The sequence below is a fragment of the Scytonema sp. UIC 10036 genome, assembly GCF_009725235.1.
The window spans coordinates 1-57,671 of sequence record NZ_WJFC01000049.1 but is presented as its reverse complement, the minus strand read 5'-3'; the positions used below and the strand labels follow the sequence as shown (position 1 = coordinate 57,671).

Here is a 57,671-nt window from a genome sequence, read left to right as displayed (position 1 = left end):
TTGCAAATTCAACAATCCGTCTGGCGTATTCTCTACTTGCCTCAACCTCACGGTTGTGCAAGTTTTTCCAAATTGTTGACGCAAAACCCTTTTCAACAGTACCCGTCTGCTGCATTTTTTGAGCTATTCCTCCTAGTTGAAACTTCCTACGCTTTGTGTGGCTTGTTTGTTTTATGAAGTGGCGTGCAACCTCAAACACTTTACCCTTAGCGTCAACTTCCAGGACGGAACATATAGCAATATGACGATCTAAATCCATGTCTACACCCAAGACCCTAAAGGAGTCTTGAGCCATAACTGTTTTAATTCCTCCAGTAGCTCTGACGTATTTTTCTAACGGGAAAACAATTGTTACTGCATTCCCTTTGACTATTACTGATGGAGAACCTTTTACCCAATCTGCACTAATTACTGGTGCAAAGTATTGAAATTTAATCCATTTCCATTGACCATTAACCAAGATTTTGAGCATGATAGAGTGCCCATCATCATTCTTACATACCCCAACATCAAAACTTGGAGAGAAGTTAAATACTCTTGGTTGTACTGGTGGTCTATGGTGCTTTTGTTTTTTAGGGCGATTTAGCCATTTTTGGTAGCTAGTGTTCCAAGATTCCCATGCACCAATAGCTTTTCTTATTGCACAACGACGAAGCTGTGCTGGAAAACCATTGAAAGGAAATGGGTATTGTGCATCATCCCCAACGGTCAATTTTTCATAATACCTCCACCCCCCATCTTCCTCTCTTGGCAGGTTAATACCTTCCGGATAGGTGTTAATTAGTGCAAAGTAAAAATGTACAACTTCATTAAAAGCTCTTTTGGTTTCAATTAAATCGAATCCATTCCGTTCCAATTTACACTTGGCACTTTTCATTACGATCTTAAACTCTTTTTTCTTTTTTAGCACTAATTAATCACCTCCTTAATTTGTGTAATATATTATTAGTATAGCTATAAATTCTAAAATATGCAACTAGGTAAAGGAAAAAAAAGAGTAAAAAATCAGCCAGTTTTTTACGATGAGAAGAAAGAAAAACATATGGTAGGTTTAACTCCTACCGCATGGAAAAAGTTGCAGGCTATTGCCATTGATGCTGATTTGAGTGTCAGTGAGTGCTTGGAGCGGATTATTAGACAGATAGACAACGATTGACTACGTTCGACTCCAATTTTTAGATATCTGGTGTTACGACAGCATCAGGGGCGATTCGGGTTGATGAATTCAGTCGCACAACTCACGTCAACGTTTTTGCTGTGGGAGACTGTACAGATAGAATTCCATTGACTCCCAGTGCGATCGCCCAAGCCAGAGCTTTTGCGGATACAGAATTTGGCGGACACCCTCATATGGTTAGTTATGATTGGGTACCTCTATCTATATCTTCTCACCCAGAAGCCGCAACTGTGGGATTATCTGAAGCACAAGCCCGCGAGAAGTATGGGGATACCGTGCAATGTTACCGCACCCAGTTTCGCCCGTTGTTCTATTGTTTGAGTCAATTGAATGAAAAATCTTTGCTTAAGGTTGTGGTGAATCGGGATGATGCAGAGCGGATACTGGGCGTTCATATGGTGGGGGAAGGTGCTGTGGAGATGATTCAAACTCTTGCGATTGCTCTTCAACTTGGTGCAACTAAGCAGAATCTGGATAGAGCGCTCGGCATTCATCCTTCTAGTGGAGAAGAACTGTTCTCAATGTAGAACAGAGCTTATCGTTTAAAAACAGGTAAGTCAATGTATCATGCGCTTACAGCATTTCGCAGGATGGTAATTTCTGGCGTTCCTTCTGCAGGATAGCGCACAAAAGAATCTTTATCGTGTCCGGCGATCGCAACTCGAATTTGGTGACCTTGTTTAATAAGAACAGAAGTAGGTAGCAAATCACACGTTAGTTTAGTGGTTTTCCCAGGTTCTAATGACTGTCCGTCTTTTTCATTAAAAGAATGGTTGATTCCAAAAATCGTATATGGAGGACGTTCTCTAGAAACCTTCCGGTGTAAGGGACGCAACTGACCTTCGGTAATATAAGTCACTTTACCGCTTTCATCCACATCTTCCAAGTATACAAAAAAAGCACCATCGTTTTCGCTAGAAGTTGCATACAAAGTCACAACTTCTTTCTTAAAGTTGTACGGGCTAGTATTTTTTATTGTCAGACTTGAGTTACCGAAAACATCGTCTCGATAAGTCGTTTGCAGTGCTGCTTGGTATAAGTCTAGGTTGCCAGAGTGTTGTTTGACAGCTTCCGCTAACAGGTGTAAATCTTTATCTTCATCGACTGGTTTGACTCCCACTATGCCAGTATTCTTTTTGAATTGTTCGCAAAATTCTTCCCCTTGAGCAAAAGAACAAGGTGAGAAGTCAAGAAATTTATTGCCTTCATTCCAGCCTTCCAGAAATCCTTTATTCAAAAGTCTTCCGGGAAAAATTAGATGGGCATAGGCGTCAAAATCATTAAATCGGGGAACAACTGCTTTGACAGCTGGGTTGTTTGCTACTGCCAATAACTCAGCTGTATTGCCATCATAAGAAATTCCATAAGCACCAACTTTTTGCTTTGACCATGGTTGGCTAACAATCCAATCGACTACTTGGCTGTAATCCTGAATTTCTTCTGATGAGAAAGGAAGAGAAACTTTGCCAAAAGAAGCACCAGTCCCACGTGCGTCTACAAGCACCACAGCATAACCAGATTGATTGAATTTTTCTATATCCCCTTTGTAACTTGAAAGCCAATCTACAAAATTTGGGTCAGTTTCTTTACTGTTATCAACTAAGTCAACACCACGCCAGTAACGCGTAGCTCACATAATAGTGGGAATTCTTGTTCCAGATGGCAAGTCTTTTGGTAACCACACATCAATGGCAATTTTGACACCATCGCGCATAGTGACATATAAGGCTTGATTTCGAGAGTAACTGCTTGGAGTTTGTGCTGTTGCTTTCGGAAGAACAGCAGTGTTAAGGGTTAAAGTCAGTGGGAGTAATAAACCCAACACAAATAAGCCAATGTGGAACCAACGTTTGTGTCGCCTACACTGATTTTTCATTGCAATTCGCTCTTCTTGAGACGTGTAGATTTGTAGAGGAAAAGTTTCCTTTCGTTTTCTTTTCAAAGCTAGTAGCTAGTAGTTAGGGCTATGCCGCAAAATATCAAATGGTGGACATAACCCTACCTACTAACTTTTAAGAATTTGTAAGGTGACTGGTAAATTTGGGATAAACTACCATCCATGACGATTTATGGCAGTTGTTAGCAGGAAGTTAAGAGCGGTCGGGTCTTTAGCAACCTGATTTCTAACGCTCTCAAACACAATCCTCATGAAATTACGTTAACTGTTGACGCTAGTGTTAAAGGCAAGAAAATACTCTGTTGCGTGCAGGATAATGGGGTGGGAATGAGCAAACAGCAGTGCAATCGATTGTTTGAACTGTATGCACGTGGTGAAAATGCCCGATTCATGCCCGGTTTAGGTATTGGTTTATACGTTTGTCGGCAAATTATTACCGCTCACGGGGGTAAAATTTGGGTCAAAAGTAAACTTGGAGTAGGCTCGACTTTCTGGTTTACATTACCAATTTTTAACAGTCTTTCTGCTTAGAAATCTAGCATCTGAAGCAGCCCAAGACAGGCAACAAGCCGCAACCGATCGCCAAGAATTCCGAACCAAAATTAGGCGGATTTGAGAGTATTTGCCCGACAGGAATGGCGGTAGCAGCCCACCTCAATAAAGTGAGAAGCGAACGCTACTTAATTTGCTATTGTATAAAAATCTTTAACAGTCTTTCTGCTTAAAAAATTTCTGTAGTGCCTAACATTTGTAAGATTTTTTCTACATTATCCAAATCTCCAGCAATTCGGCGAATTGGCTGAGGCCAAACTTTAACGAGGGTGGGAGTGGCAGAAACTTGATCCACTTCTGCTTGTTCTGGATTTGTTAAAACATCAATAACTTTTAAGGTGTAGGGATAGCCCAGATATTTTTCTAAAAGTTCGTGTAAATTTTGTAAAATTCGTTCTGTCGCTCCACTGTGTCCGGCTACAAACAGACGGAGGACGTAGCCTTGTGTCTTTGATTGTTGTTCGGTGGCGGCAACCGGTTGATAGTATAATTGTACTTGTTCGGAAAGCTCTACACGTACAACTAAATCGTGATCTTCCCAAAGCTGGGGAAATGTGGAACGATACGCTGACAATACCATGCGATCGCACAACCCTTCTGCCCAAGGAGTAGGCTGCCATGGCAGTTCTCCTGTACTAAAAATAGCATTGAGCACGGCTTGATGCCGCATTACTGTCGGGTAAGCTTCGGCAAAAACTTGTATTTTCTGAGTGCGCGGATCTAACCAGCGATCGACAGTTGCTGTATAACAAGGCACCAAGAAATGTGGAGGTTCTGGTAAATCCAAAATTTCCTGCAAAGTAGCGCACAAATGCAAATGCCATCGACCTTGTTTGCTAGGGTCGATGCAATAAATTAAATCTCCTCCGGGAGTAAACAGCGCAATACCTTTAAATAGGGTAGGGTAAGTTGGTTTGTCTGAAGTCATATAAATTATGAATTATGAAGTATGAATTATGAAAAATTTCATAATTTATCATTCATAATTCATACTTCCCTTAATTACACTCTACCACGGAGGAATTGAGCCATTTCGTTTGGCGTTGGTGACATTTCTAGGGCTGTTTCTTCCGTAATGCGACCTTCAGAGTAAAGATTGAGCAAAGACTGGTTCATGGTAATCATGCCATCAAAACTTGCTTGCTTCATCAATTCTGTAATAGCATCATACTTCCCTTCCTTAACCCAGTCTTTCACAGCATCAGTATTTATGAGAACATCGTGGAAAGCAGCACGCTTACCATCTGTGGTACGACACAAACCTTGAGCAATCACTGCCACTAAAGACTCAGCAAGTGCAACCCGCATAGCATCTTGTTCATCTCCATTGTAGAGATTGAGAATACGTTCAATAGTTTTCACAGCGCTATTGGTGTGCAGCGTTCCCATAACCAAGTGACCTGTTTGTGCGGCTTTTAGGGCTGTGTTCACCGTTTCTTTATCCCGCATTTCACCCACTAGAATCAAATCAGGGTCTTCCCGCAAAGCAGCTTTCAATGCGTTGTCAAATTTTCGGGTATGCATTCCCACTTCCCGTTGTTTGACCAGAGACTTTTTACTCTTATGAACAAATTCAATCGGATCTTCAATGGTAATGATATGTTTGGCCATTTCCGAATTGATATAGTCAATCATTGCAGCCATTGTTGTTGACTTACCAGAACCTGTGGGACCTGTCACTAAAATCAAACCTTTGTGATAGTGGCATATATCCTTGAAAACAGTAGGCAGCCTCAATTGCTCCATTGTCAATATTTTCAAAGGAATTAACCGCAGTACCATCGCAGAGCCTTTTAGGGAGTCAAAAATATTAATCCGCACCCTAGCAAATTCGTACTGAGTAGCCCCGTCAAATTCGAGGTATTCTTCAAAGCGCTGAATTTCCGCATCAGTCATGATCTCCCGCATCCACTCCATAAACGTCGATTTATCGGTTACGGGATAATCTGTCGGCTGCATTTCTCCTCGGTTTCGGAAACGAGGCACTTCACCCACACCCAAGTGAATGTCAGAATACCCTTTATCAAAGGCTTCTTGTATTATCTGTCCCAGAGTTAGCCCTGAATTATTACTTTTAGGACGAGAGGAAGTAGCCATTGGTGGTGGTGTTCCAGGACGATGAGCCGATGGAGCAGATGTAGGCGGTGGTGGTGCAGAGGCGGCGGAGTTTGTTGTCGCAGTGCGGTTGGGATGCCTATCTACTGGTAATTCTAAAGTCTGTGTAGACTGACGCATCGTACTCATTGCTGGTGGTGGTGGTGGTAATGGAGGAACACCACGGGTTGAATTTGCTGTGGGATTCAATGGACGCTGTGATTCTGTCATATCTATTTACAAATAGGGCGTGTATTGGTTTACTGGAAATTCACAACAAAAGTTAAACAAAAATGCGACTTTTGATAGATGCAGCTATCCTGTCTGGTCTATCTATTAGCTGACTAGTTCTAAAAATGGAGCATAACAGCAATTTCTTTGACCGATTTCATCTTAGTGTCAATTTGGTATCATTTTTTTAACTACGGTATGTTCTCTATTAGTTTAAGAAACTGTGTAACTTGTCTATATCTTATATATTACACGTTTTACACTAAATATACTCAGTAATATTCTGTAGCTTTTATAGTATTATTAAATACACTTATGAGTTAAAAAAACTTTATTGTTATATGAGAAAAATTTTTTGGCTCTTTATGTTCATGGGCTGTGATTATCCGTAAAACCACTACTTAAAAAAAGGTCAATACCAGCTATGAATTATGAGAAACATCACCTATTTTCATAAGAAATGTTAAGCGTATTAGCGACACAGCACCTGAAATAAAGCTTAAAGATCGATACCCAATTACCTCTCTATCGAGAGGTAGATGATGTAGAGGAGTTTTCCACTAACTACTGAATCAAAGAGCATTCCATAATTGCGAAAGATTAACTGTAAAGTTTATTAACTAAATGCTCATTTTCCCAATTGGTTTTTATATACTGAATTTCTAATAATCGTTGATCCCGCTGTAAAGTAAGCGAGATTTCCAGCAATTCAAATTTCTGTCTTGATTTTGGAGAATAGGGTTATGGCTTTGTCTCAGACATCAGATTTAGGAAAGACTTACTCTTTACTAATAGTTAAAAGTTTTTTGATATGGACTTTTACATTGGCAGTGTGTTTGTTGGTTGTCGGTTTTCCTTTAGTGGTTTTGATGGCTACGATTGGGTGTTTGTTGTCAATTGTGTTGGAATCGGTAATGCCTGTTAGCGCAGTTTTACTGGTTGCAGGCGGTTTAATTATGTTTAATGTGATGGCTGTGGTGTTGGCAGCAGGGGTTCTCACATTCAAGGGAGTTCATCCTAAAGAAGTGCAGTGGTTAAGTTGGCTGCACGGAGAATCTGAAAATACTCAAGCTAAGTGCGTTTACGCTTCTTGCCCATTGACCTGTGAAATTAAGATGTAATTACCGCAACTCAATTCGACAACAGTACACCTGCCCGGTTCATCCGGGTTTTTTCATGTTTTTGTCATTGGGCATTGGGCATTGGGCATTGGGCATTGGGCATTGGGCTTTGGGCTTTGGGCTTTGGGCTTTGGTTAGCGATCGCTGATAATTTTTATTTTTTTCCTGCGGAACAGGTAGATCGTCCGTTTTGTTTTATGGAAACTTATATTTGAAATACACGTAGGTAGGGCTATGTCAGACAACAGCGATATGTGCTGGGCTTTAGCCTTACCTACTATTGACAAATGACCAATGACAAATGACAAATGACAAATGACCAATGACAAATGACAAATGACAAATGACTAAAAAACAAATTCACATTATATTAGGTACTCGTCCGGAAGCAATTAAGCTTGCTCCAGTTATTCAGGTTTTTCAAAGCTCTTCCACTGTTGAGACTAAAGTCATTCTCACCGGACAGCATCGCGAGATGGTGGCACAAGTTATGCAACTGTTCGATCTCGAAGCAAATTACGATCTGGAGATTATGCAGCCAAAGCAGACTCTCAGTGACATAACTTGTCGCAGTTTGAGGGGTTTGGAAGAATTATTCCAACAGAATAAACCAGATTTGGCGATCGTGCAGGGCGATACAACAACTGCTTTTGCAGCAACTTTGGCGGCGTTTTACCAAAAAATTCCCGTGGGTCATGTGGAAGCTGGGTTACGAACGGATGATTTGCTCAATCCATATCCAGAAGAAGCGAATCGCAGGTTGATTTCACAACTGACTCAACTGCATTTTGCTCCAACTCCTTTAGCTGTGGAAAATTTGGAACGTTCTGGTGTTTTGGGTAAAGTGCATTTGACTGGTAACACGGTGATTGATGCGTTGTTGAGTGTTGCTGCACGGGAACCTGCTTGTTTTGTACCGGGATTGGAATGGTCTCAATACCGCGTTTTGTTGGCAACAGTTCATCGTCGTGAGAATTGGGGCGAACCATTGCAAGATATTGCTCGAGGATTTTTGCAAATACTGGATAAAATTCCCGATACAGCTTTACTATTACCGTTACATCGCAATCCTACCGTGCGAGAACCATTACAAGCATGGCTGGGTAATCATCCCCGAATTTTTCTGACAGAACCTTTAGATTATGCTGAATTGGTCGGAGCAATTATGCGATCGCATCTTGTACTGACTGATTCTGGTGGTTTGCAGGAAGAAGCACCTAGTTTGGGAAAACCTGTACTGGTGCTGAGAGAAACCACAGAAAGACCAGAGGCGGTGACTGCGGGTACAGCGAAACTGGTAGGAACTGCAAGTGAGAATATTTGTGCTAACGCAGTTGAATTACTAACCAATCCAACTGCTTATGAAACAATGGCAAATGCGATTAATCCTTTTGGGGATGGGCAAGCTGCAAAGCGCATTTTACAAATTGTACAAGATTATTTTGGTATTAGTTCGTAAAATTTTAGTTAAGCAATTGTGCCAAATAATAAAGTAAAATGACATCAATGCAAAAACCCAGTTTAAAAAAGCTGGGTTTTTCCGTATTTGCTCTACTCCAGTTAATATACTTATTTGCCAAAATCATGCCCGATTTTTCTACGTGATAAATAAACCTAATGTTTAATTTCTAACAAAAAACGGACATTGATTTCATACATCACAAATTACACAAATCCAGTTTTTGTCTGAATTTCAATCCTTCTCAAAATATTTCCGAGCGCTAAAATGATAACTGAAATGTTGCTTTTGTATACTTTAAAAACACTAAAATCCTATGCTGGCAAATGCCATACTGATTAATAATTCCTATTGACATTTAGTAGTATAATTTAAGAGAAAACTCGGAAGCGAAAGTAACTACTAAATAGTTACATTACTAACAATGTCTTCATCCAAATGATTTCATACCTTGGCAGCACATCAAGCATCCCCTAGCCAATTTATGTACTTGCACACCTGTCCAGAATTCCAACTGTTTTTGGAGTACACACCCACAGCCGTTGCCATGTTTGACCGCCATATGCGTTATATGGCAGCCACCCGCAGGTGGTTAACAGACTATGGTTTCCAACAAGAAAGCTATATTGGTCGCGAGCACTATGAGATTTTTCCTCAAACTCCCGACAAGTGGAAAACAGCGCATCAACTGTGTTTGACTGGTTGTACTGAAAATTCGTCAACTGACAGTTTTGTCCGAGAAGATGGCTCTGTAGAGTGGGTGAAATGGAAGGGTTGCCCTTGGTATGACTGCAATGGTGAAATAGGAGGTACAATTTTCTCTTCGGAAATCATTATTGAAAGCAAGTACACTCAAGAGGCAGAGATTGAGAAACAAACAGCATTAGCCACAACTATCAAAGACATTTCACAACCCAATTGCGCTGAAACGGATGTTAACCATTCAGAAGCACAGTTCCGAGAACTCTACCGACATACTCGTCAAGCTGCACTCAACGCTCAAAAACAGGCACATCAACTTGAAAGAACTATAGAAGAACTGAAAAAAACGCAAACTCAACTGGTACAAAGTGAAAAAATGTCCAGTCTGGGACAACTCGTTGCTGGCGTCGCCCATGAAATCAACAATCCCGTCAATTTTATTTTTGGCAATATAGTTCACGCCAATGGTTACGTAGAGGATTTGTTAAACTTGCTCAAACTGTACCAGCAAACGTATCCCCAGCCCACACTAGAAATTCTTGAGGAAATCGACGCTATTGATTTGGATTTTCTCATGATGGACTTGCCAAAGTTGCTCAATTCTATGAAGATAGGAGCCGATCGCATTCGTGAAATTGTCCGTTCGTTACGAAACTTTTCCCGTCATGACGAAGCCCAAATGAAAGCAGTGGATATTCGTGAGGGAATTGACAGCACACTCATGATTTTGCAACATCGCCTGAAGGCAACAACAACTCGTCCCGAAATTAAAGTGATTAAAGATTATGAACCTCTTCCACTAATAGCATGCTACGCCGGACAGTTAAATCAAGTGTTTATGAATTTGCTAGCAAATGCTATTGATGCTTTAGAAGAGCAATGGATTCAAGGCAATTACGCGATTTGTAATTCACAGCTTGCATTGAGAGCTTCCGGATGCAGCAAGAGTTCTGTACTGCAAGAATCTCAAATTTTCCATCCTAAAATCCGCATAGCTACCAAGATGATTGAGAGGGATTGTATTGCTATTTGCATTGCTGACAATGGTTCTGGTATGACTCCGGAAGTTCAAAAACGCCTGTTCGATCCATTTTTTACGACTAAACCCGTTGGTGTTGGTACGGGTTTGGGGCTGTCAATTAGCTATCAGATTGTTGAAAAACATGGAGGGAAACTTTACTGTCGTAGCAAGTTAGGTCAAGGTACTGAATTTGTGATTGAGATACCTATTCATCATTTAGAAAATACTTAGTGGTTAGTGGTTAGTGGTTAGTGGTTAGTGGTTGGTGGAATGGGGATTTTTGACTAGCTATTGGGTATTTCCAACAATTAATTATGCATTGTGTACAATTCTTGTAGAGACTAGCATGGCTAGTCTTTACATTGTTTTTCCAAAACACCTAATTCTGTAAGCAGTTGATGGATTTACCCACTCAAGCCTAAAAACAATCGGGTATTTGAATCCACCACTCCAGTTACACGTAAACCATTTCTGGCTTGAAAGTTTCTAACTGCTCTTTCTGTTTCACGATTGTAGTTCCCTGTAACCCTTACACCCAGAGATCTCTGAAGTTCTCTAACAGTGTTACCTCTAGAACCTCGTGCAAGGACATCTCGACGACCTCCAATGTCGTAATTGCTATTGTAACTGTAATAGTCGTTATAGCGATCGCGGTTCCGATTGAGGTAGTTATCATCGTAGTAGCGATTGAGGTCAGAGTAGAGGTAGTCATCTTCGTAGTAGCGATCGCGGTTCCGATTGAGGGAGTCACCCTCGTAGTAGCGATCGCGGTTTCGATTGAGGGAGTCACCCTCGTAGTAGCGATCGCGGTTGCGAATGAGGTAGTCATCATTGTAGTAGCGATCGGGGTTACGGTACAGGTAGTCATCATTGTAGTTAGGACTGTAACCCGTGCTTGCATATCGATCTAATGCTCTTCTGGTTTGCGGTCCCACTCTTCCATCCACTGGGTATAAGCCGTTATTTTGCTGGAAATTTCGGACTGCTCTTGCAGTTGCGGTACCGTAGTATCCAGTAGGTGTGACTCCCAAAATTCTTTGAACTCTGCTCACAGCTGGTCCTTGAGAACCCAAACTCAAGACGCGACCACCAACACCAAGACCGGGAGTGTATCCTCCACCACCACGTCTGCGACTAATCCATTGTGCAGAAGCATAATAGCCCGTAGACAGGCTAGCAAATCCTCTTGTGTATCCTCTAACATTTGGAAGTCGCGAGCCATTGCGGTAGCAAGCTACTCTAGAGTAATAAGTTGATGGACCTGTACGAATATTGAGACAGCTACCATTTGTTCTTACATAGTATCTGCCAGGACCGGAGTAAGCAGCATAGACGACTTGAGCTTGGGCTAAAATTGCAAACAAAGCTGTAGCAGTAGCATAAGTTAGCCACGTCGATTTAAAAAGTTTTTTCCAATCTAGTGTTAATTTAAACTCTGGCAAACTATATTCGTCTTCTACAGTTGCTTCTGCGTAAGCACTATCCATCAGAGAATAAACAAGATATTCCACCAGGCACTCACTCCTTATCAACTAAAATCCTAATGAATACAGAAGTTTACTGGGTTTTGCTTGAAATTTTAATTCAGTGTATTTTACACTACATATATGATAGAGTCTTTTTACTGACGAGCGAGTTGCAAAAATAATAAGATTTATAAAAATTTTCCTGAATTTCATAACGTTATCCAGTGACAGCAAACACCACTTACTACCCTGCTTATATAGACTAGACAAGATATAGTTGTAGCAAAAGTAAATAATTGGATAGAAAACGGTGTTAAAGTACCTGACGATTTTGCAGATACTTTATTCCCAAATATAAATGAAGGAGGAGTGTATCAAGCCGCAGATGAAGAAATTATCGGTATTTTGTATGATGCGATTACAGGCGATGCAATTTCCCCTTTTGCAGCAGCCAAGAGAGATTTATTCAATTGGTGGATAATTGATGTTGTTCCTTCAGCATATTATCTCAAGCTTCCATCTAATTTATATCAACGAACGTTCAGTATTTCCGAGCCTAAGTTAGCATTTACCCTGTGGGAGACTCGTTTGGAACGAGCTAAATCTTTGATAAGTTACGTAATGGGGTCATTAACTGAGTAAATTCGCCATCTTTAAACATTGCATCCCAGTTAGCAGGTAGACGGTGGGGATTGGGATTGTCTTTTGTCGGCACATACAAAAAAATATAATCACAGTGTACGCCATCTAACTTTGTATCTGGAGTAATACACCAGTTTCCAATGTATGTACCTGTCAGAGTTGCACCTCTCAAATCTGTTTTGTCTAGTTGCGCTCCTGTAAGATTGGCTCTGGAAAGATCGGCACCTTGCAGGTTTGATTCATTTAGCTTGGCTGTAATGAAGCTGGCATCTTTCAAATTAGCGCCCTGCAAATTTATACCTTGCAAATCCCAGCCATCAAAAGTTTTGCCTTGTAAATCTTTTGTAACTAGCAGTTGACGTAGATTTTTATCCTCAAGATAAGTTGTCCTGACATCAGCCCAATTCATCATTTTTGCCCGAAACCAGCAAGTACGTGTAAGGATAGATTTATTGAAATTGGCGTTTTTCAGTCTTGCCTGTGTAAAGTTCGCATCTGTCAAATGGCTACCTTGAAAATTCGTTCCACGCGCGCTGACAAAATCTAGAGCAACATTGCGAACCCAAATTTGTCTTTCATCTTCAAACAGTGCGCGACAACCAACATCAGCAGCCAGGAATATTGTCAAGACTGCGATCGCTCCTGCTAGCGATCCTACAATGGAACCCCCTATTTTAACTGCTGCAACCACTCCTATCCCAGCGACAGCCCCTGCTACAGACACCGTAACTGCCACTGCTAATAATCCAGCAACAGCCCCTGCTATAGCTGCAGCCCCTGCTATAAGGACGACACCCGTCGCTGCTGCGATCGCTGCTATGGCTCCTGTAACGACGACTGCCACAACAGTTGCCAATTCCATAATTCCTGCCTGAGTTCCAGCCTTTGCCCATGCCACTGCTACTATCCCAGCCCATGTAACTCCTGCTACCGCAGTCCATATCACCGCTACTGCCAAAAAACCAAAGGCTGCTGAGACTCCTTGGCGCATAGTGATGAGAAAAAACACAAACAATACTGTTAAAGTAACTGCAGCAACATAAGTGTTTTCGCGGTTGCCATTAGCTAGAATACATCCTATGAGAGAACCACCCGTGGCTGATAGCAAACCCGATATAGCTGATAGGAGAAATGCAATAATGACTGTGGCAATTACCCAACGGCGTTGCAGTCCTGCTTTGGCATGGCTGAAGTTTGCTCCTTTAAGGAAGGCACCCGTAAAGTCAGCGCCTCGGATATCTGAGTAGGAGAAATCTGCGCCTGTTAAGTCTTGCCCTTTAAAGGATTTACCTCTGAGTTTGGCACGCTGGTAGTTATGAGCCACGTTTAATTACAAAAAAGGGAATGGGGAATGGGGAATGGGGAATGGGGAATGGAGACCTCTGTTTCCTCTGAAAGTTAAGATGAGGAAATTGTTATTACGGGTCGTAGCCTACGATTTTATCTCAGATCGGGATAGATGTCAATTAGGGATTAGGGGTTAGGGGGTAGGGGTTAGGGGGTAGGGGTTAGGGGTAGGGGTTAGGGGTAGGGTTAGGGGGTAGTCTCTGAATCCCTACTCCTACCCCTACTCCCTTTTATTAAAATATTTTCATCTAAGCTTCACTGCTAATTTACCCTGCTTGCAGAAACTGGAAATGGTGTTGGCAAACTTGTAGAAAAATAAATGGCAAATAAATATCAAGCAAATAGCAAGTCCACAGAAATGGTCGCAAAATATCCACCTCCACAAGGATGGCGTAGAGCTTTCCATAGTGTCCGCGCTCGTCTGTTAGTTTGGTACTTTCTGCTAACAGCTTGTACGGCACTATTTTCCATCCAAACAACTCGCCAGATATATTGTGAAGACTTAAAAGCAAGGGCTGACGCTTCTTTGGTTAAAGAAGTAGCAAGATTTCAGTTACTGGAAAAGCAGTATATTGCAAAGCGAGCGGGAAAAGCAGTAGAGACGGCTGCATTGTTTGATAAATTTTTGGCTACTTATGCTCCTACACGGAATGAGTATATTATTACTCTTATTAACGACGAAATTTACAAATACAGCCCGATTTTACCTTCTGAGCTTTTCGAGCAATATCCAGCCTTGATGCGGCAATGGACTTACCTTACGGAACCAAAAAAAGGTTACATACAAACTTCTACACAAAGGATTCTCTATGTGGCGCACCCAGTCAGTATAGGTGGGGAAAGAGCAATGCTTGTTGCAATTCATGATGCTTCAGCGGCTTTTCAAGCGGGCACAAATGCCATTTTCCTAGTGATGCAAGTCACGCTGATTGTCCTGCTTATCTTTTTCTTACTGGCATGGATTACGGCAGGTAGGGTCTTGTATCCCCTACGTTTGCTGACAAAAACTGCTCAATCTATTACTGAGTCAGATATGACACAACGTATTCCAGTAAAGGGAGCGGATGAAATAGCGGAGTTGACGAAAACTTTTAATGAAATGCTGGATCGGTTGCAGTTTGCCTTTGATAGCCAGCAAAAGTTTCTCAACGATGTCAGTCATGAACTGCGGACTCCGATTACGGTGATTCAGGGTCATCTGGAAATGTTACAGTTTTTCCCAGAAAAACAGGAGGTGACTGTTGCCTTGGTAATGGATGAGTTAGATCGCATGAGTCGCCTGGTGAATGACTTGCTACTGCTAGCAAAAACAGAACGCCCGGATTTTCTGAGGATCAAGCCAGAAGAACTAGATTGGCTTACAGAGGAAATGTATCTCAAAGCGCGATCTCTTGCCAATCGAGATTGGCGGTTGGAATCTAAAGGGTTAAGTCCAATTATGGTTGACCGTCAGAGGTTAACTCAAGCAGTGATGAATTTAATTCAGAATGCAGTTCGCCATACGAGTAATGATGATACCATTACACTTGGTTCCTCTGTAAAAGGGGATTATATTTATATTTGGGTAAGCGATACAGGAGTTGGAATTGCCCCAGAAGACCAAAAACGCATTTTTGAGCGTTTTGTACGGGCGACGAAAGAAGACCAGTATGAAGGGCATGGGTTGGGATTGGCGATTGTGCAAGCGATCGCTCAAGCTCATGGTGGATGGGTCGAACTTGTCAGTCGTCTGGGTCATGGGTCTACCTTCACTATTGTGATTCCCCTTGCGTCTGACGAAGAGCACCGAATACATGAATCGGATTCTGATCGCCGAAGACAATCTTCGCATCACAGCCTTCCTGGAAACCGGGTTACAAGCACACGGGTTCACAACCACAGTAGCCACCAAGGCTAAAGATGCATTGGATATGGCGGATAGTCACAATTTTGACTTATTGATTCTCGATCTGGGTTTGCCAGATAAAGATGGTTTGGATGTACTGCAAGAGTTAAGGGGAAGAGGAGAAACCTTCCCCATTATCGTCCTCACTGCCCGTGATGGTGTGGATGATACGGTCGCAGGATTGGAGGGAGGTGCTGATGATTACATTACCAAACCATTTCGGTTTGAAGAACTGCTAGCACGTATCCGAGTTCAATTACGCAACCGTTATGTACCCAGAACGAAGGAAGAAACTATTCTAAGAGTTGGTAATATTGCTTTAGATTTGCTCTCACGAGAAGTTTGGGTGGGAGATAAGTTGGTAGAACTTTCCACTCGTGAATTTATATTAGCAGAAGTGTTTTTACGTCACCCGATGCAGGTTATGAGTCGAGAACAATTACTGAACCGCATTTGGGGTTATGACTACGATCCGGGTTCGAATATTGTTGACGTTTATGTGGGTCACTTGCGGAAGAAATTGGGAAGCGATCGTATTGAGACCGTCAGGGGAATTGGTTATCGTTTGCGAACTTAACAGTAATCAGTAACCAGTGACCAGCCCCCCTCGTTCCCAGGCTCCGCCTGGGAATGCCTTTAGACAAGGCTCCGCCTCCTGTACTCAAAGTAGTCTTGATGAAAAACCACCCTGCTCTGGACAAACGCCCAGTTTTCTTAACCGCTCCCGGATGGATGTAGGGGTAGTGCTTGCTATTTCTTTGCCAAAAATTCTTAAACCGTGAGAATCTCAATGCCCCGAAATGGATTTAACACCAGCAAATCATCATCTCCAGTCACAATACACTCTGCTTGACCACTCACTGCTAATTCCAGATACTTATTATCTTTTGGATCTCGCCATTCTTCAATCTGTGCAGTCACCTCAATAAACTGAGTGGTTTCTGTTAAATCTTCGATTATTCGTCATCATTGAAAATTGATTCTAAGATTTCAGACGTTAATCCTCGCTCTTGTGCTTCTTGGCTAGCTTTATCCATCGTGTTTCTCAGGCGGGCGATCGCTTCTTGTCTTTTCGCTGTCAATTGAGACTGCATAATTACCGCAATCTTGAGTTGTAGTTGTTCCTGCTCTTCTTCAGAGGCATTACGGTATGCCTTGGGCGGGAATATGCTGCGTTTAGGCTGAGCATAATATATACTGAAGAATCATGTATATTTAAGGCAACTTTAAATTTAATTCTTGTAAAGTCTCAGACTGGGCGTTAATTGTAATTGTATTAAAATCCACAGATTTACCGTTTACTTTTAACTCATAAGTTCCTTGTCGCAGCTGTTCTAGATAGTAAACACCAGCACTATTAGTAATAGATATAACGGATGACTTAGATTTGGTAGAAATGGCTTCCACCCGTGCTCCTGCAAGCGGTTTTCCTTCGGCATCAGTAACAACTCCACCAACGGTATAAGAGGGTTGAAGCGGGATGATAATGGGTGTGTAACTTCCTGCAACAACTTCAACAGCAAAGGCATTAACCGAAGGTTGAAAGTCAGGAGGAAACCCGGCGGGTTCTAACTCTACACGATAAGTTCCTGGCGGAAGACGCAGGAGAAATCTATCCTTCTTAATATCGAGTTCCCCTGGTTTCACGACCTGGTTGTTGATAATGAGAAATTCAGGGTTATCTGTATATATTTCTTCATTTCTATCCCGCTTTCCATTGCTGTTGCGATCGTAAAAAGGTCGAACTAACAAACCCCCTTCCGTATGTAGTCGTTCCAATTGGCGATCGCCTGGGCTAATTCCCTGTTGAAAATTGAGACTCGGAACCAATTGAAGACTGAAACTGCTTCGCTCCGAAGTCAGGGAAACTCCCTCATAACGTGCCTGTAATAGAATACCTGGTACAATAGTTGTTCCCGCCGTCGCATAAATTCCTGAGCCTTCAGAACCAATTCTATACCCTAATTCCGTTTGCCAAAGATTCTCGCCGTACCTGTTGCGAGTTGGAGATCTATAACTCCAGTAAGCAGTTAGCAAATTAGCATTTTGTGACGAATTAAGAGTTTGGTAATTTAAAAATAAAGACTGGGAAGGATTAAGTAGGTATGATAACTGGGAAGATGTGCTGGTATGATTTCCTTGGTGGCTAAAGTAGAACTTTCCTAAACTTTGATTCAGACTCCAACTGAACCGACCATCTGTATTAACACCTAGTGTGGCAAGGGTTGACGACTTACTCCCACTGGCAGAATATTGAATATTAAAATTTGCACCTTGGTCAAAACTACCATTACTGACAAATCTAAATTGAGGTGAGATTCCCCAATCAAGGTTATAGTGAATCGAATTCAAATTGCTACTCACTCCGGCATAAAAATTAGGATAATCATTCCATATTAAATCGATATTAACATCCATATCATTTCCAACTAAGCCAGAAACAACGGCTCTGAAAGGAGAACCGCTAGGCTGATAAAAAATCTCTCCCAAAGCATTAAATGATGAGTTATAAACACCACCTACACCAACGGTTAAATCTTGTGCCAGTCCCCACCTTTGCACAACTCCTGCGTTAAATTGCGTAAACTTTCCTAGAAAATCATTCTTCTTTAATCGACGTTGCCATCCGCCAGAAATAACCAGTGCTGATGTTCCCACTGGCAATTGTTCCGGTAATATCTTAAAGCGAGCGTTTTCAACTAGCGGTTGGGCAGTCAAGAGTCCACGAGGATACAGTAATACTTGGTAGTTCGTTCCAATTTGTCTGCCAACAGGAACATTATCAAAGCGGTAAATTCCCGAAGCATTCACTAACTGCTCGGCAATCACTTTTTTGCTATAGATATTTGGCACCAGACGCACTAAAGTGCCTGGTTCAGCACGACCTGTCACTGTTGCTGTAATACGCTCTGGTTGTAGGCGCTGGGTCGGATTTGCACCCCCAATCCCATAGTTAGGAAAAGGAGAAAACCCCTGACGTTGAATGGTGGTAAATCCCCAAAAGTCATTCCCACTTTGACTGCGCCAAAAAGTCGGTTGAGAACCTAAATAATAATCACTCTTATCTGTTTGTCTCAGGACTTGTAGTTCTGATAATTGCCAAGTTTGCCGCTCTTTTAAGTCGGCTTGATCGACCTGCACAAACCAGCTACTACCCAATATTGTACCAACAGCCGATAAAGTTCCCTGATTCGTCAAATCAGAACCTTCTGTTCCACTGAGATTGATGTGCTCTTCTACCTGACTCAAGGTTAGATTTGGAGCAGATATTTTAGGCAGACCTTTTAATATTACAGGTTGTCGTTCCCTTTCGTTGCTCGCTGAATTTTGCACTTCAGGAACATCAAAAACAATTGCATACTCACGGCTGTCAAATTTGGCTTGGATTCCGAAAAGAGCTTTAATCTCTTTAATGGAAAGCACTAACCCCAATTCTGGATCGTTGCGAATCTGGTTGAGGTTGAACCGAACAATTTTAAATGGCGATCGCAACTCGACTTCGCGATCTGATATAACTTTAGATGTAAATTTTAAGGTTCCCAGGACAGCTTCATAAGGAATGAGCCAATTTTCAAAATCAACTGCTTCCGTATCCGTGACTTTCCCTCGCACTAAAACCCCCGGATTGAGATTGCGCTCTCCGACATTTAACCCGATAATAAAAGTTGTAGAATCTGTTAAATTGTTTGGGTCAAGCTTTGTTTCATGTGACGGGGTTAAGACTGGCTCTAGTTGAGTATTTTTCGGAGGTGAAATGGCTGGCTTTTGTGTTGTTTGTTTTTTTTCTGCTTGAGTATTTTCTTGAGTTAAAATAGTGTTTATGAGTTGTGAAGATGGTGCTATTTCTGCTAAAGTTAAACTAGACTTAAAGAAAGAATCACTAATTGAAATGAGAGGAATTAAATTTAGAAAATAGAAGATTTTGAGAGGTGCTTTCAGCATAACATAATTGAAGCGAATTTATATATAACCTGCTATTTTTAGTAAAATTCAATGCACCCTTTAACATCTACATATCTTCCGCAACTGGCATATCAAAAAAGGTACATTGCTGTGCTGTATTTGCCAGATAGAGCGAATACAGCGCAGCAATGTACCTAGAAATCCATTAAGTATTGTGACAACTGTGTAAGCCCTAATCTGCTTACAGCCGTATGCAATTGTGTCAGGTAAAAAATTTTGATATCTGACACATGACCCCACACGGGTAGTCTATTCAATTGCTAATTATTGTAAGTAAGAGTTTCTAGTTGAGCATTAATCAAGTAATAATAGAAACCGTGTTTCTTATTGGGGCACGCCAAGAAATTTTGTGGTATATTTCTTCTAGCAGTTCGGTTTTGCCCTCGGCTCTTTAGGAGCGTTTAAGGAACAGAAAATTTCACATTAAATGGAATTTTATTAGTCCGGTTGACTCCCCAGCCCAAATTTCCAGACAGTTGATATTCTCCTGATTCTAATTTTTTAACATAATCAACAATCAGATAACGCTCTCCTTCAGCAATGACAGTGGTATCTATCCCTCGACCCTTGTAAATCTCTTGCTCTCCCTTTTTAATCGTCCACTCGCCCTGAAGAATGGCACTAGCTTTTCCCGTATTACGAACAAGGAGTTGAACTTGCTTAAATTGAGGATTATATCGAGCACTTTTCACACTGAGATTATGGGAAATATTGCCCTTGCGAACATAAACAGCGACTCCCACTTGCGGAACAATGGCCGTTTTGAAGGTGATACCAGTGGTTGTATTGGTTTCCTTCTGCATTATCGCTTCTAAATTTTCTGTAAACAGCATGGCGCGATATTCACCATCCGGTAAACTGGGAGGAAAGCGCACAACAAAGCGGATTCTGCGTTCATCTGAACCAGAGACTTGCAGTTCTCTGGGTGAAAATTGCAGGTAGGGAGTCAAATCTTGAGGACTCGACTTTAAAGGTTTATACCCTTGTTCTGCATCGTAGGTAAAGGGGGCGCTATAAACGCGGGCGCGAAACTCTTTGGCATCTCCATTCCGAACTGTAATCGTTCCTTGGGCTTGACCTCGTTGAACTTGGGTTTCGATCACTAGTGGCGAAATAGCAATGTCTGCTCTCGCAGCAGTTCCCCATAATAAAAAGCTAGATAGCAAAACACTGCCTAAGGGGGATAGGGCTAGAAGCCCGGTTTTTTTCTGGATCTTTAATTTTGAAAACCTCGATTGTTGCAAGAAATCGGGTTTCTTTGTAGAACTGCTCATAGGATATAAAATAAGCTGCTTTACAGCAAGTTTCATGTTTGATTTGTCTAACACACAGCCATAGGAACCATCGCGGTAAAAGGATTGGAGCTTGAACCACTGCATCCAATCCTCTCCAAAGAATTAAGATAACTAGATCGAGGTTTTGAGAAGCCTGATTTCTAAATGAAAGCAGGCTTGTTCTTGACTCTATTCTAGTTAGGAGTAGCGGTGAGAGTGACTTTATACTGATAAACACCAGCAGGTGGTGGTGTAGAGCCAGTGACTTGACCAGCATTCATACCGACTTTCAAAGTATGGTTACCAGGAGTAATGTTTAAAGGACTTGTGGACATTATCGCTGGGTTGTCCCATAAAGCAGTCCCAACGCTACTAGATGTTGTTGTGTTGCTGTCGGCAGTTGCACCGTAAACAAGAGCCTGCCTGGTAGTATCAACGAAACCCGTAGGTGCCGTTACCTTAACAGGGGCAGCTACACTTATTTTCGCAATAAGACGATGGTGCAAGATCTAAGATGAATGATTTAGGATTGCTATATATAACCAGGATTTAGCTTGAGTCTATTTCTTGATGAAAAGTATTCACCCTCAGAAATGAAGTTTCTGGCTCTAGTAGTCTGTCACATAAATTCTGATGGGTAAGTAGTAGAGTGAGCAGTACCCACCAACAGCTAACGGTGGGTAGTACCCACCCTACTTGAAAATCTTGTAGCCCATCAAAATCAATGTGGGGGACTACTAAATGACCTACGCTCAATAAGAGCGTCATTTTCTTGTAAGTTGGGTTGAGTGAAGGTCTAGCCAACAAATGCCCTAGGTTTCGTACCTCAACCCAACTTACAAGGTTATAAAAACTCGGTTTCTCCCCCTGCTGAGACACTGGGTTGATTTCTTGGTTACAGCTAACATTATGTTGCTTCAAGCTGCAGAAATCCGGTTTCTCGTCCTGCTCAAAATGACAGAAACCAGACTTCTCATTCCCACCTGCAACAATTTCTACTTCTTTTAACTCCTCAGATAAGGCTAAATTATCATCTGTAACGGGTTCTTTTTGCTTAGACTTCCTTGCTTTTGGAGATGCGGGCGTCCCATGTTCCTCTCCCAAATATTCAATCATATGCTTTCGCAAAATTGCCCGCGCTTGGGAAATTCGCTTGCGAACGTTATCGTAAGAAATATTTAGCTGTTCGGCAATCTCTTGATAAGACAACTCTTGCTCGAAATGCAGCACAAAAGTCTCGCGCAATCTATCTGCTAACTCATCAATTGCACGGCAAAAAAAAACTTCGAGATCTCGCCGCGTAGCCGCGAGATCTGGTGTTTCTGCTTGGCTAGCCAATTCTTGTTCTTTTGTAAGCGCGATTTCTTCCCAACTTTCCATTTTCATCGAGCTTTTGTTTCTTTCTCGATGGATATCCACACAGAGGTTTTTAGTCAGTTGAGTCAGCCAAGCTTTGAAGTTGGTGATACCACCATTATAATCCCGTACTTTCTCTCTGGCTTTGAGCATAGCCTGACTGAGGGCATCTTCTGCTTCCGCAACGTTCCCCCCCATCCATTTCAGACAACATCGGTAAAGATAGTCTCGGTATTCTTGCCATAACTGCCAAAAAGCTGAATCTGTATCTTGAGAGTGTGAACAACCCAATGAAGCTGAATGAGAATCTAACATTTTTGAGTCCTTATAGGAGATGGAAACACAAAATAGGTCTTTAAATTTATAAATAAATCTGTCTTTTAGCAGATGCCAGCCTTTCTTTCTTGTTATAGGCAATTGAGTAACGTTTGTAACTTAGTAAATATACTGAATTTAAAACTCAATGCTTGAATTTAAAGAAAAAAAGGAGTCTGATTGAATACAGACGTCCTTTTAGCAGAAGCAGAGAGCATCACTATCGACTCTCGCCTGCCAACATGAAACTTGCTAAACTTCAAGAATTTTGTCAAGCCGATCGCATAGGTCTGTATAGGAGAATCGAGGCCCTCGGCTTACCCAATACCAGTAGTAAATATATCCTCGGCAGTTAAGTTTAACTCTTGAACTTAATGAACGAACGTTACGTATAGTCTTCATTCTTAAGTCTAAATTGTTTACTACCTAAAATCAAAAATGTCTGCTTGCTACATCTTTCTAGAGAATGACTTGATTTCCGTTAATATTTGATAGTTTATTATTGGTAGGAATGCAGGATGTACTTATCTAACAGACATAAAAGCTAGACAAGTTGCTAATCAATTAGTCACAACTGGTCGAGTCGAATCCATATATGGGTGTACGGCTGATTGACCTAACAGCGGAAATTTAACAGGAAATCAACCAAAGCCGTCTTGGTTTTAAAGTCTATTAAGCATGAGGAGTCTTAATTGTAGCTGTGCCTCCCAACTCTCTTTGAAAAAAAACTGTCCAAAAATGACCAAACTTTACCAATTAATTAACTTTATAGGCTCTCCGAGTCCGCTGGTCACGGGGTGGGTTTATGGCAAAAAATACAATTTTTGGTGATTAAAACACCGCCTTGTGACCAAGGTTGGTCAATTTTGAATGACTCCAATAGTTTAACCCAAATTATCACAATCAGATTAAAGCAGTTACCAGCTGCTACCTCTAATTAAAAAGTAGAAAATTGTTAACTCTTTAAGGCGCTATGCCAAGTCCAAAATTACTGAACTCAAACTATTTTCAAAAATCAAAAGATAGTTTATCAGGTTTAAGGAGAAGGGATATGTCAAATGACTTAAATTCATACTTACCTGTACCAACAAAGCAAAAATTTGCAGCTACTTTTCACGTAGTAAGACCGATTAGCTTCTGGGTACAGTTAGCACTAGGTGCTGTTTCAGGCTTGGCTTTGTTCTTGGCAATATTTAGCCGTAGTTCCATTGACCAAACAACGACGAATTCGGCCATGGGGTTTGGAGTCTTTTTTGGTATTATTGGGATTTTAGTGCTGTGTTTTAGGCTCTATTGGGTGAACCGCTACAGGCGTTTAGACAAACTTTTACAGTCCCCTAACCGTGAACTACATCCAAGGAAAGAGGACGTAATTCAAGTATTACGCATTGGATTAATCGTCAGTTTGATAGGGCTATTGTTAGCTTTTTTAGCATCTGAAGTGACCGTTGTTGCTGTACTATCGAAAGCTCTAGCTCTACCTCAAGGAGTGGCAGTCTACAGACCTGAAAATGTCATTCGTTCCCTAGATCTTTTTGTAGTTTTGGCAAACGTCAATCTGATAGGCGCTCACCTTGTAGGAGGCGCTACTTCACTTGGGCTGCTGAACTGGTTAGATCGATAGTAAATAACGTAAGTTCAACGGAACTAAAAAATAGCAGGAGGTAGAGCAGGTAAGTCTTTGGGATAAATATTTATTTACCTGCACCTACTTACAACAACGGCTCTATCTTAGTCTTAACAATTAAATAACCATTTCGGATCGAAGGAATCCAAGAAAGCAAGTTCAGAACAAAAGGCCAACGCTGTGGATATAGCTGAAATAGAGACCAGACATTCACGAGTGACAATCCCATAACAGCTACGTCTCCTTCATTTTTGGCGTACCATTTTATCGGTGCTTCCAAACGAGCCAACCGACTTCCACTTGGTCTAAAAAAAGTCCTTACTACATCCATCACTGTACAGTCCGATCGCACCCATCTTAAGGAGAACTTGCGAGATCTTGTTCTAAATGCTTGCTCGTTGATAAACTGCTGACAGTACAGTCACTTGATGGAGACAAATGTGATGTTAGACGAGCCTGTGGCAATCGGTACAGATGAGAATCATCAAGTAACTGCCATTATCTCCCACCTGATTCGTCCGGGCCGAGAGCAGGGATATGAGGAATGGGTACATGGTATTATTCCTGCCGCCAAGCAGTTTGATGGACATATGGGTGTAAGCATCATTCGACCTCGCGATCGCACTCATCCGGAATACGTCGTCATTCTGCGGTTCGATAGCTACATTAATCTCAAAAAATGGATGGAATCGGACGTGCGGCGTGACTGGATTGAGCGATTGCAACCATTGATTGAGAAACCAGAGAACGTACAAACCATGACTGGATTGGAAACATGGTTCACGCTATCTGAAAAGCCACTCAAAGCTCCACCCCCTCGCTACAAAATGGCACTGATTACCTGGCTGGGAGTGTTTGTGACTTTGGGGATTGTCAGCCGATTGTTGGCTCCGCTTTTGTCCGGTTTGCCTGTATTGCTCAATCAACTCATCACCACCGGACTAGTTGTAGCACTGCTCACCTATCTGGTGATGCCCCGTCTAACAAAACTATTCCAACCGTGGCTTTACCCCAAAGTCTAATACTCTTCCTTGCGATCGCGCTTCGTTAATAGTGTTGCGCCAATACTAATCCTACCTCAGGAAGAGCTATGTGATTAATGTTAGATTTTACAAGCCTCTAGGCGAAAAAAGAGACAACGCCCCCATGAAACGCGAACCCGCCAATGGAGACCCCCTCTTCGGACACCAATAAAAGCCCCAAACGCTGGCAAATGTCCATAGGGTGCTGATATATCAAAGGTTACATCTTCATAGTAAATCCAGTATACTAAGTGTGCCTTTTCTCTCCATTTCACGCACTCGCCAAATTTATCCCAAGCTTCTTCAAAGTATTTGCCGTCAGGTAACCCCCCAACTTCTAGGTAAATTTTCTTTTGGGTGCTAAAACCAAAGCGTCCATTGCTATACTTTACCCACAAGCGATCTATGGTATGAAGGTCAGTACAAGGAAAGTTTAAAAGATCGGAATCTCTAATCCAATCACCATCCGAGCGACCAACAGCTTGACGCATGACCAAATAAGTTTCATAGTCAGCTTCTTTCCACTTTTTTGCTTTGAGTAAATTACACAGTCGCGTGTAGTCTACCCCCTTTTCAGAACTGAGTTCATCTTCCAAAAAAGAAATTTCGCCATTCTCTGCACATTCTTCAACCAAATTACGGCACACTAGCTTAATTTTTGCCGCAGTGCTGTTATCTAAAGGAGTATTAGGTGACGAAACAACAGCTATCTCTGAATAAGAATTTGTTAGCAATTGTTGAGCAACAGCTTGTAACTTTAAGTTTCCAGGGTTTTCTTTGCACGCAGCACGAACTAAATCCTCAAGCCATCCTTGAGCTTTTGCGGTTTTAATCAGTTGAAAAATAATTTCTTGTAACTGACTGCCTCCTGCAATGATATCTAAGCTTTTATCTAGCTCGTAAAATAGCATTTGCTCTAGCTGGTACTTATTAGGAAAGGCGTCAATTAAAGCATTTTGTAGTTCTCTTAGTTGCTGACCGGATAGCTTCATATTGTATAATATATTTTATAATAAAAGATAAGTGCAAAACTGGGTAAATGTTTGGACATCAATTGAATATCAGAATATTTCATTCCTAACAGCTACAATTACCAGTCTTTCTGAGAGAGGAGAAACACGTAGGCATCTCTTGTTTTCCACGAAAAACTAAAACTGTTCCCTATACTTTGCTCGTCGCAATCCCTCTTCAATTGAGCGTACTTCTTCATCCAACCGCAGACGAGAAGTACTTGCGGGGTTTGCTGCCAGAATTAGAATAGTTTTGGCACGGGTATCATTGTTCATGAAAAAGTAGTGCTAACGCAAACAGAACAAGTGGAGAGCGGTAATGCTTCCTCTATTTGAGGAAACAAAAGTTGGCTTAAATCAGCAAGCACAATTGAACGATGGCAGATGGCAGATGGCAGATAACATTTATGTTCCGTTTAGAACGGAGTAGCACCCCGACAGAGCCGGTAGCCACGCTCACGAGTTCAGTGGGGGTCTTAAACCCTTGAACATCCCAGTACGGGGCTCCAGGACAGGAGCCAGAATTCCCGAATGCACTCCGCAGGAGGCAACGTGCCTTTCCCGATAAATTAGTGTAAATGTCTTGATAATCTTTCTTTATTTGCCTAGCCTTACCCGGATTTCTCTCAAAAGAATAAAAAAAAGATCGCAAACTACCAAAAACTCAGATTGTACAGCCAAAATTTTCTACTGCTCATTCATCGTAATGACTATTTAAGCTACGAAACGTTCAAAAATCAGTTCGATATGTCGAGCCTATTTGTTCGGGCTACCAACTAGCAAGCGCTCGCTTCCATTTGGCGATCGCACACTACGTAAGTTGCTTTATACCCCGATATCAGCGCTTTTCTTAAGATACCACCCACGGCATAGAGGATCTCGCAGTTCCTTGGCAAATTCCTAAACTATTTAAATTAAGCATACAGAGGTAAAACATTAAGAGCCTTCCTAGTTTTATCAGTTCATCTTTATAAACTTTTCCTTATCCTTGATTTTTAAGTATAAAATTTAACTAAATAAAATAGAATATCTGCTCGCGACATCCTTCTAGAGACTGACTTAACTTACGTTGATATTTGATAGTTTATTATTGGCAGCAGTGCAGGATGGATATATATTCCAAAAAAAATGAACACCTACACTCATCAAAAACTCAAACTTCCTTTATCTTTGAATGAAGTAGAATTGCCAGAAGAGTTACCACCTATTGTTCTACTGGCTTTTACTCGCCCCGATCTACTAGAACAAGTTCTATTAGCCCTAGCCAAACAAACATTAAAGCCCAAAAAAATTCTGGCTTTCATTGATGGAGCGAGGAATGAAAAAGACAAAAAATTGATAAAAAAATCTATTAATTTATTGCAAGAATTTTCCAATACTATTCCTGTTGATATTATATCTCGCCCGCATAATTTAGGCTGTGATGTCAATGCAGTTACTGCCCTCACTCAAGTTTTTACTCATTTTCCTGCTGCTATATACTTAGAAGATGACGTTGTTCCCAATCCTTATTTTTATGACAGAATGTGTCGTCTGTTAGTAGCTTATCGTGATTTTCCTCAAGTGTTTTCAGTTACAGGCTATGCAAATTTCCCTCAAGGATTGAATCAAGTCATTAAAGAAGATTTTATGGTATCACAACGAGTATTTGCCTTGGGTTTGGGAACCTGGGCAGATCGTTGGCATGATTTGAATCTTGCTAACTATAAACAGGGCTATAACCCTTTTGGTAATTATTATAAAATCCCTGCAACAATCCAAACAAAGTATACAATTGTTAATCAATTTTTTCTAGAAAACAATCATCAACAAGATTGGGTAATAACTCTGACTTTGGCGTGTTTGTACAAAAAATATGTACACATTACGCCGATGGTGTCTTTTGTACATAACATCGGTTGTGGGCATCCTGAAGCAAAAACATACAACAAAGGTGGAGAACCACGCTGGATCAACTTACACAGCGATCGAACGGCGAATCCTAACAAGTTACCGCCTAGCCTGAAAGTCGTTGACAAATTAGCAGATTCACTTGAGGGAGTAGCATTAGCTAAACACTTACAAAATTGCTCTAGCATATGGTTAAGTCCATCAGCCACATGGTATCTGATACGTAAATATCCTGGATGGCAAAGCAAAGTAGCTTTTTTGAGACTATTTTTTGCTAGGATGTTGAACTATCTCAGACACTTGCGTGCTACCAAATTTGCTGGCATATTGAACTATCTCAGATACTGGCGTGCTACTAAAAAAGCATAACTGTGGGCTTTAGCACTAGTGGTTCTTAAAAGTTATTGCTCCTGTTGCGCGATCGCGATCGCATCCAAATTTTACTACACACCGTTTGACTCTGTTTTCTCGAAGTCATTCAAAATTTTTTCTTTGTATTTTCTAAGAAAATAGAGCTTTGAGCTAAAACCGTGCATGATAGACAGAAAATCTTGCATTAGCTCTTGATGAGGACTTAACTCTGTTTTTCCCAGTACTATCTTGCACCCATTCAGGTTGCAGAACCATTCCACGAAATCAAACCCAAACCTACACAACCTGTCTTTATGTCCTACAACTATCTGCGAGACTTCACCTTCATGCACTCTATGCATCAATGCCATGAACTTTTTGCGTTTGAAGTTCATTCCTGAGCCAACCTCCCTAATGACTTCCGAATCTGGCGCACGCCTAGAAAGTTCAATCACTTGGGTATCAAGTCATCTTTCTGGGAATGAATAGACTTTTGTTGCTACAATAAACTCATAATGACTATGACTTAGAAAAAAATAACAAAAGTTGCATCCTACACACCTTAATATTTCGTTGCTAGGAATTGAATATGGCTAGATTAGAAGGAAAATACGTCTTAATTACAGGAGCGTCACAGGGATTGGGGCGACAACTGGCGATCGCTTATGCCCAGCAAGGAGCCTCTGGGATAGCGATTGTAGCTCGAAGACAAGAAGCCCTCAAGGAGGTACGCGATCGCATCAATGAAGTTGCTCCTAAAACAAATAAAACAACTGTTGTGGTTGTCAGTGCAGATCTAACTCAACCTGGAGAAGTTGAGCGTGTAACAAATGAAGTACGCAAGCGCATTTTAGCTGAAGCTGCCCTTCAAACAAAAGTCCTGACGATCGCTGCTGATTTAACTCAACCAGAAGACATTGAGCGCGTGGTTGCCACAACTTTAAATGAATTTAACGGTAAACTCGACGTACTCGTCAACAATGCTTCAACAATTGGTCCAGCCCCAATGCCATTTCTATTGGATTATCCCTTAGAAGACTTCCACAGCGTCATCAACACCAATTTGATTGCTCCGTTTCTCTTGATTAAAAAGGCTTTGCCAGCAATGATCGAAAGAGGTGGCTCCATTATTAACGTAACGAGTGATGCTGGAGTGAGAGGATATCCGGGCTGGGGAGCCTATGGAATTTCGAAGTTTGGTATAGAAGGGATGTCCGAAACCTGGGCTGCTGAATTAGAAGGTAGTGGTGTGCGAGTGAATTGGGTCGATCCAGGAGACATGAATACTGCAATGCATCGTGCTGCGGAACCAAATGAAGATCCAACTCAGTGGGCAGATCCAGCAGAAGTTACAGATGTGTTTGTTTACTTGGCTTCGGATGAATCTCAAAACGTAAACGGACAGAGATTTCAAGCTCAAGAAGAAAACTGGGGACAAAATAATTCGTAATTCGTAATTCGTAATTAGAAAGTAACAACTTATGGCAACTCCCTTTACCTTTACTCTTCCTATTGAACTCTTAGCTAAAGAGCCACCAGAACGGCGGGGGATTGGACGCGATCGCGTGCGGCTGATGGCGATCGACCGTATTACCAACAAGGTTGAACATACACGATTTGACCGTGTCAGTGAATTTCTTCGTCCTGGCGATTTGCTTGTTTTTAATTCTAGTCGCACGCTTCCGGCTTGCCTGAATGGTTGTGAAGTGCCAAGAGGCAACTGTATGGAAATTCGTTTAGCACAGCATCTCCCAGATGACTCCTGGTTAGTACTGCTGCTGTGCCAAAAGGGCGATCCTTTTTCCTGCGGACTTCGCAGTGGGATGCAAATTGACTTTGGACAAGGATTAACAGGTACAGTTTATGAGCGTGATGTCAATATTCCCAGGCTTTGGAAACTCCGTTTCTCCAAATCGGATACGGAGTTAATGGATTTACTTTATCGTTTGGGGCGTCCGGTTCGCTATGAGTATGTTTCTGCCCCTTGGGAGCTAGACTATTACCAGACAGTTTATGCTAAAGAACCAGGGAGCGCGGAGATGCCATCAGCAGGTCGTGCTTTTACCTGGAAACTGCTCTTCGATCTCAGGCGTCAGGGTGTAGAAACAGCTTATATTGTACTTCATACCGGGCTTTCTTCTTACATGGACGATGCTCTTGACGCTCAACACCCTGCCTCAGAAGAAGAATACTTTATTAGCGAGTTAGCAGCTCAAAAGATTAACCAAACACACTTTAGAGGTGGACGAGTCATTGCTGTGGGAACTACAGTAGTACGGGCGTTAGAATCAGTAGCGGACGACACGGGCAAAGTGAAAGCCGAACACGGGTACACGCGACTGCATATTACGGCCAATCACAGGCTCAAAACCGTGGATGGTTTGCTAACTGGAATGCACGAACCAGAGGCTAGCCATCTCGACTTGTTGACTGCCTTCTTAAGCGCAGAGAAAATTCGGGATTCATATGAAGAAGCGGTGCAAAAACAGTATTTCTGGCATGAATTTGGAGATTTAAATCTGATCGTTTAATCCGAAGAGCAGTCAACCCATAAACTAACTCTCAATTAGTCTATGGCAGGTTCAACCGCTTGCGAGCACCAAATCGAAACAGCTTATCGGGTAATATTGCTTTGAGGCGTTGAATTTACCCCCCTTAATCCCCCCTTATAAAGGGGGGAAACAAAAAATCCAAATCCTCATGAACCAGAAATTGATATTGTTCCAGAATTACAACCCTGGGTTCAACCAGAACTCGTTTTTTCTAAGCTGGGGGTGTGCGGGATACCGGATGACTTGATAGACTACTTTCACAAGCAGTGTTTTGAACGGGTTTTTATCGTCGGTATTGACACTGATATGTGCGTGTTGAAAATAGCGATGGATTTTTTCGACATTGGCGTTGAACCCATCGTACTCACTGATTGTTGCGCTAGTACGGCGGGCTTACAGGCACATCTAGCAGGGTTGGCAGTACTTAGTCGAAATATTGGTGCTTTTCGTTTGCGTGAAGCTGGTCTTTCTGAAGGTATGTTAGCCGCGCCAGTAGAACACAATAAGGATACATGTTCCTAACTACAACAAGGTGTGTAAGCGATTCGATTTTAGCCGTAATCGCTCACTTATCGCATAACACTAGTGCTTATGGAATACGAAGTCGGGTATCTGAATTCTCACGTTAAGCGGCTGTCTTCTCTTCCGATGTCTCTGTTTTTTGCTCGGGTGACTTCTTCACACCCGATTCTTGTACTTGCTTGAGATGAATATTATTCACCTGAGTAATAAAGTTTTCGATCGCCATTTGTGCCTGTTTTTGATGCTGAGTTTCATTAGCTACATCATTATAACGGTAAGGTTCACTGACTCCCAAGACAAATTTCTCTTGTTCTGCTTCTAACAATTCAACGCTGCTGTTAGCGGCAATCCAATTCTCCTGGAAAGGAAAGGAGGTAACAATACTAGCGACAATAGAGGCGATCGCCGGACAAATTACAGGGAGCCACTTGAGCCACGATACACCTGCTTCCAATTTGTCAACCAAAACTAAAATCGGTGTAACTCCAGAAAAAACAATGGTGGCAATTTGCGCCGCGTAGTAGATATTTCTAGAGCTAGTTCTGGTTCTTTTATAGTCTTCTATCAGATCCTGGCTATACTGTAAAGCTTTTATTCTTGCTAAGTTGATCGAATTGTTTCCCACAGAATTATTGCTCGTTAGAGTTGGATATATTTCAGCTTTTTTGGTTAAATCTGCATAAGATGCAACACGAATTGCGTTTTGGGCTATTTGTCTATTTGCGAGGAAGAAAAAAATCCAACTAGCAAAAAAACCTGCTAAATATATTTTGGCTACTGCAACGTCGGGAAAAACCTTGATAATGACGAATGTACCAACACTAGCTGCTAAGAATAAATACTCAATTACCTTCAAAGTAAGCAACATATTTGGATTTGATGTGGCGGAAGAACTTTCAACAGTGTAGTTTGTCCCAGTCGGGGAAGCGGTTTCAAAATTAGTCATTACTGGTAGTCAAATAAGCAAATAAGCGCTCGGATACTAATATAGCAGCTATACTGCGGTTGCGCTCTGCATATACCATTTAAATGTTCAGAAAACGCCTGAAGAATGAGTCATAAATTGTGATTACAAATCAAATCAAAGTATTAAGGTCAAGCAAGATAGAATCATAGAGCCATGATGGTGAAACCTTTGTAGTAAAAACAAATAGCTTTTTTTAGCTTTGGCATCGTGTCAGTTAGTACAATACGTCCCCCCACAGGCTAGAAGCCTAATAGCACTCAAGGGAAAGCTATGCGTGACTTGAACAGCCGAGGCTGTAGGGGTAGAAGTTTTTATGCACCGTGATTACACAGTTCATCACAGCTACTTATGCTAAGTATAAATTAAAAATTGGGAATTGGCAGCAACGACGAAGGCGTCCCTTACTAGATAGTATTAAATTTGCGCGGACTAAGTTTGAACAAATTTGGGTAGCGGATGGAACAACACGCTCTAGCTTTGTTTCTCAAGCTCAAAAGCCTGGAAGACGTAAAAACAGGGCAGTTGGCAGGAAAGATATGTACAGTAATTGATGAGCGTGACTGTACTACAACGAGACTTTGACGAAGCAATCAAGATTGCAGGCGCTGATTCCAGTTCGGGGCGATCGCTCAAAAACTTACAGAACAATGGTTCGCGTTCGTGAAGCGCAAGCTGTACCCAGCTTATCGCACCAAATTCGATCTCTCGTTGTAGTACTAGAACTTCTAGTCGTGAATTCATCTTCATTTTTTGTTGACAGGATACCTACCCTCAAAGCCAACAAGGTAAGTCTATTTCTCTAACAATATCTAAAAACTTATGTAATACAGGCGATTTTTCATCTCGACGCCAAATCATTGCCAATTCGGCTTGTGGAGTTTCTTCTGCTAATAGCTTATACACAACTCCAACTCGTTGAAGATTTTGCATAGAAGCGGGAACTATCGCGACTCCTAACTCTGCTGCGACTAGGCTAACAATAGTTTGCATTTGTACTGCTTCCTGTGCTACTTGAGGACTGAAACCTGCTTTTTGACACATAGCGACAATTTGGTCATAAAAGCCTGACCCCAAATGACGAGGAAATAAAATAAATGGTTCGTTTGCAAGCATCTTTAGGTAGATTTTTGTTTCCCGCTCTAGAGGATGAGATTTTGGTAACGCTACGATAAATGATTCTTTAAAAACTGATTCAATTATTAGTTCCTCATCGTTTATGGGGGGACGAACAAAACCAAGATGAATTCGTTTTTCATGTAAAGCTTGAACTACTTCTGCTGTAGTCATCTCGTGCAAGCTGAGAAGAACTTTTGGAAATTTTTTGCGAAAAAGTTTTAAGGTATCTGGAAGAATGCTGTAAGTAGCAGACCCTACAAAACCTAATACTAAACGACCCACTTCGCCAGAAGAAGCTTGTTGAACTATTTGAACTGCTTGGCCTGCTTGTATAAGAATTTGGCGAGCTTCTTCTAAAAATAATTGCCCTACTTCTGTTAATTGAACGCTGCGTTTAGTGCGGTGAAAAAGCTCAACACCTAACTCCAGTTCTAATTGGCGTATCTGATGACTGAGAGGTGGTTGAGCCATCTGCAATCTTTCTGCGGCTCGACCAAAATGTAGTTCTTCTGCCACTGTTACAAAATACCTTAGATGCCGAAGTTCCATTTGATTTATTTTTGTATCTCAGATATCTCATTTTAAGACTTTTTAAGTATTAGATTAAGACAAAAGTTGTATTGGACATATTTGTTGAAAGTTTTTACTCTAGGAAATAAGGTTGCGCGGGTTTACCAACAAAAATATTCTCCAAGCGTCTAAGTACAAGATAATTGTAATTTTTCTAACTCACATTTACTCAAGCCTTAATACCTGTGGAGGAAAAAATGAACAGACAATCCTTAAAAAAGCATGGTTTTAAAGCTTTAGCGATTGGGTTTTTATCAACTACTCTTGTGACATCATGCAGCCAAATGCAAGCACAGAACGTAACTACATCACCCCAAATGACAAACCAAGTATCATCTCTTACTCCGCAAATTCAGCGTGAAGATAGTTTTGTCACCAGCGAACCTAGGATTCAAATCTTTGTTCGTAAAGTGCAGCTAAATAATAATACAAATAATGGTCGCGTGCCGATACTGCTGATTCATGGTGGCGGACCTGGTAGCGTTACTTCGTTCGATATTAATGTTCCTGACTATTCAGTCGCGACAGATTTAGCATCTGCTGGGCATACTGTATATCTGATGAATGTACGAGGTTGGGAAAAATCAACTCGTCCCGCTGCACTCAATCAACCACAAGATAAAAATCCACCTTCTGTTACTTCTTCTGAAGCAGTGGGCGATATTAGTGCTGTGATGGACTGGATTCGAGAACGCGAGTCAGGAAACAAAGTGGCTCTGATTGGTTGGGCGACAGGAGGACATTGGGCAGGAATGTATACTAGTCGCAACAACGATAAGGTAAGTCATCTAGTAATGCTTAATAGTCTTTATGGAGTAAATGCATCGTGGGAGCTTGGTAAAACCTTCGAGAATCCCAATCAACCGGGTGAGTTTAATGCTCGAGATGGAGGATATCGGTTAGTTACGGCTGAAGGACTTTTAGGAAAATGGAACCAGACCATCCCAGTCCAAGATAAAAGTCAGTGGCGCTCGGAAGAGATTGCGATCGCCTATCAAAAAGAAGCGATCGAGAGCGACCCAACGAGCAATACTCGTCAACCCCCCAGTCTAAAAATTCCTAATGCCTACCAATTAGAAAGTTACAATCTAGCACGCGGTCAAAAATACTGGAATGCAGCAGATATTAGAGTCCCAACACTTGTAATTCGAGGAGAGCGAGATTTTTGGTCAAGACCCGCAGACTTAAATGCACTAAAAAATGAATTAGTCAATGCATCAAAAGTACAAACTGTGACAATTCCAGATGGTACACACTATTTGTTCCTTGACCGACCGGAAAAAGGACGCTCTCGCTTTCTGCAAGAAGTGCTATCTTTCTTATCTTAGCAGGAGGTGGTTACTGTCAGTACGGATTATACAGACAGTAACACTGAAAGAGTAGCTCGGTAACTCAATTCTGAGCTTGGCATGAGATAGGACATACACCCAATAAAGTTCAAGATTTAAGGTCAGGACAAGCAAATGATTCGACTTGACGATCGAGTAGCTATTATCACTGGCAGTGGACGCGGTTTAGGAGCAGCCTATGCTCATCTGCTGGCAGAAAGAGGAGCGCAAGTCGTTATCCACGATGCAGGCGTTAACAAAGAAGGGACTGATTCCGATCCAACAGTTGCGGCTGATGTCGCCAGCAAAATTCGAGAAGCCGATGGAGTGGCGATCGCCAACGACGTACTTCTGGATAGTCGAGGCAACTGCCAAAGCTTGGTGGAAATGACACTAGAAAAGCTTGGTCGCCTCGATATCTTGATCCACAATGCTGGATGGGTTGCTTACCAGTCCATCCAAGATCTGGCACCGGATTTTCTACAGCGTGCTATTGCCATTCACTTAGAAGCACCAACCTGGTTGGCTCAAGCCGCTTTTCCAACAATGAAGCAACAACATTATGGACGGATTGTGTTGACAACTTCGGATCGAGCGATTTACCAGCAATATGCACTCAGTGGTCTGGCTGCTTACGCGATGGGAAAAATGGCACAAATTGGTCTGATGAACGTACTTGCGGTGGAAGGCAAAGAGCATGGAATTCTGGTGAATGCAATTTCGCCAGTCGCCAAAACGCGGATGTGGAATATTCAGGATGAGCCAGAAGATTTACGACCAGAGCAAGTGGCTCCAGGAGTTTTATATCTCGCTTCTCCAGAGTGTCAGGAGTCTGGCTTTATTGTCAGAGCAAGCAACGGGCAATTCACAGCCGCCCGCTGGATTGAGCGCGACAATGTGGACTATCCGCTAAACCTTGCTGCTGTTGAGAGTGCAACTGCGGAGAAATTGGTAACTCAATGGCACGAGGTTGCTTCCGAGGTTGCGTTTTAGACGTTGAGCCGAGATACGTGTAAGTGCGATTCGCGATCGCGATGGTGCAATCTGGCTTCATTGTTCTCATAATCTACAGTTACTATTTTCCTTTTTAGAATGAAACAGCCCTGCCCTTAAAAAGGGGGGCTTTGCGTAAGTCCCGAGCATATTGCTTGATAGATCGCTTACTATCTTATATATGAAGTGTCTCCAACATTGAGTTTTTCTCTGACTGTGTGACAGATTAGATTGTGTCTCCTGAGCTAATATTCATGCGGAATCGAGAGAATTGATTTTGAAGCTATTTCATAGAACGACACAAATAAAAAAGGCAATGATGAGAAGATCGCTATAAAGTCATCGGCAACTCGTTTATTTTTGCAATTGCAGAGTCAGCAGGATTGGAGAAGGTGTGGTGTATTATTGCTGACAAGAGCGAACAAACATCCGAACTTACTAAAGTTCTTGCGAGAGAATCAATCCCTAAAATCAATCTATCAACAGCAACTAGAGATGAGATTCAATCGGCATTGCAGTACTTGATAGAAGAACCAGCAAGTGAATTAAAAGGCATAAAACTCTCAGTTGCAACCAATCGACTTGATGAAGCACCGCGTCAGTACTGGAAAACTTTGGAGCCGATTGCAAAACTAAAATGCGGTATAACAAAAGGGAAAAAATTAAATTCTTTAACAGAAGTTTTTTACTTAACCCCTCAATCTATGCCAGAGGTCATTACAGATCCAAGTATACTGAATACCTTGACCGTGACACAACTCAAAGACATGGCGAAAAAACGCGGGATTTCCGGTTATACCAAAAAGAAAAAGCCAGAACTAATTGAGGTTCTATCAAAAGGCTGAATGGATAGATACGACTTCCCTCCATAGGATTACCGTTCTTCTCCTCTTTCTTCGTGTCCTTTGCGTCTTTGCGGTTCATTTAATTAAATAATCTTTGAACTCTACGCCTCTGTCAGTTCACAATTCCCCTACAAGACGTAAAGCATTCTAGAAATTTTCCTTTTTAGAATGAAATAGCCCTTTTAGAGTTTTAACAGGTATTCCAAAGGCGAGAGAAAGGACGGCACAGCCTGGATGTCTTGTGATTCCTGAAATTTGCAGCTATGATGAAGGCATAAGCTGTCCGTCCTTAAAACTTGCCGATGCAGATCGACCTTACCCCTGAATTGGAAATCATTGTCCAGCGCCAGCTCGCTCTTGGTTACAGCAGCGTAGATGACATCATCCATGATGCGTTGCTGCTGATCGATGCGAGCAACAAACGGAAAGGTGAGCGGTTACGAGCAGAGCTGGAAAAAGGTGAGCAGAGCGGTGACCCCATTCCCTACACTAGAGAGTTGCTCGACGACATAGAACAGGAAGCCCTGGCGGAATTGGCGGCAGGAAACATGGAGGTAGATCCCAGTGTCTGGCCAGAAATTGCCGCTTGATCTTCGTCCGCAAGCCCGCTCCGATATCAAAAGTATTTTAAAATACACCACCCAGCGCTGGGGAGCTCAGCAGCGCGGCAGGTATAAAACGCTGATCGAACGGTGCCTGGACAGTATCACCGCCAATCCCCTGCCCAGAAGCCGCAAAGAGGAGTCCATTGAGGGATATTACCGCCGTCATGTCGGCGGCAAAGGGCGTCATTTCGTTTATTATCGGTTGCTTGAGGACAGCGTGCTGGTGGTCAGGATCTTGCACGACAGCATGGATGTCGAGCGCCATCTTCCCGATGCGGCGGCAACCGAGCCGGAAGAGTGATTGGGGTTTTTGTAATAGCGTCACAAAAAACGTCGTTAAGCTGGAAAATCCAAATGTAGCGATCTTACAGAAGATTTTCATATTGTACTATTGTGTACTTTAGAACAGCAGATCCGACACGCAAGATAACCATACAGTGCGACAGAGAAGCATTCAGTAGACGCGATCGCAATCTCCAGTTTTAAGTAGCTAGTAGCCAGTTTGGTGAGATTTACGGGTGAGTGAACTGATTTCTGTTTTGAAATCTGCTAACCCAAAATGGGACACAAGCTTTAATCTCATTGTTCAAGTAAGTAGATATCTACGGGAGAAATAGAAGAGGTTCTTACTTTTTCATCCTTATTTAAGTAGATATATGGAGAAATATCTAATTTGTAATGACTTTTTTCATTGGGAACCAACAAAAGCAGTTCAACAGGAATTTTACCTATCCACCCTGTATTATCTGACTTTTTACTTAAGATAATAGACGTTTTTTGCACTATTGCTTGAATGATTACCATTGTAATAATACTTTTTTAAAGGAAATATGTTATGAATATTTTGTTTAAAAAAGATAAAAATACATTAAAAAAGTCAAGCCAACCTCAAAGACAAAAAGTACTATTACTGCGGTATCGAGGGGGAAGATGTGAAGCGTCAGTTGCTATCCCTCGGTATTGACCGAGACAAGCTGCGATGAACTATCCCCAATTTTTTCGGGAGCGCGATTCAAACGGTTTAAGATCGAGCAATTGCGCTTATGCAAATGCTGCTCATTGTTAAGAGGTGAAAGTGTGAGCCGAATCCTGATGACAACGTTGGGAACTTTGGGAGATCTTCATCCCACGATCGCGATCGCACTTGAATTGCGGCAACGCGGTCATGATATTGTGTTTGCGACGCACCAAGTCTATCAATCTAGAATCGAAGCCTTGGGATTTGAGTTCCATTCCATGCGTCCCGATTTCACTGCAATGAATGACCCACAGGAAATGGCACGGATGATGGATCTCAAAACAGGTCAGGAATACATGGTGCGTCAGTGGGTAAATCCCAATTTGCGCGAGATGTACGCCGACTTGCTGAAGGTTGCCTCAGGTGCAGATTTTATCTTTTCAGGAGAAGGGGTGGTTGCAACTCCACTTGTAGCAGAGAAACTTGGAATGCGATGGGCATCAAGCGCAATGGTTCCCATGTCATTTTTCTCAGCTTATGACCCACCGATTTTGGCAGCATTTCCACGCTTGGCGAAGCTCTACAAACTCGGACCCATCGTAAATCGAGGCATTATCAACTTTGCGAAGTTGGTCAGTAATTCTTGGGCAGACCCCATTCGTCAACTTCGTCGTGAACTCGGTTTATCGCCAATCAACTACAATCCCTTTGTTGAGAACAGGTTTTCAGCCTATCTTGTCGTTGCGCTGTTTTCCTCAGTTTTTGGTCAACCTCAACCCGATTGGCCTGCAAATACAGTAGTCGCAGGTTTTACGTTCTATGATGGAACACAAGGCGGAGCAGAACTCACTCCAGCACTCAAACAGTTTTTAGAGGCAGGCGAACCGCCGATCGTCTTCACCCTCGGCTCGGCTGCCGTCATGGACTCTGGCAACTTTTATCAAGAAAGCATTGAAGCTGCAAAACAGTTAAACCGCCGTGCTGTTTTACTCATTGGTAACAATGACCTCCATGAAAATCTTTCGCCTGATATTGTAGCAGTCAACTATGCGCCGTATTCTCAAATTTTTCCTCGCGCTTGTGCGATCGTACATCAGGGTGGGATTGGGACGACGGCTCAGGCGTTGCGAGCAGGTCGCCCAACCCTAATTATGCCGTATAGCCACGACCAACCTGACAATGCAGCACGAGTCAAAAGATTGGGAACTTCTCGCACAATTTCTCGCAAGCAATATTCAGCAGCACGAGTTGCAAAGGAGCTAAGTAAATTGTTAGGGAATCCTAATTACGCAGCAAATGCGGCAAGAATTGGACGCATCATACAGGCAGAAGATGGTGTAGGCGTAGCGTGTAATGCAATTGAGAAACAGCTGAGATAAGTTGTAGTTGTATCGCGAGCATCAGCACCTGAACAACCTTATGAACTACACAAAGGAGTCATTGTAGAGATGCCCCCACCAACTGGTGACCATGAAGATATTGTAGGTTTTTTAACCCAAAAAATAGCAGCAGAATTTGAGCACTGCAAGCTACCCTACCGGATTCCAAAATCAGCTATGGTCAGAACTAAAGCCGCCGAATCTACCTACATACCTGACGTATTGTTAGTAAACCGTGAGAATCTTAAAAAATTACCTTAATCTCTCATTGATGTCTGCCCCAATACTTGTCGGTTAAGCCTTTTTTTCCTCCCCTGCACAAAGGTGCTTGTCTCTCGCGACAATTTTCAAGAGCCCTTGCAGTCTTGATGTCTGCCCTCTATCTCAGCCGAGATTTTGGTACTCTAATACGGGATTCAGACATAGAACAAATCCCCCAAAAATTACGTACCTTGCAATTTATCAACTTTGCAGACAAGGACAAAAACGCACTAAAGCAATTGAAATCTTGTTTCTCAGTGCTTGCCAAACAGCTACTGGTAACGACCAAGCAGTCATGGGAATTGCGGGAACTACAGTCCAAGCAGGAGCAAGTAGTGCGATCGCTAGCTTGTGGAATCTAGACGATGAATCCAGCCTCGTCTTTGCCAAAGCCTTTTATCAAAACTTAGGAAAGGCCAATGTCAGCTTTGCCAATTTATCGTTGTTGTCCCAGAAAGAGGTTGTTTTTACGACTTAAGGTTGGCGATCGCCCTCAATAGTCCGTCTTTTCTCCTCGGTATGTAATTTTTAACCCTAGTCTGTTTGGCGGCGTTTACTTTGATTAAGCTAACACCTTGCCTGATACAACGTGTTTCAATCATCTGGGTAAACTTGGAATAGGCACTTATTAGACAACATTCTTGCAGATTTTGTAGAGCGTTCTTTAAGGGCTAGCTGTCCAATCTATGGTAGGCGCTTCGTGAAAAGTTAGTTCATCTTTGAATCCCGGAAATAGTTGCTCTGTCAATTAGTTATGAGTCGAGAATGTGAAAATAATTGATTCCGTCCTATATAATATGCGAGTGAGAAACCCTACAAATCAAACCCACTAGCAATGTTTGCCCTCATCTCACCGGAAAAAATCCAATTACCTCCAGGGTCGGTAGTGCGCTTACCTGCTACCTGGGAAGAATATCAGAGTTTGTGTGACCAAAGGAGAGATGGCTCGCTCCCCCGCCTCAAGTATCGCAATGGAGAAGTCTTGCTGATGTCACCCTTACCAGTGCATGGACGGGATGCCAATTTAATCGCCGATATTGTGAAAGCACTTTTGGATCGCAATGGGCGCGAATATGATGCATTTACACCTGTAACCATGACTTTGCCTCAAGATAGTGGGATTGAGCCAGATTATTGTTTCTACATCGACAACTGGCAAGCAATATCTGGGAAAAAACGTATCGACTGGCGACAAGATCCGCCTCCCGATTTAGTCATCGAAATTGATGTCACTAGTTATTCCGATGTGGAGGATTATCTACCCTATCGAGTTCCTGAAGTTTGGCTCCTCAAAAATCAACAGCCATTGATTTACCAGTTGCAAGAAGCCAATTACCAACTCCAAACCCAAAGCCGCTATTTTCCAGACTTTGATTTGCCAAGTGCGATCGCCCGATGCTTTCAAATTGCCTACGATCGCAACACTAGTGCCGCCATCCGCGATCTTAAACAACGCTTGAGCAACCCAATCTTTCCTCAATAACTAAAGTGCGATCGGCTATTTTAAAACCTTTCAGTCTCTATCATATCTCTACCAACTTAAGAGCATGTTTTAAAAGTGGTTGGCTGTGATTTTTATCACATTATTCCCCCCCTTAGTCCCCCCGATGGATTGGGGGGAAACAAGAAAAATTCAGTTCCCGGACCAATCCATCGGTCTGGGTTAGGGTGGGGTAAAAAATATTTGATACATCAATCATGACTTTTCAAACATCCTCTAAGGAAAAACCGCAATTGGAGTTTCAGGCAAAGGTAAAATTGCACTTGTTTCACCCCTACCTGTTAATTGCAAAAATGTTTTAATTGGAATACCCAAACTCCTACCCGTATATACAAAAGCAACCTGAGGATTTATCTTCGGAGTCTCATAATTAAAAATTTCTCCTCTACCGTGAATTCCAATGACCTCACCTCGGTCATTTAATACCGGACCACCACTCATTCCTGGTAGAGTTGAATTATCATAAACCAAATTATAGCCGCTATCAGATACGGGTTGCGATCGCAAAGCATTGGCAATCACTTTTCCAGCCATAAAGTTATAAATTGGACGTTGAATTGTAGCTGAACGTCCGGGAAATCCAGCAACGTAAACTTTGGCATTTCGTTGAATACTATCCGAATCACCAAACTTTGCCACTCTATAATTTTTTGGGCTAGTAAACTGTAAAATTGCTAAATCTACCGCAGGCAACTTTTTAACAGTTCTGTAATCAAGCACATACTTTTGATTGTCGGGAGCCACAATTTCATATTTCAGTTTTGAGCGTTCGAGTACGTGGGCGGTGGTAACAACAGAGTAAACATCACCTTGTTTCTTAATAATTACCCCCGAACCGGAACCCAAATCTCCAGCATCAATCAGTACGGTAATTGCTTGTGCTATTTCATCAATTTCTATTGGAGAGGGCGCTGCAGCAACTTGCGTCTGCACAATAACCATCGATATTCCAATTAGTGTTGCTGGCAAGCTAGAATTGAACCTCATAAATATTCGTGCTATTGAAAATTAATATCAAAGTTTATCAATTTATGAAATAATGCAAAAAAACAAATACGTTTAACTCTAATTGTTGTTAAAATTTTGTCTACCTCACCAACTTCTTAAAGAATTCAGTGATGGATTTTTTTTTATTTTTACTTTGCTTCTAAACATATCAGTATAAATCTTGAGTTATCAATCTACTTTAAACAAACCTTAAGTAAAATTAATCGTTTTTTTACTTTAATGTCTTGAGTTTTAGAGGCTTTGGTAAAGTTTACTGTTGTATCAAGATCCCCCCAGTCCCCCTTAAAAAGGGGGGAATACTCTCAAAGCTCCCCTTTTTAAAGGGGGAAATACGAAATACTCTCAAAAACTAATTAATTGGTCACTGGTCACTGATTACTGGTCATCGGTCGCCGATCAATACTACAAGGGATCTCGAATTTTTGTGGGTTGGGATCGCCCTGGAGAAACTTAACAAAGGCATGGAAATGTTGGGTTTCGTTCCTCAACCCAACCTACGTACTGGTCACTGATTACTGGTCACTGTTATATTGAAAAGCATCGGAATTACATCTTTATTTATGCGAACAATTGCGGAAATCAATGACAAAATCAGCCGCAAGCAGGCGGTAGTACTGACCGCAGAGGAATTAAAAGTCCGAGTTCAAGAAATTGGTGTAACAAAAGTTACTAAAGAAGTTGATGTCATCACAACTGGTACTTTTGAGCCGATGGAATCTAGTGGTGCGATTATTAATCTCGGACACACTGACCCACCAATTAAAATTCGTCGCTGCTGGTTAGATAATGTACCCGTCTACTCTGGTTTTGGAGCAGTAGATTTGTACTTAGGTGCAAGTTGTGCGGTGGAAGTAATGGACGGCGAAGAAGTCCGGGAACGTGGCGGGGGTCATGTCATTGAAGACTTGATAGCTGGCAAACCCGTACACGTAAAGGCGCAAGGACAAGTCACAGATTGTTATCCAAGAGCCACCTTTGAAACAACGATTACTCGTGAAACAATCAATCAATTTTATTTATTCAATCCTCGTAATTTATATCAAAATTTTATAGTAGGGGTGAATGGAGGCGATCGCCCGTTGTACACTTACCTCGGTCCGCTACAGCCACGTTTAAGCAATGCAGTTTACTCTAACCCTGGTGCGATCGCCCCTTTACTCAACGATCCAGACTTACAACTTATTGGAATTGGTACAAGAATTTTTCTAGGAGGTGGAATTGGTTACGTTGCTTGGGAAGGAACCCAGCACTTCCCCCTACAAAAGCGTTTACCAAATCGAACACCCATCGGTCCGGCTGCAACTTTAGCGTTAATTGGTGACGCCAAGCAAATGGACAGTCATTGGGTGAGAGGTTGTTACTTCAAAAGCTACGGTCCATCTTTAATGTTAGGAGTGGGGATACCACTTCCCGTCTTAAACGAAGAAGTCGTTGCAAAATGTGCCATCCAAGACAAAGACCTAGTAGCCCCGGTAGTAGATTTTTCTATTCCGCGACGAGTTCGTCCCACCTTTGGTTTAGTCAGTTATGCCCAACTTAAATCCGGACGCATAACCATTGAAGGTAAAACTGTACGTGTAGCACCCCTTGCGAGTTTATTTTTCTCCCGGCAAGTTGCCCTAGAGTTAAAAAAATGGATTGAATTAGGCGACTTTACGCTCACAGAACCCGTTGCTCAAATCCCAATGGAGAGGTCTTTTCTCCCCCAAGACCGATGGACGGAGTTTTAGAAATTATGAATTATGAATGCTGAATGATGAATTTTTTTTAATTTTATAATTCATAATTCATAATTCATAATTCATAATTCATCCTTATTCCTGATTTGGTTTCGGGCGCTTCACTGGCTTAGGAGTAGGTTTGGTAGAGACGGGACTCGGACGCGATGGTGTAGGTGTAGAGGCGTCACCGATTTTCCGAATGGGGCGTTGAGGTTCCCCACTCCGCTGTCTGGGGGCAAATGGTTTTTTGTTGCCAAGACCGCCAGGACGCCGCCCACCTCCTTTGAAACCACCAGGTCTTTGTGGTTTGCGCTTTTTGGGTAAATCGGCAATCACTTCACCACTTTCGACTAATAATAGATCGGCTTTCCGCGTGACTTGAAAGTCCCAGAACTTACCAACTGCTTTAGTCTCAAGCTTAGCTGTTAGCTTTAACTTAAAATACTTGGGTTTGTCATTTTGTTTGCGTGGAGCTTGCTTAATTTTAATGACCAAATTGCCTGCTTCATTGGACTGGTAAACAACTTCTCCACGAACAGAAAAACCACCGTCTGGAATTTCTGAAGATGACAGCACGGGCTTTAATGAGCCTTCTTTCGGTGTTAGCAAATCTTCAGAAGCCGTATCTTCTTGTTCATCAGTTACTTGACGACCTTGCGCCAAGTTTTCCGGCTCCCAAACTCCTACAATCTGTAGATGCAGATTATCATTTTCTTGGCGAGTGCGAGGGTAAACGACCCACAGATGTTCTGCTTCCAAGTCTAAATGATTTTTCACCAAACTCATGATTCGACCCAGAAGGACGGCATCAAGCTCTGTACCATCTGAGGTTACCAATTTACCTTGGGTAAATTGTTCCTCACTAGCAACGTAACGACCTCGAACTAAGCCAATGGCTCGATACTGCATTGGTTCGCTAGGAGGTGGAATTGGTTGTTGCCTGCTAACGACGTTCCCATTACTGGCAGTCTCACCGGAAGGTTCGAGCAAGTTTTCTGGTTCGGGAACAGAAGGCACTGCATTTTCATTTGCGTCTGCATTTGCGTTTGCATTTGCATTTGCATTTGCATCTTGATTTGTTTGAGCTTCTATTGAAGCCATTAAATTGGACGATTCAGGCGACGGCATCAGGTCGGAATTCATAAAAACTCCTTGTGGCGGAGACAGATCCCATTGTGGGATTTTACTAAGGCAGCTGGAAAGAGCGTTTGTGCGGCGCTTGAAAGTATATTTCCTTTCAAGACAACTACGCCTAACGCTCTACGTAACATTTAAGACGCAAAACTTCGCATACATATGATGCTTAGGTGTAATTTAGCGCCTCTATAACTGGTTTCGGAAGCATATCATAGCTCAAACTCAGAAGGTTCCTCCTAAAGTCAACACTTGTATGGAGTGCGTATATTGCTATTTGTTATAAAATTCACAAGTAAGTCACGAGATTCCGCAAAGTTTTTAAAATTTTTAACTCGATAGATTTCTGTGACCGATAATGTCAACTAAAGTTTGAAGTAGGAAGTATGAGGTGAGTTACATTGTAATTCCACTTTCATCCTTTATCCTTTAGCCTTCATACTTTCTTTTGTTGTTAGAGTTTAAGGACGGTTTTGTGTCTCAATCTCGCAATCGCTGGATGGTTAATGCAGTTTTGCTACTCGCAGTTATTGCTTTTGTTGGAGTGTCAATGATTCCTTTGATTGCAGCGTTCAACGACACGCAGCCTTCAACGCAAGAATCTAGCAGCAACAGAAGCAGTTCGACATCCTCTAACGAAAAATCTAAACTGGAAGACGCTGCAAGAGGTTACGAACAAGTTTTGCAACGAGAACCAGATAACGAAACAGCGCTGCGAGGCTTAATTGAAACCCGTTTACAACTGATACGTTTGAAGGGGAGTAATATTAAAGAGGTGATTGAACCTCTAGAAAGGTTAGCTAAGCTGAAGCCAGAGCAAACACGATATGCAGTGTTGCTTGCTCAAGCAAAGCACCAAATTGGGGATAGAGAAGGAGCAGCCCAAATTTATCGCTCGGTTTTGGAAAGTAAACCGGGTGACTTATATGCTTTGCAAGGTATGGTAGCACTTCTGTTAGACCAAAAACGACCCGAAGCAGCCATTGGTTTGCTACAAGATACGCTCAATACTGCTGCTCAAGCAAATAAAATTCAGCCAGGAAGCGTGGATACAGTAGCCGTACAAGTGCTTTTGGGCAATGTTTATGACTCTCAAAAGAAATATGCTCAAGCCCTTAATGTTTACGATCGCGCCATTAAGAACGACAAGCAAGATTTTCGTCCTGTCTTAGCAAAAGCAATGCTGTTCAAGAAACAGGGCAAAACAGAAGAGGCAAAAATTTTATTTACTAGGGCTGCAGCTTTAGCACCAGCCCAGTATAAAGATGAAATTAACAACGAAGCAGCAACATCACCCTCACCTGCTTCTTCTCCCACAGCATCACCAACGCCGGAGGGATAGGGATTGGGACAAGGGAGAGGGGGTAGACAAGGTAGAGGGGTAGACAAGGTAGACCAGGGAGCGGGGGTAGACAAGGTAGACCAGGGAGCGGGTAGACAAGGAAGAAGATTCCCCTTGTCCCCCTTGTCCCCTTGTCCCCTTGTCCCCTTGTCCCCTTGTCTCCCTAGCTCCCTTCAATTGCAGCTAAGACACCAAATAAAAGAAATAAAAATCCACCAACTAGGGTAACAGTGCGCTCAGAAATTCGCCCAGCAATCATTCTTCCACCAATGACAGCAATAGCGGCACAAATAGCGTGTCCCAAAATTGCACCTGTTGTCACCCCTATAGGATTATTCCCCGCTGCTAGTGCTATGGTGGCAATTTGAGTGCGATCGCCCCATTCTGCCATAAACGTCAGCACAAAAGTTTGTAGTATAACTCCTAAGTAATTCTTCTTCTTTAAAGATTGCGTATCAGCAACTTCCACGGCGGCTTTTGCTTCTTCGACAACTTCCGTGCTACAAGTATCAACTGGCATGCGGTATCCATCGTAAAGTAGCTTGACACCAAAACCAAAAAACAGAGCTATTTCAGCATGATGAATAAAACTTTTTGGGAGTAACGAAACTGCTTGTCCCACTGCTACAGAAAGTATAGTCATTGCAGCTAAAGCAGCGATCGCGCCTGCAAAAACCAAACGCCGTGAGTGTTTCATCGACAAAATCACAGCGATGAAAAATGTTTTATCGCCCAACTCAGAAACCGTAATTAATAACAAACCCGCCGTAAAAGCTGACAACACTCTCTCAAGCTCCTTTAAGAATTATCTCCCCATGTGAGCTTGATGAGAGTTGACAAGACTTCACCAAGCTCACACTTTCGTTGTGTGAACCTAGTGAAGGTCTCACTTCCAATAAGCAGCCTTAAGTCAAAAGTCAATAATTTATCAACCGGACATTTTCGACTTTTGACTTTTTCAAGCTTCTTGTCACCCGAACCAGGCTTATCGCCAGTATGTTGATTCAGATGCACTGACAAAAACTCTTTGCCAGTAGCTACTCCCCTTCATTTAAGCAATTATACATCTGTCTTTGGATATGTAAAGGGATTGCTAATTGCTAATTGCTAATTGCTAATTGCTAATTGCTAATTGCTAGTTGTTAGTTGCGTTCTTACCATTAGCCATTAGCCATTAACCATTAGCCATTAGCCATTAGCCATTAGCCATTAGCCATTAGCCAGTTCAATACTTTCTCTCTTGTGGCTGGAACATAGTCATAGCAACGTGACGATATTGGATATCAATCCCAGCAGGAGAATAATAAGCCATCGTGTGCTTGAGGAAGTTAGGATCGTCTCTTTCAGGATAATCTTCGCGGAAATGAGCGCCCCGGCTTTCCCGACGATTGGCGGCTGATTCGAGAATAATACGCCCTACTAACATCAAACTTCTCATTTCCATCGCTTCCACAATTTCGGTGTTCCAACAGTCGCCTTTATCATCTAGATAAATTTGCGAATACTGCTGTTGTAATTCTTGTAATTTCAACAGCCCTTCACGCATTAATTCTTCTGTTCGGAAAACACCGCAATACTGGGTCATGCAATCCTGAAAAGCTTGGCGGACTTGATTGATGCGGTATTGTCCGCGCTGGTCTAACAAAGTTTGTATTTGTTGCTTGGCTTCGGTAATGTAGCGTTGCTCGTCCACAAGGGGTAGCTTGCGTTTTTGCACATATTGTGCTATTGCTGCCCCAGTTCTACGTCCATAAACGACACATTCCAACAAAGAATTGCTACCCAAGCGATTTGCGCCATGTACGGAAACACAAGCAGTTTCTCCAGCTGCAAAGAACCCGTCAACCAAACCCTCACCACTACTGCGTACTTGTCCGTCAGTATTCACAGGGATACCGCCCATGCAATAATGAATGGTGGGTCTGACTGGCATGGGTTGAGTCACTGCATCAACACCGACTAAGCGATGTGCTTCTTCCCAGCAAAAGGGGACGCGACTCATAATTTTTTCTTTCCCCATATGCCGCAGATCTAAATAAACAAAAGGTCCACCAGCACTACCATCAGGATGAATACCACGTCCGGCACGAATTTCATATGCGATCGCCCGTGAAGTAATATCGCGAGGAGCCAGTTCCATGCGGCTTGGAGCATATCTTGCCATAAAACGTTCTCCCTCACTATTGATGAGGTAAGCCCCTTCTCCACGTACCGCTTCGGAAATTAGCACACCCACTGGATACAACCCAGTAGGATGGAACTGAACAAATTCCATATCCTCCAAAGGCAAACCCGCAGCCGCAGTCATTGCCAAGCCATCACCAGTAGATGCATAGTCATTGGATGTAGTGTTATACACTCGACCATAACCACCAGTGGCAAACATAACGGCTTTAGCCCGCACCACCTCAATTTTCCCATCTTCAAGGCGGTACATGACAACACCTTTTGCCTGACCCTCTTCTAAAATCAGACGCATTACGTACCATTCTTGGTAAAGCTTAACACCATGCCGTCTTAAATTATTTACCAACTCGTGCAAGATAGCATGACCCGTTTTATCCGCAGCGTAGCAAGTCCGATTGTGAGAATGTCCGCCAAAAGCACGCTGGGCAATGCGACCATCGTTTAAGCGAGAGAACAATACTCCCATGTGTTCTAAATCAATGACCACATCCGGTGCTTCACGGGTAAGAATTTCTACCGCATCTTGGTCTGCTAAATAGTCAGAACCCTTCACCGTATCAAAAGCGTGAGCTTCCCAAGTATCAGTAGAATCCACATTTTTTAATGTAGCTGCAATACCACCTTGTGCAGCAACTGAGTGCGAGCGAATAGGGTGAGTTTTCGCCACCACCGCTACATTAATACTGGGGTCAGTTCTAGCAATTTCCACTGCTGCACGACATCCAGCCAATCCGCCCCCGACAATAATCACATCATGCTCAAACATAATGATACAAAATATGAAGGATAAAGGATGAAGGATAAAGTATAAAATGTGAAATATAACTAATTATTTTTATACCGGAATTTCTGGTCTTCACCCTTTATACTTTATACTTCATACTTCATACATTTTTGGTCTGTTTTGAAAAAAAATTCCCCGCTCTCAGCAGGGAGGTTGCATGAATACCAACTGCTTCCATTAGCAATTAGCCATTAGCAATTAGCTATTAGCACATTAACTTGTCGCTTGTACTGGTTGTTGCTGAGAAATGTTTCCAGGGATTGGTTGCATTTTAGTTTCTGAGTCTACAGGAGCTAACTCAATATGATTGAGTAACGTAGTGACGAAGGCAAAAAGCAAGAAAGGTAGCGATAACAGAACGACAAGCCCAACTGCAGCTAAAGCATAAACAGGTCTTCTAGCACCCATGAGCGCTAAAGCAGAAGCCAAGCTTAAAGCAATAGTGATCAGCCAAACGATGATTTGACCGTATATGTCTCCAAAGGTAAGAGTACAGACAAACCTATACTTTTGAATGTTATTTGTCATAATTTGCCTCTAAAAGCTCCCATAGGTTCTACCTTAAAGCTAGGTTTGGGTTTTAGACAATTTCTAAATATTTTTGAAACAATTGTAATATCCCTTCATAATTATTGATTTTTTCTGAATGGAAACAAGCAGACGCCATCCATCTTTAGATATATGTTGTTTTGGAAAATTATGAGATGCAAAATGCTAAGAAGTTTTACTTCATTAAGATTTATTGCTTGAAGTAGTCGATATCCTGCCACCTTGTAGCACATATCCAAGCTGTTATTGGTGAGTAAGAAGGCAAGACGGCATGTAAGCGATGTTTAATAGCAAATTCGTTTCCATAATGCCTAGTGATTGGAAATCACGGCTATACAAACGAAGTCCACCTACGTGGACTTAATACGAAGCCCGCGCAGGCGGGCTTGGTTTGCATAGCCCCAGAATTCTATTCTGAGGAAATTTGCATTAAGCTTTACCATCGCTGGATTCAAGCTGTTTAATTTTTCTTCGCAGATCGAGATCGTCACTGCTAACAATTGTTTCCAAATCAGCAATTCTTTGCTCTAATAGTTCCACTTTCTCTTGGGGTAAATAGTTGTTATTTTTCGATTTTTTATCATCAGAACGCCAAACAGCCACCGTACCTACAGCTGCGCCTGTAATAGTAGCTAAAGGTAAAATAGGGCTTCTTGTAATAGCTGTCAGTGGAATGCAGATGACAAGCATTCCTACAGAAATACCCCATATTCTCGTAGTTGCTGCAACTCTTGCATCGTGATAATGTTCTAAATTTTTTTCTGCTCGTTTAGCCATAAGTTTATTTTTATCTTCTTATCTATCACTTTGGCATGAGTCAGTCTTAAACTGCCTCCTACTAAAGGGCTAAGTATTATTACTGCGAATATTAATACAGTCACTTGGTTTTTTTGTAACCGATGTATATCAATTTTCATTCTGAGAGGAGTAAGATACTTAAGAAATTTATAAAACAACTGCCAGAGAAGATTTGGAGAAATAAACTGAATATTTTCGGGCTATTGCAAGAAATGACAAAATATCTCGTCAATCAATGTCAAAAACTATACTAGCTAAGTAAAGGACTTAACAGATGAACTTCTTGGGATTAAACTTATACTTATCAGTCGGCTTGGGATGGACTGGTGGAGTAAATGCATGGAGCACTCTGTTGGTAGCAGCAGATGCTCAGACAGCTAACGCCACTTCAAATGTTGGTTTACTGCAAAGTCTCTTCCAAGCAATTGTGCTAGGTTTAGTGCAGGGAGTCACGGAACTTTTGCCAATTAGCAGCACAGCACATTTGCTAGTTTTCACTAAAGTTTTTGGTTGGACAACCTTTGGCGAGAAGTATTTTGTTGATGCCATTCAATTTGGTAGCGTCATTGCGCTGTTGTTGTATTTTCGGACACTAATTTATCAAACATTGAGTGGAGGGTGGGAAGCTCTACGCCAGCGTGCTTGGGAACGGGAAGAGTGGAAACTTATAGTGGGTATTGCTGTGGGTACAGTACCATCATTGGTTGTTGGTTTTCTGCTTAAGGATGTGCTACCAGAAAGTCCGGCAATGATTGCTATTTTGTCAATTGTGATGGCATTACTGCTAGGTTTGGCTGAGAAGATTGGTAGCCGCAAGCGCAGTTTCGACTCTCTCCAAATTAAAGACGGTATTTTGGTTGGGCTAGGTCAAATGTTGGCACTGTTTCCTGGTGTATCCCGCTCTGGCTCAACCTTGACTATGGCATTATTTTTAGGGCTAGAGCGGCAAACAGCAGCAAGGTTTTCTTTTTTACTAGGTCTGCCCACGTTAACGATCGCCACTTTGTATCAGTCTCGAAAAGTATTTGGCAATATCGATCTCCTGCTTCCTCTGTTGGTAGGTATTATTTCAACTTTCATCTTCTCGTACTTATCTGTTGCTTGGCTATTGCGCTATTTACAACGTCAAAACACTTGGATTTTCGTTTGGTATCGATTGGCTTTTGGAGTGTCAATTTTAACAGCGCTTGCCAGTGGCTGGCTAAAGAATAACTGAAGAGAAGTTTGGCTTGAAGCGCTTTAACGGCATCATAGTCTTCACGCAAACTTTAAGCAAAAGTGCGTGCATCTACCGCATCACTAAAATAATTTCACGTTTCATCAAAGCTAATTAATATCCCAACTAATTAATCATTGGTTGGGATTTTTAGTTAACAGGACATGGTTCATTACGATACAATATTTTTAGCAGGGGCAAATGGGAGAAATCAACATCATTCTGCCCCTACTTTGCTACAGTACTCATGTAGCCATGCGATCGCCCTATTCTTGAGGAAACATTTGAATACGTGCAAAGAAGAGACACCTTGCTAAAAGAGCTTTTAGACCATGCCAGCTAGAAATTTAAACGATTCTGGCAAAATTCGCCGTCACATTTCTTTGCAAGCTGTTCTAATTGGTTCCGTTACTCTACAAATTTTGGTGATAACAGGACTAATAGGGTACTTTTCACTGTTTGCAGAGCAAATTCATGCTCATACTCAAGCCACACTCTGGCTTTGCCTAGTAGCACTGCTTTTGGCAGCAGGCTTGGGGTTTTTAACTGCGCGTTGGCTGGCTCTGTCAATTCACCGCCTGAGCCAAGCTGTAGAAGCTCTAGCAGAAGGCAATCTGGATTATCGCATCGAGCAGCAACACAGTATTAAAGAAATAAATGCCCTGGCTGAGTCCTTTAACCAAATGGCACAGCAACTTCAAGCATCCTTTGCCAACTTATGCCAAAGTGAAGAAAAGTTTCGGCAACTGGCAGACAACATTCAAGAAGTCTTCTGGCTGGCAGATGTAGAAATAGAGCAAATGCTCTTTGTCAGCCCTGTTTATGAAAAGATTTGGGGGAAAAGCTGCGAGAGTTTGTACGAGAATCCCCGATCGTTTATTGATGCCATTCATCCGAGCGATCGCCAGCGTGTAATTAGTCACCTGCAAAGTCATACCAGCACACCATTTGAAATTGAGTATCGGGTTGTTCGACCTGATGGAACAATGCGTTGGGTTCGCGATCGCGGATTCCCTGTGTTTGACGCAAACGAAAGAGTGATTCGTCGAGCTGGTGTAGCTCAGGATATCACAGAAAGTAAACTGGCAGAAACCCGATTTCGCCATCTGGCAGCGAATGTGCCGGGAGTGATTTACCGTTATGTGCTTCATCCCGATGGCTCGGATGAGCTACTCTATATCAGTCCAGGGAGTCGAAGTCTTTGGGAAATTGAGGCGGCGGCAATTGAGCAGGATATTTCCTTAATTTGGAATTTGGTGCATCCAGATGACGCAGCAGCCATGCGAGCCTCGATTGTGACATCTGCCCAGACTTTACAACCTTGGTTTCGGGAATGGCGGATTATTACCCCCTCTGGTTTGCTGAAATGGGTGCAAGGTGCGGCTCATCCAGAACTGCAAGTTAATGGTGATGTGATTTGGGATGGCTTGCTGATGGATATCAGCGATCGCAAAAACGTTGAGAGTGTCTTGCAACAACAGGCACAACAAGCGCAAGCCCTAAATCGAGTTGTGCAAAGTATTCGTAACTCTCTGGATTTATCTACCATCTTTTCCACCACAATGGCTGAAGTAGCTCAGCTTTTGGGTATTTATCGGACGACAATTGTCAAGTATTTTCATGATGACTCATGTTGGCGTGTGGTTGCCTGTCACCGCATAGATAAATCACTACCTGAGATCACAGGGTTTGAAATTCCTGATGAGGGCAATCTTTATGCTGCTCAAATCAAGCAATTTCAAGTCGTGCGGATCGATAGCATGGATCGGGTAAACGATCCAGTAAACCGAGAAATCGCCAAAATCTTTCCTTACATCTGGTTGATTATCCCGATTGTAGTCAACGGTAAGATTTGGGGTACCCTATCGCTGGCAAATCCCCAACAGAAGGCTCCTTGGAAGGATGAAGAAGTAGAGCTTGCTTGTAAAGTTGCCGATCAATTAGCAATCGCCATTCAACAAGCCCAACTCTATCAGCAAGCACAACAAGAACTAGATCGTCGTCAGCAGGCGGAAGCCAAATTGCAGCAACTAAACCAGAAACTAGAACAGCGCGTTCAAGAGCGAACCCAGCAACTCCAGCAAGAAGTTCTCGGTCGATTGCAAGCAGAGGCAAAGTTTCAGCAAATTTTTCACATTTCACCCCATGCGATCGCCATTACTTCTCTGCAAGATCGGCGCATCGTGGAAATCAATGATGCCTTTTGTCAATTGTTTGGCTATGAGCGTAAGGAAATGCTCGGTCATAATGCAGATGAGTTTCAGCTGTTCATCAATCCTAGCGATCGAGGAATGGTTCAGCGATACCTACTGGAAATGGGAAGTGTGCGGAATCTGGAATGTGTCATCCGTACAAAAACAGGAGAAGCCCGCACCGCGATCGCCTCAGCCGAATTCATTGATATCGATCGTCTTTCCTGTTTTCTCATCGTTGGCAATGACATTACAGAACGTCAGCACGCAGAAGAAGCACTGCGGCAAAGCGAAGAACGCTGGCAACTAGCTATTCAGGGCAGCAATGACGGCATTTGGGACTGGAACATCAAAACTAATGAAGCTTTTCGTTCAGACCGATTCTACGAGATCCTGGCCTTTTCTAAGCAGGAATTTGAGCCTGATGAGCAAAGCTGGGTCAACTTGATTCACCCAGAAGATGTAGAGCGAGTGATAACGGCAAAACAGGACTATCTGAACCGGAAAATTCCCGCCTTTGCGGTGGAATACCGAATGCGGTGTCAAGATCGCACGTATAAATGGGTTCTGGATCGGGCGATCGCTGTTTGGGATGAGCAGGGCAATCCAGTTCGCATGGTCGGTTCTTTAGGAGATATTAGCAGCCGCAAACAAATTGAACGCCAACTGCGGACATCACTTCAGGAAAAAGAAGTCTTACTCCGAGAGGTCTATCACCGAGTTAAAAACAATATGCAACTGGTTTCCAGCCTGCTACGCCTGCAAGCCACAAGTACTGACGACCCCTCTGTATTAAAGTTACTCAACGAAAGCCAGCAGCGAGTGAAAACAATGGCACTGATTCACGAACGCCTCTATCGTTCCGAAAATCTTGCCCGCATTAACTTTGCCACCTATATTCAAAATTTGGTGAATAACTTAGTTCGCTCCTATAGCACGGCTGATTCATCCATTCGTGTCAACCTCGAATTAGCTAACCTAGAGCTAGATTTAGATGCGGCAGTTCCCTGTGGCTTAATCATTAATGAGTTGGTTTCTAATGCTCTCAAATACGCCTTCCCCAACAAACAGGGTGAAATCAACCTAGGATTTTGGTTGGCAGATAACAGCAATTATTGTTTAGTTGTCAAAGACGACGGGGTAGGTATTCCAGCTCACATCGATCCTCAAAATACCGAATCTCTGGGAATGCAACTAGTCTACGGGTTAACCGAACAACTCGGAGGAGCAATTGAACTGGACAGACAGGGGGGGAGCAAGTTTACAATAACCTTTAGAAAAAGGTCGTAATATGTCACAGCCGTCATCCCCTGTAAATATACTCATCGTAGAAGATGAATGGATCATTGCCTTGGATATTAAGCGCCATCTGAGCAAGCTGGGTTATGGGGTGGCGGGGACGGCTAATTGTGCGGAGAAAGCCCTAGAATTAGTCGCAAAAACTCAGCCTGATTTGGTGTTGATGGATATTTACCTGCAAGGTGAAACAACGGGTATTGAGACATCTGAGTTGATTCGTCAGCAGTTTCATTTACCAATCGTATTTCTGACTGCCCATGCTGATGAAGCAACTTTAACAGAAGCGATCGCCACCCGTCCCCAAGGCTACGTTGTCAAGCCTTTTGAAGAGCAGGATCTCAGTGTTGCCATCCAAGTTGCTTTGGCAAATCATCGAGCCGAAAGAGCGGTACAGCAGGCGCTAGAGCAAGAAAAGCAATTGAACGAACTGAAGTCCCAATTCGTTTCCATTGTTTCCCATGAATTTCGCAACCCGTTAAACTCCATACTTTTGACGCTAGAACTATTGGAACAGACTGCCCTCAGCCCCGAAAAGCGAGCTGCCCACATTCAACGGGCTAAAAACGCAATCCAGCAAATGTCACAATTGATTACAGATGTGTTAGTGGTAGGCGAAGTAGAACGAGGGCAATTTCAGTGTGAATCAGCACCCGTCGATATCATCTGGTTCTGCTCTAATCTGGTAGAGGAACTGCAATCTCTTCCCGAAACTAAACATAACTTAGTATTTACCGTTCGAGGATGCAACGAAACTGAGCATCCCTTTTATGAACTCGATCCCAAATTGTTGCACCATATCTTGAACAACCTGCTGGAGAATGCCATAAAATATTCCCCAGCAGGCAGTAAAATAATATTCGATTTACAGTGTGAGCCAGATTTTGTTCAATTTCAAATTCAAGACCAGGGCATCGGATTAACAAAAGCAGATCGGGAAAAGTTATTCACCCCCTTCCATCGCGGTAGCAATGTCGGTACAATTCGCGGAACGGGTTTAGGATTATCCATCGTCAAAAAGTGTGTGGATGCTCATGGAGGAAAGATCGCCGTTGCAAGTGAATTAGGTACTGGAACTATGTTTACAGTCACGCTCTACTCCAAGCAAAGTTTTAATTTTTCCCACATTCCGCACTTCAATAAGTAGCATAAACACACTACGTTAACAGGAAATTTAAAATTAGAATTTGAACAATCAAGTAACCATCCAACAAATAAATTATCCCCGCCAAAATTCCAGCTTTTTTATTGTGTGGAAAAGCTATAGCAATCCTATTTGAGATCTAAACAAGGGAGACAAGGAAGACAAGGAGGACAAGGAAGACAAGGAAGCAATACTGCGTAGGTTTTGCTTAAAAATCCGAAAATACGTAGGTTGGGGAGCCAGCCCTGATAGCGAAGCGTGGCGCGAATGCGCCATAGGAGGGTTTCCCTCCGCACCTTTA

54 protein-coding genes and 3 pseudogenes (1 of these 57 running past the window's edge) are annotated in these 57,671 nt (G+C 42.3%); 30 read left to right on the top strand and 27 right to left on the bottom strand.

Annotated features, from left to right (window positions below; all coding sequences use genetic code 11):
- On the bottom strand, window positions 1-910 hold the 5' portion of the coding sequence (locus F7734_RS23095; protein WP_166482084.1) for a hypothetical protein. It extends 443 nt beyond the left edge of the window; 910 of the gene's 1,353 nt are visible here — the first part of the coding sequence; it begins with the start codon at window positions 908-910; its stop codon lies off the left edge, out of view.
- A gap of 60 nt (window positions 911-970) precedes the next feature.
- On the opposite strand from F7734_RS23095, the gene F7734_RS23090 reads away from it, so the two are divergent.
- Together F7734_RS23090 and F7734_RS23085 are read left to right on the top strand one after the other, a co-directional pair.
- Entirely contained in the window at window positions 971-1,156 is a 186-nt protein-coding gene (locus F7734_RS23090; protein WP_017743707.1) for a hypothetical protein, read from the top strand.
- 23 nt (window positions 1,157-1,179) lie between these two features.
- Window positions 1,180-1,704: an FAD-dependent oxidoreductase gene (locus F7734_RS23085; protein ID WP_166482091.1), complete on the top strand. Its 525-nt coding sequence runs from the start codon at window positions 1,180-1,182 to the stop codon at window positions 1,702-1,704.
- A 38-nt stretch (window positions 1,705-1,742) separates the two neighbouring features.
- Here F7734_RS23085 and F7734_RS66225 read toward each other — a convergent pair whose 3' ends face one another.
- Window positions 1,743-2,714, bottom strand: a complete 972-nt coding sequence (locus F7734_RS66225; protein ID WP_347566267.1) for a CocE/NonD family hydrolase — start codon at window positions 2,712-2,714, stop codon at window positions 1,743-1,745.
- 93 nt (window positions 2,715-2,807) lie between these two features.
- A complete protein-coding gene (locus F7734_RS62190) occupies window positions 2,808-3,119 on the bottom strand; it encodes a hypothetical protein (RefSeq protein ID WP_207714181.1) in 312 nt (103 codons plus the stop codon).
- A gap of 168 nt (window positions 3,120-3,287) precedes the next feature.
- Between F7734_RS62190 and F7734_RS23075 the strand changes: the two are divergent.
- A pseudogene (locus F7734_RS23075) lies at window positions 3,288-3,605 on the top strand (sensor histidine kinase); the annotation flags it as partial.
- Window positions 3,606-3,795: 190 nt separating this feature from the next.
- Here F7734_RS23075 and F7734_RS23070 read toward each other — a convergent pair.
- A complete protein-coding gene (locus F7734_RS23070) occupies window positions 3,796-4,554 on the bottom strand; it encodes a circadian clock KaiB family protein (RefSeq protein WP_155746840.1) in 759 nt (252 codons plus the stop codon).
- A 74-nt stretch (window positions 4,555-4,628) separates the two neighbouring features.
- The gene (locus tag F7734_RS23065) at window positions 4,629-5,951 is read right to left on the bottom strand and encodes a type IV pilus twitching motility protein PilT (RefSeq protein WP_155746839.1); all 1,323 of its coding nucleotides are present in this window, start codon (window positions 5,949-5,951) and stop codon (window positions 4,629-4,631) included.
- Window positions 5,952-6,694: 743 nt separating this feature from the next.
- Between F7734_RS23065 and F7734_RS23060 the strand changes: the two genes are divergently transcribed.
- The 3 genes from F7734_RS23060 to F7734_RS23050 all read left to right on the top strand — a co-directional run bounded on the left by F7734_RS23060 (window position 6,695) and on the right by F7734_RS23050 (window position 10,485).
- Window positions 6,695-7,072 (top strand): hypothetical protein, encoded by a 378-nt coding sequence (locus F7734_RS23060; protein ID WP_155746838.1) that lies wholly within the window; start codon window positions 6,695-6,697, stop codon window positions 7,070-7,072.
- Window positions 7,073-7,415: 343 nt separating this feature from the next.
- Window positions 7,416-8,531 (top strand): UDP-N-acetylglucosamine 2-epimerase (non-hydrolyzing), encoded by a 1,116-nt coding sequence (gene wecB, locus F7734_RS23055; protein WP_155746837.1) that lies wholly within the window; start codon window positions 7,416-7,418, stop codon window positions 8,529-8,531.
- Between the two features lie 451 nt (window positions 8,532-8,982).
- Window positions 8,983-10,485, top strand: a complete 1,503-nt coding sequence (locus tag F7734_RS23050) for an ATP-binding protein (RefSeq protein WP_155746836.1) — start codon at window positions 8,983-8,985, stop codon at window positions 10,483-10,485.
- Window positions 10,486-10,658: 173 nt separating this feature from the next.
- On the opposite strand, the gene F7734_RS63755 is transcribed toward F7734_RS23050, so the two are convergent.
- Window positions 10,659-11,765 (bottom strand): peptidoglycan-binding protein, encoded by a 1,107-nt coding sequence (locus tag F7734_RS63755; protein WP_347566265.1) that lies wholly within the window; start codon window positions 11,763-11,765, stop codon window positions 10,659-10,661.
- Between the two features lie 324 nt (window positions 11,766-12,089).
- Between F7734_RS63755 and F7734_RS23035 the strand changes: the two genes are divergently transcribed.
- Window positions 12,090-12,362 carry a hypothetical protein gene (locus F7734_RS23035; RefSeq protein WP_155746835.1) on the top strand — a complete coding sequence of 91 codons (273 nt, stop codon included), beginning with the start codon at window positions 12,090-12,092 and terminating at the stop codon, window positions 12,360-12,362.
- On the opposite strand, the gene F7734_RS66220 is transcribed toward F7734_RS23035, so the two are convergent.
- Window positions 12,319-13,686, bottom strand: a complete 1,368-nt coding sequence (locus tag F7734_RS66220) for a pentapeptide repeat-containing protein (protein ID WP_166482083.1) — start codon at window positions 13,684-13,686, stop codon at window positions 12,319-12,321. The genes F7734_RS23035 and F7734_RS66220 overlap by 44 nt on opposite strands.
- A 342-nt stretch (window positions 13,687-14,028) precedes the next feature.
- Between F7734_RS66220 and F7734_RS23025 the strand changes: the two genes are divergently transcribed.
- Entirely contained in the window at window positions 14,029-15,606 is a 1,578-nt protein-coding gene (locus F7734_RS23025; RefSeq protein WP_155746834.1) for a HAMP domain-containing sensor histidine kinase, read from the top strand.
- Window positions 15,503-16,171: a response regulator transcription factor gene (locus tag F7734_RS23020; RefSeq protein WP_155746833.1), complete on the top strand. Its 669-nt coding sequence runs from the start codon at window positions 15,503-15,505 to the stop codon at window positions 16,169-16,171. Before F7734_RS23025 ends, F7734_RS23020 begins: the two co-directional genes overlap by 104 nt.
- Before the next feature lie 194 nt (window positions 16,172-16,365).
- On the opposite strand, the gene F7734_RS23015 is transcribed toward F7734_RS23020, so the two are convergent.
- The 6 genes from F7734_RS23015 to F7734_RS22990 all read right to left on the bottom strand — a co-directional run bounded on the left by F7734_RS23015 (window position 16,366) and on the right by F7734_RS22990 (window position 22,502).
- On the bottom strand, window positions 16,366-16,551 hold the full coding sequence (locus tag F7734_RS23015) for a putative toxin-antitoxin system toxin component, PIN family (protein ID WP_347566266.1): 186 nt from the start codon (window positions 16,549-16,551) through the stop codon (window positions 16,366-16,368).
- Window positions 16,551-16,790: a hypothetical protein gene (locus tag F7734_RS23010; protein ID WP_166482090.1), complete on the bottom strand. Its 240-nt coding sequence runs from the start codon at window positions 16,788-16,790 to the stop codon at window positions 16,551-16,553. The genes F7734_RS23015 and F7734_RS23010 overlap by 1 nt, the downstream gene beginning before the upstream one ends.
- 19 nt (window positions 16,791-16,809) lie before the next feature.
- Window positions 16,810-19,536, bottom strand: coding sequence for a carboxypeptidase-like regulatory domain-containing protein (locus F7734_RS23005; protein ID WP_155746832.1), 2,727 nt, complete (start codon window positions 19,534-19,536; stop codon window positions 16,810-16,812).
- Window positions 19,537-19,958: 422 nt separating this feature from the next.
- Complete coding sequence (locus F7734_RS23000; RefSeq protein WP_243147029.1) at window positions 19,959-20,936, bottom strand: hypothetical protein; 978 nt, start codon at window positions 20,934-20,936, stop codon at window positions 19,959-19,961.
- 89 nt (window positions 20,937-21,025) lie between these two features.
- Window positions 21,026-21,337: a hypothetical protein gene (locus tag F7734_RS22995; RefSeq protein ID WP_155746831.1), complete on the bottom strand. Its 312-nt coding sequence runs from the start codon at window positions 21,335-21,337 to the stop codon at window positions 21,026-21,028.
- 43 nt (window positions 21,338-21,380) lie between these two features.
- Window positions 21,381-22,502: a sigma-70 family RNA polymerase sigma factor gene (locus tag F7734_RS22990; protein WP_155746830.1), complete on the bottom strand. Its 1,122-nt coding sequence runs from the start codon at window positions 22,500-22,502 to the stop codon at window positions 21,381-21,383.
- A 1,051-nt stretch (window positions 22,503-23,553) separates the two neighbouring features.
- Here F7734_RS22990 and F7734_RS22985 point away from each other — a divergent pair.
- The gene (locus F7734_RS22985; RefSeq protein ID WP_155746829.1) at window positions 23,554-24,126 is read left to right on the top strand and encodes a DUF3611 family protein; all 573 of its coding nucleotides are present in this window, start codon (window positions 23,554-23,556) and stop codon (window positions 24,124-24,126) included.
- Window positions 24,127-24,214: 88 nt separating this feature from the next.
- Here F7734_RS22985 and F7734_RS22980 read toward each other — a convergent pair whose 3' ends face one another.
- Window positions 24,215-24,460 carry a hypothetical protein gene (locus F7734_RS22980; RefSeq protein ID WP_155746828.1) on the bottom strand — a complete coding sequence of 82 codons (246 nt, stop codon included), beginning with the start codon at window positions 24,458-24,460 and terminating at the stop codon, window positions 24,215-24,217.
- Window positions 24,461-24,572: 112 nt separating this feature from the next.
- Between F7734_RS22980 and F7734_RS22975 the strand changes: the two genes are divergently transcribed.
- A complete protein-coding gene (locus F7734_RS22975) occupies window positions 24,573-25,151 on the top strand; it encodes an antibiotic biosynthesis monooxygenase (RefSeq protein WP_155746856.1) in 579 nt (192 codons plus the stop codon).
- Window positions 25,152-25,231: 80 nt separating this feature from the next.
- On the opposite strand, the gene F7734_RS22970 is transcribed toward F7734_RS22975, so the two are convergent.
- Together F7734_RS22970 and F7734_RS22965 are read right to left on the bottom strand one after the other, a co-directional pair.
- Window positions 25,232-26,143, bottom strand: a complete 912-nt coding sequence (locus F7734_RS22970) for a GUN4 domain-containing protein (RefSeq protein ID WP_155746827.1) — start codon at window positions 26,141-26,143, stop codon at window positions 25,232-25,234.
- 156 nt (window positions 26,144-26,299) lie between these two features.
- Window positions 26,300-26,437, bottom strand: a complete 138-nt coding sequence (locus tag F7734_RS22965; protein WP_155746826.1) for a hypothetical protein — start codon at window positions 26,435-26,437, stop codon at window positions 26,300-26,302.
- A gap of 852 nt (window positions 26,438-27,289) precedes the next feature.
- Here F7734_RS22965 and F7734_RS22960 point away from each other — a divergent pair.
- Window positions 27,290-28,420 carry a sugar transferase gene (locus tag F7734_RS22960; protein ID WP_155746825.1) on the top strand — a complete coding sequence of 377 codons (1,131 nt, stop codon included), beginning with the start codon at window positions 27,290-27,292 and terminating at the stop codon, window positions 28,418-28,420.
- A gap of 74 nt (window positions 28,421-28,494) precedes the next feature.
- On the opposite strand, the gene F7734_RS22955 is transcribed toward F7734_RS22960, so the two are convergent.
- The gene (locus F7734_RS22955) at window positions 28,495-28,857 is read right to left on the bottom strand and encodes an IS607 family transposase (RefSeq protein WP_347566264.1); all 363 of its coding nucleotides are present in this window, start codon (window positions 28,855-28,857) and stop codon (window positions 28,495-28,497) included.
- A 134-nt stretch (window positions 28,858-28,991) separates the two neighbouring features.
- Between F7734_RS22955 and F7734_RS22950 the strand changes: the two genes are divergently transcribed.
- From F7734_RS22950 to F7734_RS22940, 3 genes and pseudogenes are all read left to right on the top strand, one after another.
- Window positions 28,992-29,852 (top strand): SDR family NAD(P)-dependent oxidoreductase, encoded by an 861-nt coding sequence (locus F7734_RS22950; RefSeq protein ID WP_155746824.1) that lies wholly within the window; start codon window positions 28,992-28,994, stop codon window positions 29,850-29,852.
- 31 nt (window positions 29,853-29,883) lie between these two features.
- Complete coding sequence (locus F7734_RS22945; protein ID WP_155746823.1) at window positions 29,884-30,933, top strand: S-adenosylmethionine:tRNA ribosyltransferase-isomerase; 1,050 nt, start codon at window positions 29,884-29,886, stop codon at window positions 30,931-30,933.
- A gap of 171 nt (window positions 30,934-31,104) precedes the next feature.
- Window positions 31,105-31,476, top strand: a pseudogene (locus F7734_RS22940) (isochorismatase family protein); the annotation flags it as partial.
- A gap of 103 nt (window positions 31,477-31,579) precedes the next feature.
- Here the strand turns inward: F7734_RS22940 and F7734_RS22935 are convergent.
- Window positions 31,580-32,422, bottom strand: a complete 843-nt coding sequence (locus F7734_RS22935; RefSeq protein ID WP_155746822.1) for a DUF4231 domain-containing protein — start codon at window positions 32,420-32,422, stop codon at window positions 31,580-31,582.
- 341 nt (window positions 32,423-32,763) lie between these two features.
- Here F7734_RS22935 and F7734_RS22930 point away from each other — a divergent pair, with 341 nt between their 5' ends.
- Window positions 32,764-32,994 (top strand): hypothetical protein, encoded by a 231-nt coding sequence (locus F7734_RS22930; protein ID WP_155746821.1) that lies wholly within the window; start codon window positions 32,764-32,766, stop codon window positions 32,992-32,994.
- Window positions 32,995-33,214: 220 nt separating this feature from the next.
- On the opposite strand, the gene F7734_RS22925 is transcribed toward F7734_RS22930, so the two are convergent.
- Window positions 33,215-34,108, bottom strand: coding sequence for a LysR family transcriptional regulator (locus tag F7734_RS22925; RefSeq protein ID WP_155746820.1), 894 nt, complete (start codon window positions 34,106-34,108; stop codon window positions 33,215-33,217).
- Between the two features lie 218 nt (window positions 34,109-34,326).
- On the opposite strand from F7734_RS22925, the gene F7734_RS22920 reads away from it, so the two are divergent.
- From F7734_RS22920 to F7734_RS22900, 5 genes are all read left to right on the top strand, one after another.
- Window positions 34,327-35,457 carry an alpha/beta fold hydrolase gene (locus F7734_RS22920; protein ID WP_155746819.1) on the top strand — a complete coding sequence of 377 codons (1,131 nt, stop codon included), beginning with the start codon at window positions 34,327-34,329 and terminating at the stop codon, window positions 35,455-35,457.
- Between the two features lie 135 nt (window positions 35,458-35,592).
- A complete protein-coding gene (locus tag F7734_RS22915; RefSeq protein ID WP_155746818.1) occupies window positions 35,593-36,450 on the top strand; it encodes an SDR family NAD(P)-dependent oxidoreductase in 858 nt (285 codons plus the stop codon).
- A gap of 392 nt (window positions 36,451-36,842) precedes the next feature.
- On the top strand, window positions 36,843-37,295 hold the full coding sequence (locus F7734_RS66215) for a Rho termination factor N-terminal domain-containing protein (protein WP_243147028.1): 453 nt from the start codon (window positions 36,843-36,845) through the stop codon (window positions 37,293-37,295).
- Window positions 37,296-37,597: 302 nt separating this feature from the next.
- Window positions 37,598-37,885, top strand: a complete 288-nt coding sequence (locus F7734_RS22905) for a hypothetical protein (RefSeq protein ID WP_155746816.1) — start codon at window positions 37,598-37,600, stop codon at window positions 37,883-37,885.
- Window positions 37,860-38,201 (top strand): type II toxin-antitoxin system RelE/ParE family toxin, encoded by a 342-nt coding sequence (locus F7734_RS22900; RefSeq protein WP_155746815.1) that lies wholly within the window; start codon window positions 37,860-37,862, stop codon window positions 38,199-38,201. Before F7734_RS22905 ends, F7734_RS22900 begins: the two co-directional genes overlap by 26 nt.
- Before the next feature lie 278 nt (window positions 38,202-38,479).
- Here F7734_RS22900 and F7734_RS22895 read toward each other — a convergent pair whose 3' ends face one another.
- A complete protein-coding gene (locus F7734_RS22895) occupies window positions 38,480-38,704 on the bottom strand; it encodes a hypothetical protein (RefSeq protein WP_155746814.1) in 225 nt (74 codons plus the stop codon).
- A 273-nt stretch (window positions 38,705-38,977) separates the two neighbouring features.
- Here F7734_RS22895 and F7734_RS22890 point away from each other — a divergent pair, with 273 nt between their 5' ends.
- The 4 genes and pseudogenes from F7734_RS22890 (at window position 38,978) to F7734_RS22875 (ending at window position 41,981) form a co-directional block, all read left to right on the top strand.
- Window positions 38,978-40,237, top strand: a complete 1,260-nt coding sequence (locus F7734_RS22890) for a glycosyltransferase (RefSeq protein WP_347566263.1) — start codon at window positions 38,978-38,980, stop codon at window positions 40,235-40,237.
- A gap of 39 nt (window positions 40,238-40,276) precedes the next feature.
- Window positions 40,277-40,486 (top strand): annotated as a pseudogene (locus tag F7734_RS22885) (Uma2 family endonuclease); the annotation flags it as partial.
- A gap of 79 nt (window positions 40,487-40,565) precedes the next feature.
- Window positions 40,566-40,976, top strand: coding sequence for a CHAT domain-containing protein (locus F7734_RS22880; RefSeq protein WP_155746813.1), 411 nt, complete (start codon window positions 40,566-40,568; stop codon window positions 40,974-40,976).
- A 357-nt stretch (window positions 40,977-41,333) separates the two neighbouring features.
- Complete coding sequence (locus F7734_RS22875; RefSeq protein WP_155746812.1) at window positions 41,334-41,981, top strand: Uma2 family endonuclease; 648 nt, start codon at window positions 41,334-41,336, stop codon at window positions 41,979-41,981.
- 234 nt (window positions 41,982-42,215) lie between these two features.
- Here the strand turns inward: F7734_RS22875 and F7734_RS22870 are convergent, their stop codons facing one another.
- Window positions 42,216-42,986, bottom strand: a complete 771-nt coding sequence (locus F7734_RS22870; protein WP_155746811.1) for a serine protease — start codon at window positions 42,984-42,986, stop codon at window positions 42,216-42,218.
- Between the two features lie 581 nt (window positions 42,987-43,567).
- On the opposite strand from F7734_RS22870, the gene F7734_RS22865 reads away from it, so the two are divergent.
- A complete protein-coding gene (locus tag F7734_RS22865) occupies window positions 43,568-44,737 on the top strand; it encodes a homocysteine biosynthesis protein (protein WP_155746810.1) in 1,170 nt (389 codons plus the stop codon).
- A gap of 84 nt (window positions 44,738-44,821) precedes the next feature.
- On the opposite strand, the gene F7734_RS22860 is transcribed toward F7734_RS22865, so the two are convergent.
- Window positions 44,822-45,871, bottom strand: a complete 1,050-nt coding sequence (locus F7734_RS22860) for a hypothetical protein (RefSeq protein ID WP_155746809.1) — start codon at window positions 45,869-45,871, stop codon at window positions 44,822-44,824.
- A gap of 466 nt (window positions 45,872-46,337) precedes the next feature.
- On the opposite strand from F7734_RS22860, the gene F7734_RS22855 reads away from it, so the two are divergent.
- Window positions 46,338-47,204 (top strand): tetratricopeptide repeat protein, encoded by an 867-nt coding sequence (locus F7734_RS22855; protein WP_166482082.1) that lies wholly within the window; start codon window positions 46,338-46,340, stop codon window positions 47,202-47,204.
- A 163-nt stretch (window positions 47,205-47,367) separates the two neighbouring features.
- Here F7734_RS22855 and F7734_RS22850 read toward each other — a convergent pair whose 3' ends face one another.
- The 4 genes from F7734_RS22850 to F7734_RS22835 form a co-directional block, all read right to left on the bottom strand.
- The gene (locus F7734_RS22850) at window positions 47,368-47,988 is read right to left on the bottom strand and encodes a TMEM165/GDT1 family protein (RefSeq protein WP_166482081.1); all 621 of its coding nucleotides are present in this window, start codon (window positions 47,986-47,988) and stop codon (window positions 47,368-47,370) included.
- Window positions 47,989-48,429: 441 nt separating this feature from the next.
- Window positions 48,430-50,157: a succinate dehydrogenase/fumarate reductase flavoprotein subunit gene (locus F7734_RS22845; RefSeq protein WP_155746808.1), complete on the bottom strand. Its 1,728-nt coding sequence runs from the start codon at window positions 50,155-50,157 to the stop codon at window positions 48,430-48,432.
- 231 nt (window positions 50,158-50,388) lie between these two features.
- Window positions 50,389-50,703: a hypothetical protein gene (locus tag F7734_RS22840; protein ID WP_155746807.1), complete on the bottom strand. Its 315-nt coding sequence runs from the start codon at window positions 50,701-50,703 to the stop codon at window positions 50,389-50,391.
- Window positions 50,704-51,153: 450 nt separating this feature from the next.
- Complete coding sequence (locus F7734_RS22835) at window positions 51,154-51,501, bottom strand: hypothetical protein (RefSeq protein WP_155746806.1); 348 nt, start codon at window positions 51,499-51,501, stop codon at window positions 51,154-51,156.
- A 295-nt stretch (window positions 51,502-51,796) separates the two neighbouring features.
- Here F7734_RS22835 and F7734_RS22830 point away from each other — a divergent pair, with 295 nt between their 5' ends.
- The 3 genes from F7734_RS22830 to F7734_RS22820 all read left to right on the top strand — a co-directional run bounded on the left by F7734_RS22830 (window position 51,797) and on the right by F7734_RS22820 (window position 57,373).
- On the top strand, window positions 51,797-52,738 hold the full coding sequence (locus tag F7734_RS22830) for an undecaprenyl-diphosphate phosphatase (protein WP_155746805.1): 942 nt from the start codon (window positions 51,797-51,799) through the stop codon (window positions 52,736-52,738).
- Between the two features lie 332 nt (window positions 52,739-53,070).
- The gene (locus F7734_RS22825; protein WP_155746804.1) at window positions 53,071-56,220 is read left to right on the top strand and encodes a PAS domain-containing protein; all 3,150 of its coding nucleotides are present in this window, start codon (window positions 53,071-53,073) and stop codon (window positions 56,218-56,220) included.
- Between the two features lies 1 nt (window position 56,221).
- Window positions 56,222-57,373 carry an ATP-binding protein gene (locus F7734_RS22820; protein WP_155746803.1) on the top strand — a complete coding sequence of 384 codons (1,152 nt, stop codon included), beginning with the start codon at window positions 56,222-56,224 and terminating at the stop codon, window positions 57,371-57,373.
- A gap of 114 nt (window positions 57,374-57,487) precedes the next feature.
- On the opposite strand, the gene F7734_RS62180 is transcribed toward F7734_RS22820, so the two are convergent.
- Window positions 57,488-57,671 (bottom strand): hypothetical protein (locus tag F7734_RS62180; protein WP_207714180.1); only part of this gene is annotated, 184 nt, incomplete at its 5' end.

What these genes read in the sequence shown, in the direction of transcription:
- F7734_RS23090 (WP_017743707.1), top strand. Translation starts at nt 971, where the DNA reads ATGCAACTAGGTAAAGGAAAAAAAAGAGTAAAAAATCAGCCAGTTTTT.
- F7734_RS23070 (WP_155746840.1), bottom strand. Translation starts at nt 4,554, where the DNA reads ATGACTTCAGACAAACCAACTTACCCTACCCTATTTAAAGGTATTGCG.
- F7734_RS23065 (WP_155746839.1), bottom strand. Translation starts at nt 5,951, where the DNA reads ATGACAGAATCACAGCGTCCATTGAATCCCACAGCAAATTCAACCCGT.
- F7734_RS23060 (WP_155746838.1), top strand. Translation starts at nt 6,695, where the DNA reads ATGGCTTTGTCTCAGACATCAGATTTAGGAAAGACTTACTCTTTACTA.
- wecB (WP_155746837.1), top strand. Translation starts at nt 7,416, where the DNA reads ATGACTAAAAAACAAATTCACATTATATTAGGTACTCGTCCGGAAGCA.
- F7734_RS23025 (WP_155746834.1), top strand. Translation starts at nt 14,029, where the DNA reads ATGGCAAATAAATATCAAGCAAATAGCAAGTCCACAGAAATGGTCGCA.
- F7734_RS23020 (WP_155746833.1), top strand. Translation starts at nt 15,503, where the DNA reads ATGAATCGGATTCTGATCGCCGAAGACAATCTTCGCATCACAGCCTTC.
- F7734_RS23005 (WP_155746832.1), bottom strand. Translation starts at nt 19,536, where the DNA reads ATGCTGAAAGCACCTCTCAAAATCTTCTATTTTCTAAATTTAATTCCT.
- F7734_RS23000 (WP_243147029.1), bottom strand. Translation starts at nt 20,936, where the DNA reads ATGCAGTGGTTCAAGCTCCAATCCTTTTACCGCGATGGTTCCTATGGC.
- F7734_RS22990 (WP_155746830.1), bottom strand. Translation starts at nt 22,502, where the DNA reads ATGTTAGATTCTCATTCAGCTTCATTGGGTTGTTCACACTCTCAAGAT.
- F7734_RS22985 (WP_155746829.1), top strand. Translation starts at nt 23,554, where the DNA reads ATGTCAAATGACTTAAATTCATACTTACCTGTACCAACAAAGCAAAAA.
- F7734_RS22980 (WP_155746828.1), bottom strand. Translation starts at nt 24,460, where the DNA reads ATGGATGTAGTAAGGACTTTTTTTAGACCAAGTGGAAGTCGGTTGGCT.
- F7734_RS22975 (WP_155746856.1), top strand. Translation starts at nt 24,573, where the DNA reads ATGTTAGACGAGCCTGTGGCAATCGGTACAGATGAGAATCATCAAGTA.
- F7734_RS22970 (WP_155746827.1), bottom strand. Translation starts at nt 26,143, where the DNA reads ATGAAGCTATCCGGTCAGCAACTAAGAGAACTACAAAATGCTTTAATT.
- F7734_RS22965 (WP_155746826.1), bottom strand. Translation starts at nt 26,437, where the DNA reads ATGAACAATGATACCCGTGCCAAAACTATTCTAATTCTGGCAGCAAAC.
- F7734_RS22960 (WP_155746825.1), top strand. Translation starts at nt 27,290, where the DNA reads ATGAACACCTACACTCATCAAAAACTCAAACTTCCTTTATCTTTGAAT.
- F7734_RS22950 (WP_155746824.1), top strand. Translation starts at nt 28,992, where the DNA reads ATGGCTAGATTAGAAGGAAAATACGTCTTAATTACAGGAGCGTCACAG.
- F7734_RS22945 (WP_155746823.1), top strand. Translation starts at nt 29,884, where the DNA reads ATGGCAACTCCCTTTACCTTTACTCTTCCTATTGAACTCTTAGCTAAA.
- F7734_RS22935 (WP_155746822.1), bottom strand. Translation starts at nt 32,422, where the DNA reads ATGACTAATTTTGAAACCGCTTCCCCGACTGGGACAAACTACACTGTT.
- F7734_RS22925 (WP_155746820.1), bottom strand. Translation starts at nt 34,108, where the DNA reads ATGGAACTTCGGCATCTAAGGTATTTTGTAACAGTGGCAGAAGAACTA.
- F7734_RS22920 (WP_155746819.1), top strand. Translation starts at nt 34,327, where the DNA reads ATGAACAGACAATCCTTAAAAAAGCATGGTTTTAAAGCTTTAGCGATT.
- F7734_RS22915 (WP_155746818.1), top strand. Translation starts at nt 35,593, where the DNA reads ATGATTCGACTTGACGATCGAGTAGCTATTATCACTGGCAGTGGACGC.
- F7734_RS22905 (WP_155746816.1), top strand. Translation starts at nt 37,598, where the DNA reads ATGCAGATCGACCTTACCCCTGAATTGGAAATCATTGTCCAGCGCCAG.
- F7734_RS22895 (WP_155746814.1), bottom strand. Translation starts at nt 38,704, where the DNA reads ATGGTAATCATTCAAGCAATAGTGCAAAAAACGTCTATTATCTTAAGT.
- F7734_RS22875 (WP_155746812.1), top strand. Translation starts at nt 41,334, where the DNA reads ATGTTTGCCCTCATCTCACCGGAAAAAATCCAATTACCTCCAGGGTCG.
- F7734_RS22870 (WP_155746811.1), bottom strand. Translation starts at nt 42,986, where the DNA reads ATGAGGTTCAATTCTAGCTTGCCAGCAACACTAATTGGAATATCGATG.
- F7734_RS22865 (WP_155746810.1), top strand. Translation starts at nt 43,568, where the DNA reads ATGCGAACAATTGCGGAAATCAATGACAAAATCAGCCGCAAGCAGGCG.
- F7734_RS22860 (WP_155746809.1), bottom strand. Translation starts at nt 45,871, where the DNA reads ATGAATTCCGACCTGATGCCGTCGCCTGAATCGTCCAATTTAATGGCT.
- F7734_RS22845 (WP_155746808.1), bottom strand. Translation starts at nt 50,157, where the DNA reads ATGTTTGAGCATGATGTGATTATTGTCGGGGGCGGATTGGCTGGATGT.
- F7734_RS22840 (WP_155746807.1), bottom strand. Translation starts at nt 50,703, where the DNA reads ATGACAAATAACATTCAAAAGTATAGGTTTGTCTGTACTCTTACCTTT.
- F7734_RS22835 (WP_155746806.1), bottom strand. Translation starts at nt 51,501, where the DNA reads ATGGCTAAACGAGCAGAAAAAAATTTAGAACATTATCACGATGCAAGA.
- F7734_RS22830 (WP_155746805.1), top strand. Translation starts at nt 51,797, where the DNA reads ATGAACTTCTTGGGATTAAACTTATACTTATCAGTCGGCTTGGGATGG.
- F7734_RS22825 (WP_155746804.1), top strand. Translation starts at nt 53,071, where the DNA reads ATGCCAGCTAGAAATTTAAACGATTCTGGCAAAATTCGCCGTCACATT.
- F7734_RS22820 (WP_155746803.1), top strand. Translation starts at nt 56,222, where the DNA reads ATGTCACAGCCGTCATCCCCTGTAAATATACTCATCGTAGAAGATGAA.